Here is a 55645-nt window from a genome sequence, read left to right as displayed (position 1 = left end):
TGTGTCCTCACGATCGAAACAAGCCGCTCGCTGAAGTTGTGCAATAAAGGGATAGAGCGCACTTTCCTGATGATGCGGCGAGCAGAAGTAGCGCAAGCAGGTGCTCGGTTCGCGTTCGATACGCTCCTGGATAGCCGCGACGAGGCGCGACTTGCCGATCCCCGCCTCGCCGGCGAGCACCACCACTTGACCGGAACCCGTCCTCGCACGCCGCCAGCTCCGCTCGAGCGAGGCTAGTTCATCGTCACGCCCAACCAGTGGGGTGAGGACTGAGGGGTGTAGCGCCTCAAAGCGACCTTCAGCCGTTCCCTCATGCAGCACCCGCCAGGCTTGCACCGGCGCGACGAAGCCCTTTAGCGTGACCAAGCCAAGTTCTTCGTAGTCAAAGAGCCCGCCGATGAGCCGCCGCGTGTCCTCAGCAATTACCACCCCATCTGGCTCGGCGAGCGCTTGCAGCCGAGCGGCGAGGTTCGGCGTCTCGCCAAGGACCGCCTGTGCCTCTGCAGCTTCGCTGCCGATAAGGTCGCCGACCATAACGAGACCCGTTGCGAGCCCCAGACGAACCCGCAGCTCGAAAGCCGGTGGGCCTCGCGACGCGCGCATGGAGGCGGCGATCTCAAGCGCGGCACGCACCGCGCGCTCGGCATCATCCTCATGCGCCAAAGGATGGCCGAACAGGATGAGCATGCCATCGCCGATGTAGCGGCTAATGGTACCACCGTACTTGCGGACGGCCGTTGCGACGCTGTCGCGATACTCAGCGATTATCTTCCCTAGATCTTCCGGATCGAGCTTTGTCGCAAGCGCCGTCGAGTCGACGAGGTCACAGAACATTACTGTCAGCTGCCGACGCTCGGCGGAAGAAGATGGCCCGGGTGACAGGCTTGAGCGCTCCGTGAGCGGTGGCACGGTGGATGTCGATGCGCGGGCCACTACCGTCGGCATGAGCTGGGCACCGCAGTCGCCGCAGAATTTCTTGCCCGACGGGTTGTCCGCCCCGCAGGCAGGGCAGCGGAAGAATAGCGGCGCGCCGCAATCGCCGCAGACCTTACTTCCCTCTTGGTTGACTCTGCCGCAACTCGGGCAATCCATGCCGCACCCGATCGACTTGCTGACCTAGATGAGTCCACGCCGGTATAAGCCAATATACAGAGCTCTTTGAAGATACTGACCATCAACTCAAAATGATCAGGATGCAAACACAGGCGGTAATCGCAGGGAAATGGGCCAATCGGGTGCCATCGTCGCCTCCCGAGTGGTTGTCTCAGAAAGCAGCACAAGCATGCTTTTCCGAGAATTTTTCCCTCCCCCTCCCCCTCCCCCTGGTCACAAGAAACCATCCGCCTACCAAAGGCGCGCTGGGGTCGTGGCCCTTCAAGGTGCCATGTCATTCGTTTGGCTCGCGGCCGACCGAGACGAACGGCTGATGGCGCTGGCCCGGTCTAACTACCGGAGGAGACGCTCGAACAGGAGCAGACAGCTTCTCGCCGGCGCATGGCGCGGGTGCGTACGACGGGCGTCCGTCGTAGCATCGAGCGCATCCTCGAGTTGGTGATGCGCTGACGGCGGCTGGAGTGCGGCTCAATCGCAGTTTCCGAAGAAAGAGGATTCCGAATTGCGTTTTCGATCGCTAGACTCGCGGTGTTTACAGATAGTCGTGCGATCATCTGTAACTCCTGAGAGGAAAAATCTTCTATGCGCCCCGCCGTTTCCTACATCCGCGTTTCAAAACCCAAGCAAGGCCGCAGCGGTCTCGGCCTGGAGGCGCAGCAGGCTGCTATCAAGGCGTTCTGCGCGCAGCATGGCTACAGCATCGAGGCCGAGTACCGCGAGGTGGAGACCGGCAAGGGTGCAGATGCTCTGGAGCGTCGCCCCGAGCTCGCAGCAGCCATGAAGTTCGTCCGCAAGCTTGGTAAGGGTGGGAAGACTGGCGCTGCCCCGATAATCATTGCAAAACTGGACCGGCTAAGCCGCGACGTTCATTCGCAGTACCGCTTACGGTATGCCCGGTCGATAGGGTGCCGCCCGCATAACCTGTGGAGCCGGTGGCCGCGCTTCCACTCGCCGCGGAGCTGTCACTGCTCGATCCACCCGCACTCTGGCCGAACGCGAGCGAAGCGCCGCCAACGAGTAAGATCAAGATAACGGCGAAGTGGTTCACAGAGCGGTCCTCTACGTGAATAACCGCTCAATAAGTTGCACGTCCGAAGGTTCCATAGGGCCAGGGCGTCGGTCTGATTGGTGTCGCGGCCAAGACATCGGACTTCGAGATAGCAATATCCAGCATTGAGCGCGTCGCCCAACGTCGGCGACGGCTGCGCGGGACCCTTGAAGCCGAGCATGCGGGGTCCATGCCTCGCAGGCAAGCCGGTCGGCTTGCTTGCGTGCTTCCGCCGCCTGCTCCGCAGCCGCCTGACCGAGCCGCCGTAAATGGTCTCACGTGATTTGGTGCCCATGCCAGCGGGCAGGATCGCCGGACCGCGCGGGGCGGGCAAGCCGCTACAGACTGCGGTGGACAACGTGCCGGGCACAAACGGAGGCCATGTAACGCCCCAGGGAGGCTCAAGAGCGCGCGGCCACGAGACCAGCACTTGATCGTTCGAGCATCTTGAACGCGCACCAGACTCCTATTCGGTTTCTGGTCCTTTGGGACCGGCCCTCCGAAAGGCCTGTTCGCGGGCGAAACATTCGCCCAGCTCATGTGCTTTATCGCCGCTATCCCTGCCTAGGAGTGCGGATGTGACATTCGAAGGGAGCGTGCGGGATTTGCGCCTGAGATCGAAACGGTGTCACCTCTTCCGCGAGGACAGTTAACGTCCTGGCCTGATTGAGGAGTGTTCCGATGCGCCCTCCAGTCCTTGCAATTCTCGTGAGCGGCGCACTCTGCGCCGCCACATCCGTGCAAGCGCAGACCTACGATCCCGCCTACCCGGTTTGCCTCCAAATCTATACAGGCGGCTTCATGGATTACTATTTCGAGTGCGCCTACACCAATATGGCCCAGTGTCAGGCCTCCGCATCGGGCCGCGCGGCATCATGCGTGGTCAATCCCTACTATGCCGGGAAAAGCGGAAAGCCCGCAGTGCGTCACAAGCGAACGCATCATCAGTGACGTCGTAATGCCGCCTGCTCCCGCTGCGCGCTGCCTGCCGCCATGTGACGCAGATCCAAATCCGTCACTGTGACGGATTTGCCCAAGATCGTGACGCGGGTCGACGACGATGCCGCGCTCGATGCGCGATGACGCGACGCGCGCCCTGGAGGGGACCGCCTCTTTCGAGCCTCAAGGTACTTTGGGGCCCGCAGCAACCGGAGGCGTACGCGCGACCGCGGCGTGTGAGGATATTTGAGCTTTTGATTTCGCGCTTTCGTTTTGTACCAACCCGCAAATGCGGTGCGCGGAGTGGCTTATGCAAGCCGTGATCTTCACGGTTGGAACGCAGAGACCGACATAAGGTTTACTTTTTGCGTATCATCGCATGCGCTGACGGACGCGCGCTGCATTGGAGGCGCCGCATGAAAGTCATCGTTGATGAAACCGGCGAGGTCATCGCCATAGCAACGGATGATCATATTCTGCTCGGGGGCCACCATCGCCTGGCGGTGGCGGGCAGCATGGGCAAAAGATTGTTCTGGCGAGATACCGGCGAACCTGTGAAGCTTGATCTCTTCTTCAAGCACCATCCGCATGGAAATTCCCGCCGTTCAGCCTGAGCCGTTCGCCCTGGTAGTCTTTGAGTGGGTGAAGAACGCGAAGCATCCGGCATATCGGCGCGTGCAGGATCAGTTCTGATTTACAGCGCTCTCGCTAGGGTCAGGCATTGGCCCTTTTTCCCGCTCAGGTATTGTGCTGAAATACCGCTCTCTAGCGCTGGGGAAGTAAGATGAGGCATGACCGGATCGTAACGGCCGCCATCATTGCGATCGGCGTCCTCAACACGGTGGTCGCGGCAACAGCGCTTCTATCCTTTTAAGCGCTTGCTCGAAATGCATGGTCCAGCCTGGCCAGCGGCTGCTGGCCGGACCTAGGCGAGGCTAGTCGTCATGCAATTTGGAACATCGTCCAGTGCGCTCGGGACACCGGCGCGCGCCGAAGCGGCCCTGACGTTGACGGTCTACAACGCATTTCGCGACAGGAAGCAGACATGAAAAAGGCACCCGCTTAGGAACGATCTACCAGGCTACCTATTGAACCTCAGTTCCGCGCGGCACGCTGGCAATGCCACGGTTAATGCCGCAAGGGTGCTCTGCAATGCACGACATGCAAGCCCACCTAAAACAACTCCTCACCGAAGCGGAGGACTGCGCGCTTATCAGCCGACGCCACGCAACCGACAGCGCGAAGAAGGAACTATTTGCTGATCTCTCCGCGAACCTATTGGCGCTCGCGACCAAGGTGGAAATCGCTATCGAAGAGCGTCTGTACGGGCCTAACAGGTAGTGTGCATCGACGACCTCTTTCCCACGCGTCTACAACGCATTTCGCGACAGGCCCGAGCAGACATGAAAAAGGCGCCCCGCTCCGGTGCAAACCAGTACGGGGCGCACCCTACTCAACCGTCACGTCGCCACAAGAGAACCCACTTGCGTACGACCGCCCGGCCCGGCTCATCCGGAATAGTCGCCTCCAAGTTAACATGCCGACCAACGATTGCTGCTAGTCGAAGCTGATCCCGTCGCCAACCGAAGATGATCCCTACAAGGACGAAGCCTACCGGCTGTGGGCGATCAAGCAGCAGGGCAATAGCCTGATCTAGTTGGCCGGAGCGCTTGATGTCCGCTCCCCGGTAGTAGCGCAAAAGCAGACATGCCGGGAGGTCGGAGAAGGGCCACTTCCGGACGCCCGCAATGCAACAAGAAAGCCTATGCGGTCCTCACTGGTGCGGTGGGCGCCAGCGCCGCCACGGCATCCGCTATTCCCGCCGCATCTGCATAGGTAACCATGTGACCGGCATCCTCGACCAGATGAAGCAGGGAGCGGGGCAACACGGCGTGGAGGCGGCGCGACTGGTCGGCCTCGATGAGCCGGTCAGCCTTTCCATGCACGATCCTAACTGGACACCGGATACCCCGATATTGAAGCCGCAGCTGTGCAGCAGCTGGAATAAGGAACGCACTCTCCTCGGCGGCCGCCCTCAACTGCTTGGGTCGGAGAGCCAACGAGATCGGAAATTCGTTCTTGAATTCCGGCGGGATGGCGTGCGGCGCGAACAAGGTGCGCATCAGCTTCGGCATAATGGCCCACGATATGATCGGCGAGATAGTGTAGCGCATCAGATCGCCGAGCAGCGGCAGTGCCGGAGCTGACATGAGCCAAAAGTCCGTCCGAGCGGTTGGAAAATAGTAGCCGGACACAAGCACCAGCCCACTCACGACATAGCCGCTTCGTAGCGCCAGCGCGATCGCCACCAGCGTTCCCCAGGAGTGGCCAAGCACCACGGGGTCGCGCACCCCAAGCTGATCAAGAGCCTTCGCGAACAAGGCAGCTTGCCTTGTGGCCGTCCAGATGCGTTTGCGCGGACGGTGGCTGTAGCCAAACCCTGGACGGTCGAAGCAAACGACGCGATAGTTCTGGGCCAGGCGGTCGACCAAACCGCTTAGGACGAGATCCTGAACCATGGTGCCATTCCCATGAAACAGGACCACGCAAGGTGCGGCGGCATCGCCTCGTTCGATATGGTGAAGGCGGACGCCGTCGCAATCGGTAAAGACGCCGATCGGGGGATTGTTTCGCTCCGCTGCCACCTGAAACGCGATGTTGGCGAGGATCAGAACGACAAGTCCGGCCAAAACGATCAGCAGCACGGTTTCAGTTGTGGACATGGTGTCAACCTATTCGCCGATGGCAGGCACTGATTCCGCTCCCTCGTTGTGAGCCGCGCTCCCCAGCTGACAGCAACCAACCGTGATCGGCGCGTGCGTGATCCGAGTTTGCGTCCATCCTTTGCCGCCAGTTATCATCCCGGCAGAGCCGTGAGCTCTCGGGGCGGATTGATGCGCCAGAACGGATATGCCGCCAGTTCTTTCGAATGCTGCCCGAACATATCGAACCGCCTGTTTGTAAACTCCGTAATGACGCCGAAAAATTCAGTTGGTGACCTAATCGACGCAAGTTTGAGGCCGAATTCAAAAGCTAATTGCGCGTTGGCCCCGGCAATCTCAAGAAGCTTCGCTTGATACGCCTGCATGTTTGCGGTCGCTAAAGCAAAGCCTTTCATTGGATCGCTACCCGTCATTCTCTGACTGAGGTCATCGGGTAAGGCATCCACCCGAGGCTCTTTAGGATCATCATGAAGCCCAAGAGGCGGCTCAGTCGGGACTGCCGCAACAGAGCGAAGTAAATCCTCTTTCTGGCTTCGAACAATGGCCTGCTTGTTCCGTTGCGCCCGAGCGGCCAATTTCGGATTGCGGGCGCGCTTCAGCGCTGTTGCCGGTTTGCGTTTGCTCATCTGACGCTCCAAGAAAATGGGGATTTCATTTCTGAAGGTCAACAGGCATTGTGATGAGGCGTTCCAAACCCGTGGATTGTTGGAGCTCCGCATAAACCGAGATCAATCGCGCGTTCTGCGATGTCGAGATGATTTTAGGTAGCAACTCCAACCAACAAACGTCTGGCTAGCGATCTTCCAGATCTATGCTCAACGGCGTCAGTTTGAGAGCAATCAGCCCTCCGCGCGTTGAGTCTCCAAACGCCGTTCTATCGCCGACGTTCTCATCACGGACGTCAAGCTGTCGGAGGCATCGACGGATGGCTGATCGCCGAACGATTGCGGAGACCTGAACCGCGTCGTTTTAAGCAGTGGCGTGCTGCCTGTGATTGGCAGCTCAGGCTCAAAATCCGAAGAACTCGCTTTGAGCACAATTCGTCTACTGCGCTGCCGGAAGCGGACCTCACATCCAGGTTCGTGGCAACGCCGCATAGCCGGTGGGTTCTCCCGATCCGTCATGCCGCCTCCCTCGATCATCGACTACAGGCCCTAAGCCAGTATCGCGAGCGTGACCAAGACGACCACCGCCGCGATGAAGATCACCGTCTCGGTTCTCGACATGCGCCACATCGCGCACCGCCATTGTGTGCGAGGTGGCAGGGTGATTTTGGAAGATTGCAAATATCCTCGCACCGAGGGATCGCGCGGTCCCCGCGAGGTCCCGGCCTCCACAGGACCCTGACGGCGGATTGCGGGTGAAATCTGGGTGGTTCATACCCGCTCGTGGTATGGTCCTCGGTACAGACACCTCCACTGCGGAGGGCAGCCATGGTCGAATGTTCTGACAGACGGATCGACTACCGCGAGCGAGGATCGGGGCCGACCATTCTTTTCGTGCCCGGCTCATGGAGTACGGGAGCGCTGTGGCGTGGCGTGATCGCTCTGTTAGGAGATAGCTTTCTTGCGGTGACAATGAGCCTGCTCGGTTATGGCGACACCATAGAGCGCCGCACCCCGGACGACATTTCTATCGAACGGGAGATCGACATCGTCGAGACCGTCATCCAGCGCACCAACAGTGCTGTCCACCTCGTTGGGCATTCGTGGGGTGCCACGGTATGCTTGGCGACAGCCCTCCGTGACCAGACCAAGGTCGCAAGCATGACCTTGATCGAGGCAACCCCATTCAATCTGCTTCGCCACTCCGGCGATCTCGCGCTGTACGAGCAAGTGCGCGCGGTGGCCGACGCTTATGTCCGCGCGTGTGACGACGGAAAGCTGCTGGCTGCGCGAAGCATCATCGACTTCTACGGCGGCGACGGCAGCTTTGACGCCCTTCCAGCCCGGACCCGGGACTACATTGTTGCCACCATGCCGACGAACCTTCTCGACTGGTCGTCGGCGTGGAGGTTCGATGTGCCGCTTGCAGCCTATGCGAACATCACTGCGTCAAGCCTCTTCGTGCGAGGCGAGCGCGGTCATCCAGTCGTTCGGCGCGTCGCCCAGGTGCTGACTAACGCAGTCTCCAGATCGTCGCTGGTGACCGTTCCCGGCGGCAGCCATTTCATGATTGCGACCCATGCGTCGGATGTCGCGAGCCTCATCCGTGCGCACGTTGCATCCGTTGAGACACGCTGCACTGGCTAGCGACCGATCCGCACGGCATCGGCTTCACCTAGACATCCCAATTATCGGAGAGCGGCGGCGCGTCAGGCAATCGGCATCATGGCGCGAGTGTGCCAGGAAGGCTGCACAGCGCGCCGGGAGCGCCGGGCTTCGGGGTGAAAGGATTTCTTCACCTTGATCTCCAAAACACACGAACCGGCCATAGCCGGGACGGGTTCGCGTTGAAGAATGAGACAGTCGCTGCTGGGGGCCAACCGGAGACAATCCGATGCACACTCGGACACTTGCTGCAGCGCTCGTGGGAGCAACTCTGTTCGGCCTTACCGCCGCGCACGCCGCGCCGAAGCCCAGGGCGAACCAAGCGGGCGCAGTCACCGTCACAGTGACGAACTCGCGCAAAGCGGATCTAGTCCAGCTGGAGGCGACCAAGTCTGGCTCTGCAGACTGGAAGGAAGTACTCGGCCCGCTGAAACCCGGCAAGCAAGCGTCGGCTAAACTGCCGCCGGCCAGCGATTGCCGCTTCGATCTGCGCGGGACGTTCGACGACGGCCAATCGGCGGATGCTTCCGGCATCAACGTCTGCGCCGATAAGACGCTCAACCTGACCGATTGACATAGGCTCTCTTCTCGCCCTCCGCACTAGCAGCACGACGCGGGCAGACGGTAGGCGCAAGGCTACAGGAGGGCCGCACAGCGCAACCGGCCGACAGGGGACGGAGCGACCCGCGCCAGCACCATGTGAAACTAGGGCCTATTAGGGCCCAGCAGGTTCGGACGGACCTCTCGCCCGTCCGGCAGCAACAGAAATATTCCTTTATCTTCAAGTGCTTCCGGCAATTTCAACAGGCCGAAAAAACTGCTGGCGGAAAGGACCACAGGCCGTGAACGGAGGCTTCCCCTGGCTGGAGATCAGGTGCGCGCGCTGCAAGACGCCGAGCGACGTGGACCTCGCGGCGATGAAGCACACGCCGACCACCTTCGTGCACGATCTCGCCAGCCGGCTGCGCTGCCGCAAATGCGCCAAGGCGGGCCGGCGTCCATCCGCGACTCTGCTACAGTTGACGTGGCAACCGCGCCATCCTCGAACCGAATCCTGACCGATGTGCAATCTTTATTCGATCACGACAAACCAAGCTGCCATTAGTGCGCTGTCCGTGTCGTGAACCGATACGTTGGCAATCTGGCGCCGATGCCCGGGGTGTTTCCCGACTACAAGGCACCGATCGTGCGCAACGGAATCGAGGGCCGCGAACTCGCTACGGCGCGGTGGGGAATGCCCTCGTCGTCAAAAGCGCTGATGGACGCCACGAAGAAACGAGCCGAGAAGCTACAGGCCAAAGGCAAGGCAGTGGATTTCAAGGAATTGCTCAGAATGGAGCCGGACGGCGGCACGACAAACATCCGCAACGTGACGAGCAAGCACTGGACTCGCTGGCTCGGCGTCGAAAACCGCTGTGTGGTGCCGTTCAACTCGTTCAGCGAATTCAACAAGGCCGAAGGCGGCGACATCTGGTTCGCGCTCGATGAGACCCGGCCACTCGCCTGCTTCGCCGGCATCTGGACCAACTGGACGTCGGTCCGGGCGGTCAAGGAAGGTGAGACGACCAACGACCTCTAAGCGCGCTAGACAACGTTTGCGGCGATCGCGCGCCAAGCGCCACCACACGACAGTGATCAAAAAGACGTAAGTATTCTCGCCGGCCCACTCGCAAAAAGAATATGCGCGCCTTTGCGGGCTCCAAACAAATCGCATCAGTTCTTAGGCCCGGCAGTCGAGAATACCGCGGTCAATTCCGGCCACTTCGCTGAATTTACTCTTAAGATGGCCAACCAGTCCCGGCCCTTTGACGAGCGCGAATTTCAGGTCTCGTTCCAGGGCGAGGCGAAGATACAGACGGTCTTCTTCAACGATCAGGCAACCAATCAGGCCAACGCCAATTCGATCACAAGCTTTTTGGATCGGCTTGGGCCGGCGGCCGAGCCTCCAAAGCAGGCGGAGCTTAAATCCACCGATGCGCGTCGGGCATGGAAAGGCGTGGCCGGTGCGGAAGTAGCAAATCTCTTGGCATCACTCCTGTTTCCGGACGAGGCGCGGGACGTGAATGCCGGCCGACTGAGTTCGTATATTCGCGAGCAACTGGGCGCGGGGGAGTTAGTCTGCCATGACGCCAGCAAATCCCCAGCGCGTTCGCCGCTGTTCACCAGCGTCTTATTCAACCATTATTCAACGTACGCGGCTGAAGGCTACCTAAGTTCCTGAAATTGCTGGCGCTCCCTAGGGGAATCGAACCCCTGTTTCAGCCTTGAGAGGGCTGAGCAGCAGAAGCGAGTTCGCGGCCGACATTGTCGTCAGTTTCAAGACCGTGTCCTCGTTGCAGCGCGGAGCACGCGATCCGGGCTTGATCCATCAAGGATTAGATTGCTGGCTAGGGCTTTCGTCAGAATGCGGGGCTCGTTCCACTTGATGCGTGCCGGCGCGGAGGATCGAGGGGCCTGCCGGTTCAAGCGAATGAGAAAAACAGCAACGACGACGGCCTTCGAAAGATTACCTATGAAGGATTTAGCTACGAGCGCTCAAGGACTAGATTGCCGTTCGCATGCGACGCGGCGCTACAGATGCGCTACGGATCGAGATTCGTGCCGACGTGAATCGCCTAATCTATTGATGTTGTAGGGTTTTCTGGTAGCGGGGGAGGGACTCGAACCCCCGACCCCAGGATTATGATTCCCGTGCTCTAACCAGCTGAGCTACCCCGCCACAGGGTCGCGAACGGCGGAACGGCCGATCTCGCGAACGCGCGGCATATAAGGAAGGGGGCGGCGGGAAGTCAATCCGCCTTCGCAAAAAGCTTCGGCGGGACAAGGCCGCTCAGGGCTGATTTCGCATCAGAATCTGCGATTTTTTGGCGGCAGTTTCGCGATTTTCGCGCACCAGACTCGCGGAGAGCCCCCCTCACCCGGAATCCGCGCTTTGCGCGGATTCCGGCCTCTCCCCGCACGCGGGGAGAGGCGAAGGAGAAACCGGCTATTTCGGCCTCACATTCGGGTCGCCGCCGGGGCTGCCGGGGGGCGGGATGACGGGGGTCTTGCCGCCGGTTTCGGGGGCCGGGGCGTGCATGTCGGGGTCGACGCCGGCGGGCGGGCAGAGCACGCCGTCGGATTTGGCGAGCTTGTCACCGAGCGGTTCCCGGGCCTGGCCGGTGGTGGTGCCATCGGGCGAGCGGTTCGGGCGGTCCTGCGGGGTGCAATTGGTCGCATGTTGCGGGGATGGCGGCGCGGTCTGTTGCGGCGGCGTCGCCGGGGCGGGCGGGGCCTGCGCGATCGCAGCTCCGGAGGCGGCGATCAGGAGGCTTGCCAGGATGATGTTTGATGTCGTGCGCATGGGAGGAAAACGCGCCGGACTCGGCGCGTGTTCCGATTAAAGCGCGAGGAACTCGCGCTTTAACCTTTGTCTTTTGAGCATGATCTTGTCGGAAAACCGCTTCACACTTTTCCGGATCATGCTTCCGATCACGATTTGCGGTAGCGGATCAGCGAGAAATGGCCCATCGGCGGCATCGGCCGGCGCTCGGTGAGCGTGACGCCGCCGTGCCTCGTGGCCCAGTTGACGAGGCGGGCCCACGGGAATTCCGGGCGCCAGCCGAGACGGCGGGCGACGGGGGCGAAGGCGAGTTCGGAGATCCTTCGAAGACCCTTTTCCGCGCCGATGTGGTTGACGAGGATCAGCTCGCCGCCCGGCTTGAGCACGCGGACGAACTCGTCGAGCGTTCCTTCCGGATCGGGCACGGCGGTGATGACATATTGCGCGACCACCGCGTCGAAGGCGTTGTCGGGGAAGGCGAGGTTCTTCGCGTCCATCACCGAGAGCACTTCGACATTGGAAAGCCGCAGCGCGCGCACGCGCGCCTGCGCCTTGCGCAGCATCGGCTCGGAAATGTCGACGCCGCAGATCTTTGTGGTGCGCGCGTAATCCGACAGCGACAGGCCGGTGCCGACGCCGACGTCGAGGATGCGGCCGCCGATGCGGTCGGCTTCCGCGATGGTCGACTGCCGGCCGGCGTCAAAGACCTTGCCGAACACGAGATCGTAGACCGGCGCCCAGCGGCCATAGGCCTTCTCGACCCCCGCCCGCGAGATGTCTGCTGCCATGCCCCCTGCCCTTAACTTCACCTCTCCCCAACAGGAGAGGTGAACCCAGCCCAATGAGTTGCGCTTGATGTCGTCATCCGTCAGCCGCGCACGGCCTCCGCGAGCGGGCGCGATGTGGCCGCGTCAAGCTTCGCCGCGGCGCTCTGAATAAAACCGCCGCCGAGCACGCGGGCCTGGCCCGACGGTGCGTCGTAGAACACGCAGGCCTGGCCGGGCGAGACGCCTTCTTCGCCGGCGACGAGCTCGACCTCGTAATGGCCGCCGGCGCCGCGCAGCCAGGCCGGCTGCGGCGAGCGGGTCGAGCGCACGCGCACGAACATCTCCAGGCCGCTTCCGATCGCGCTGTCGATATCGCCGCCGCCGATCCAGTTGACGTCGCGCAAGGAGATGCGGTGCATCTTCAGCGCGTCGCGCGGGCCGACGACGACGCGGCGGTGCGCTGCATCCAGCCGCACCACGAACAGCGGCGAGCCCGAGGCGATGCCGAGGCCGCGGCGCTGGCCGACGGTGAAATTGGCGATGCCGTGATGCTGGCCGAGCACGCGGCCGTCGAGATCGACGATGTCGCCGGGGTCCATCGCGTTCGGACGCAGGCGCGTGATGATGTCGGTGTAGCGGCCCGTCGGCACGAAGCAGATGTCCTGGCTGTCGTGCTTGTCGGCGACGGACAGGCCGAAGCGGCGGGCGAGCTCGCGCGTCTCGGGCTTGGTCATGTCGCCGAGCGGGAAGCGCAGGAAGTCGAGCTGCTCCTGCGTGGTCGCGAACAGGAAATAGCTCTGGTCGCGATCGGCGTCGGCCGCACAGACCAGCGCGCGTGAACCGTCATCGCGCCGGCGCGAGGCGACGTAATGGCCGGTGGCGAGCGCCTGCGCGCCGAGCTCGCGGGCGGTCTTCAAGAGGTCGCGGAATTTGACGCTGCGGTTGCACTCGATGCAGGGCACCGGCGTCTCGCCGAGCGCGTAGCTGTCGGCGAAATTGTCGATGACGGACTCGCGAAAGCGGTCCTCGTAGTCGAGCACGTAATGGGGAATGCCGAGCTTGGCGGCGACGTCGCGGGCGTCGTGGATGTCCTGGCCGGCGCAGCAGGCGCCCTTGCGATGGGTGGCCGCGCCATGGTCGTAGAGCTGCAGCGTGATGCCGACGACGTCGTAGCCCTCAGCCTTCAGCAGCGCAGCCGTCGTCGAGGAATCGACGCCGCCCGACATGGCGACAACGACCCTGGTGTCCTCAGGACGGCCTTCGAGATCCAGACTGTTGAGCATGGGTTCTTGAGCTGTGACGGCGGTTCGGCGATCCGCGATTTGCTTCTGGCCGGGACATGAACGGTCCCGGGGGAACTTCGGTTCCCGCGGTGGCGCGACTTGCCCGGTCGAAAGCGGCTGAGAGCTGCCTCTTTAATATAGGCCGCATTCCGGTGAAGCAATCACGCCGGCCGCCTGCTTAGGGCAATTCTTGCCGGGGAGGCAGAAATGGCGGGGCTCTTGCGCCCCTCGCGGCGGGGTGACAAATCTGCCAATATGTTGATTTAACTTGATAAAATCGCCGTTCAGGAGGCTGGCCCGCTCCTTGCTACCCCTATCCCGAAGATGTTTCCAAGGGGTCGCCTGTGGTCGGTGTTTCGTCAGATCTAGCTGCCAGCGTCCAGGTTTCGAGCGCCCAGCAGAAGCCTGCGCGCTCGCAAAGCACGAAGGACACGTCGGCGAGCGACTCCTTCGGCTCGCTGGTCGACAGCAACACCCAGGCGATCAGCAACAACGCGCCGGCCCAGGATACCGCGCCGCGCCGGACCGATTCCGCCTCGTCGTCATCCGCCTCCGACCGCAGCTCGCGCGACACCTCCTCCACGGACTCCCCCGCGCAGAGCAAGGCCAGCGACGACACCGACACGCCCGGCCCCACCAAGAGCGAGGCCAGCGACGATCCGGCCAAGGATCCGACCAAGGATTCGGTCAAGACGGGCAAGGCCAAGGACAAGGACAAGTCCGAGACGTCAGACGCCAAATCGGCGGACAAGTCGGACGAGACCAAAGGTGACAAGACCACCGACGGCCTCGCCGCCGCCGTCGATGCCGCAACCGCCGCGCAAGTCGATGCGACGCAAACCGCCGTGCCCGATCCCAACGCGATCGTCGTCGCCGCGCCCGTCGTGCCGGTCGATCCGAATGCGGCCGCGGGCCAGGCCGGCGATGCCGCCACTTCGCCGCTGACGATCGCCGCCGCCGGCATCGCCGCCAGCGCCTCCACCGCGGCGCAGATCGCGGGCACCAAGACCGATACCGCGACGCCCGGCGACAAGAGCGCCAAGACGGCCGGCGCGAAAGTCGAAGCCGACACCTCGGCGACGCTGGCCGATGCCGCGACCGGCGCGACCGACGGCACCGCGACCGATGCCAAGACCAATGGCGGGCTGATCGCCGCCGTCGACCAGGGCACGCCAAAGACCTCGTTCAAGGCCGCCGCCACCGCGCAAGGACAGACCGACATCTCCAATATCGGCCAGGACGCGGGCAAGGCGAACGCCGCCACGCCGCAGGCGCCGGCGACCAACGCCGCCGCGCATACGCAAGCCGCCAAGCCGCAGGCAGATGGCAGCGCGTCCGACGCGAAGCCAAGTGCCGCGGACCGTGCGCCCGACGCGATCCCTGCGGCAACGGCCGCCCACGCCCATGCCAATGCGCAGGCCGCTTTCAACGCGACCGACAGCAGCGCGCAGGCCGCCGCCGTGCAGGCGCCGCTGACCACGACCACCTCGACGGCGACCGCCTCGACCGCAACGCTGACCGCAACCGCGGCCACTTCCGCGGCGGTGCCGATCAACGCCGTGCCGATCGAGATCGCGGCGGCCGCACGCGCGGGCAAGACGCGCTTCGACATCAGCCTCGACCCGGTCGATCTCGGCCGCATCGACGTCCGCATCAATGTCGACCGCAACGGCCAGGTCACCTCGCATCTCACCGTCGAGAAGCCGGAGACGCTGCAGATGCTGCGGCAGGACGCGCCGCAATTGCAGCGCGCGCTCGACGATGCCGGCCTCAAGACCGGCAGCAACGGGCTGTCCTTCAGCCTGCGCGACCAGAACTCGTCGGGCCAGAACTCCGGCCAGAACAACGACAATGGCGGCAATGCCCGCCGGCTGATCGTCAGCGAGGACGACAGCGTTCCCGCGGTGCCCGCGGGGCGCGGCTACGGCCGCATGCTCGGATCGAGCAGCGGCGTCGACATCAGAGTGTGAGGAGTATTCGCTTATGACCACCACGAATGCCGCCACCGCCCCCGCCGTCGTCTCAGGTACGACGCAGCCGACATCGTCGTCGTCCTCCTCGTCGAACTCGCTGAGCTCGACCACGGGATCGACGCTCGCCGGCAACTTCCAGACCTTCCTGACGCTGCTGACGACGCAGTTGCAGAACCAGAACCCGCTCGATCCGCTCGACACCAACCAGTTCACCCAGCAGCTGGTGCAATTCGCCGGCGTCGAGCAGCAGCTCAAGACCAACGACTCGCTGGCGCAGCTCGTCACCCTGCAGCAGACCACCCAGGCGACCCAGGCGCTGGGCTTCGTCGGCAAGACCGCGCTGGTCGACGGCTCGACCGCGACGATGAAGAACTCGTCGGCGACCTGGCATCTCAACGTGCCGTCCGATTCCACCGTCGACATCACCATCGCCAATGCCAGCGGCCAGACCGTGTTCACCGGCAAATACACCGCCGCCGCCGGCACCGACATTCCCTTCACCTGGAACGGCATGGGCAATGACGGCACGCAATGGCCCGACGGCAAGTACACGATCTCGGCGACCGGCAAGGACGTCGCGAACAACAATATCGGCATCGCCGCGCAGGTGCAGGGCGTGGTGTCGTCGGTCGATCTGACCCAGTCACCGCCGCTGCTCACCATCGACGGCGCCAGCTACACGCTGAGCCAGGTGAAGAGCATTATTGCGGCGAGCGATTGAGGCTGTAGCGGTTCAACATACTCGGTGTCGTCCTGGCGAAAGCCAGGACCCATAACCACCGAACGTCGTTTTAGTGCGAGGACGTGACCCCGAGTCTTCGCAGCAACTACTCCCTGGGGTATGGGTCCTGGCTTTCGCCAGGACGACGGTTGAGGGGCCTTGCGACACCACGGCAGGCCCCGTTCGTTAGTAAAGTATTTACCTTCTACCCGCCTGGCCGGCCTTTTCGCCCGCCAGGCCGGCCGCGTTCCCGCAAGTTTCAACGAGAATTGTATTGAAGCCTTAGGCTTAGCGGATTTTTAAGCCGCGGGGGTTACGGTTACGGCGTGAGTTCAGTGGTTGAGAGTTTGTGAGTACGCCATGACAGAACCCCATCGCCCGAGGGTAAAATACGTCATCGGGCCGGACGGCAGTCCGCTGACGATCGCAGATCTGCCCGCACCCGGCACCAAACGCTGGGTCATCCGCCGCAAGGCCGAGGTCGTCGCCGCTGTGCGCGGCGGACTTCTCTCCCTCGAGGAGGCCTGCAGCCGATATACCCTGACGGTCGACGAATTCCTCTCCTGGCAGTTTTCCATCGACCAGCACGGTCTGGCGGGTCTTCGCACCACCCGCATCCAGCAATATCGCCAGTAAGCGATCCGGAAATCTGCGGCTTTTGACGAAAATCGGCCTCGCCCAGCGAGGCCGATTTTTTTCATGCCGCTACTTTTGTCCGACCTCTTAACCTTCGTTAACCATATCGAAACCATCCCCTAGGCAATAATTGCCCAGTCGGCCGCTCGGTTGCGGGTCGCATTGGTCGGGGCGGTTGCTTGCAAGGTCTTGCGGACTTCTTAAAAAGTATCGGTGCCGCCCGGTTCGGGGCGATGATCGCGGTCACCGCCGCGCTCATCGGCTTCTTCGCGTTCGTCATCATGCGCGTCACCACGCCGCAGATGACGACGTTGTTCACCGACCTCAGCGTCGAAGATTCCTCCAGCATTGTCAAAGACCTGGAACGCCAGGGCATCCAGTTCGAAATCCGCAATGAGGGCTCCATCATCATGGTGCCCAAGGACAAGGTCACGCGCCTCAGAATGAAGCTCGCCGAGGGCGGCCTGCCCAAGGGCGGCGGCGTCGGCTACGAGGTGTTCGACAAGTCGGACGCGCTCGGCACCACCTCCTTCGTCCAGAACATCAATCATCTGCGCGCGCTGGAAGGCGAGCTCGCCCGCACCATCCGCGCCATCGACCGCATCCAGGCCGCCCGCGTCCACCTGGTGCTGCCCGAACGGCCGCTGTTCGCGCGCGAGGCGCCGGAGCCGTCGGCCTCGATCGTGGTCCGCGTCCGCGGCTCGCTCGAAGCGCAGCAGATCCGGGCCATTCGCCATCTCGTCGCCTCCGCCGTCAACGGCCTGAAGCCGCAGCGCGTCTCGATCGTGGACGAGGCCGGCCAGCTGCTCGCCGACGGCGCCCAGACCGATCCGGAGCAGGCGCTCGGGGACGAGCGCCGCACCGCCTTCGAGAAGCGGATGCGCAAGCAGGTCGAGGACATCGTCTCCTCCGTGGTCGGATCGGGCCGCGCCCGCGTCCAGCTCTCCGCCGATTTCGACTTCAACAAGGTCACCCAGACCTCGGACAAGTTCGACCCCGAGGGCCGCGTGCTGCGCTCGAGCCAGACCCGCGAAGAAAGCAGCATGACCGCCGACAACAACGGCCAGGTCACCGTCAACAACGAGCTGCCCGGCAACCAGCAGAACAACGGCGTCGCAGCCAAGGACCAGAGCAAGAAGACCGAGGAGACCAACAATTACGAGATCTCCCGCACCACCAAGACCGAGGTGACCGAGGCCGGCCGGGTCAACCGCATCTCGGTCGCGGTGCTGGTCGACGGCATCTACACCAAGAACGACAAGGGCGAGCTGGCCTACACGGACCGCACCAAGGAGCAGCTCGACCGCATCGCCACCCTGGTCCGCTCGGCGATCGGCTTCGACCAGAAGCGCGGCGACCAGGTCGAGGTCGTCAATCTGCGCTTCGCCGACGCCCCTTCCACTGCGCCGATCGGCGAACCCAGCGGCTTCCTCGGCATGCTGCAGTTCACCAAGGACGACGTCATGTACTTCGTCGAGCTCGGCGTGATGATGCTGCTCGGCCTGGTCGTGCTGTTCATGGTGATCCGCCCGCTGGTCAAGCGCATCCTGGCGTCCGACGAAGTCGCCGCCGCCATCTCCGGCGTGCTCGCCGGCCCGGCCGCGAGCGACGAGGCCGCGCCGGCCGGCCAGCCGCTCCTGCCGAGCGGCGCCGCGAGCGCGATCGACGTTGCCACCATCCAGGGCCAGGTCCACGCCCAGTCCGTCCACCGCGTCGGCGAGCTCGCCGAGCGCAACCCGAACGAAACCGTCGCCATCATTCGCCAGTGGCTGACCGAACCCGCAAAATAATCGAGAAGTGAGCTGACATGGCCGGCAATCTGCAGAACGCCAACTCGAACGACATCACCAGCGTGATCTCCACGCTCGGCCAGCGTGCCGGCAGCCGCGCGGGCGGCGGCAAGGTCGAAACGGTCGCGGGGCCGAAGCGCGCCGCGATCCTGATGCTGGCACTGGGCGAGCAGTATGGCGGCAAGATCTGGTCGCTGCTCGACGACGACGAGGTGCGCCAGCTCTCGCTGGAAATGTCCACGCTCGGCACCGTCGAGGTCGACACGGTGGAGGACATGCTGCTCGAATTCGTCTCGCGCATGTCGGCTTCCGGCGCGCTGATGGGCAATTTCGACGCGACCGAGCGGCTGCTCCAGCAATACCTGGCGCCGGAGCGCGTCAACGGCATCATGGACGAGATCCGCGGCCCTGCGGGGCGCAACATGTGGGAGAAGCTCTCCAACGTGCAGGAAGAGGTGCTCGCGAACTATCTCAAGAACGAATATCCGCAGACCATCGCGGTCGTCCTCTCGAAGCTGAAGCCGGAACACGCCGCCCGCGTGCTCGGCATCTTCCCCGAGGAGCTGGCGCTGGACGTCGTCAACCGCATGCTGAAGATGGAGGCGGTCCAGAAAGAGGTGATCGAGAGCGTGGAGAAGACGCTGCGCACCGAATTCATGTCCAACCTGTCACAGACCCGGCGCCGCGACGCCCACGAGGTGATGGCGGAAATCTTCAACAATTTCGACCGCCAAACCGAAACCCGCTTCATCACCTCGCTGGAAGAGGAGAACCGGGAATCGGCCGAGCGCATCAAGGCGCTGATGTTCACCTTCGACGACCTCGTCAAGCTGGATTCCGGCTCGGCCCAAACGTTGATGCGCAACGTCGACAAGGACAAGCTCGGCGTCGCGCTCAAGAGCGCCAACGAGGACGTCCGCAACTTCTTCTTCGGCAACATGTCCTCGCGCGCGGCCAAGATGCTCCAGGACGACATGGCGGCTATGGGCCCCGTGCGCCTGCGCGACGTCGACGAGGCCCAGGCGCTGCTGGTCAACCTCGCAAAGGACCTCGCCGCCAAGGGCGAGATCATGCTGACCAAGAACCGCGCCGACGACGAGCTGGTGTATTGATGGGCGCTCCGGCCAAATTCCTGTTCGATACCGACTTCGCGGCGCCCGAGCGGACGCGCGAAAAGGCTGCGACCGCGGCCGAGATCGCCCAGAAGGTCGCCGAAGCCGAGGCGCGCGCCTATCAGGACGGCTTTGCCGCCGGCCAACGCGAAGCCAAGGCCGAGAGCGACCGCCGCGTCGCGCTCGCCATGGAAGAGATCAACATCGGCATCCGGGGCCTGGCCTCTGGCATCGGCAACATCGAGACCAAGATGGAGACCGAAGCGGTCGAGGTCGCGATCGCGGTGGCGCGCAAGCTGTGCGCCGATCTCGTCGCCGCCGAGCCGCTCGGCGAGATCGTCGCGCTGGTCAAGGACTGCTTCTCGCACCTGGTCGCGACGCCGCATCTCGTCGTCCGTATCAACGATTCGCTCTACGACAGCGCGCGCGAGAAGATCGAGCGGCTCGCCAAGCAGAGCGGCTTCGAGGGCCGGCTGGTGATCCTGGCCGAGCCTGAAATTGCCACCGGCGACTGCCGGATCGAGTGGGCCGATGGCGGCGTCGTGCTGGAGCGTGGCGCCATCGCGGCCAAGATCGACGACATGGTCGGACGCTATATCGCGTCCCGGAGGGGGAGCTAAGCCATGAGCGACACCGACGGACAGGTCCCGCTGCCCGATCTCAACGGCCCGATGCCTCCTGCCGGCACCGACGTCGGCTACAACGAGGACGAATATGCGGCCCGCGCCGCCGCCGACCTCGAGGCCGTGTTCGACGTGCCGGTGCAGGTCTCGGCCGTGCTCGGCCGCTCCAAGATGGACGTCAGCGAGCTCTTGAAGCTCGGGCCCGGCACCGTGCTCGAGCTCGACCGGCGCGTCGGCGAGGCCATCGACATCTACGTCAACAACAAGCTGGTCGCCCGCGGCGAGGTCGTCCTGGTCGAGGACAAGCTCGGCGTGACCATGACCGAAATCATTAAGACCGAGCGCACGTGATAACGCGCAATAGCGCGACCAGACGGACAGGAGACTGACATGCGGCTTCTCATCGTTGGCACATTGAAGGGCCAGCTCACCACCGCTACCAAGATCGCGATGGAGAACGGCGCCACCGTGACCCATGCCGAGGATCACGAGCAGGCGATGCGGGTGCTGCGCGGCGGCAAGGGCGCCGACCTGCTGCTGGTCGATGTCGCCCTCGACATTCGCGACCTCGTGATGCGGCTGGAGGCCGAGCACATCCACGCTCCGATCGTCGCCTGCGGCATCACCAACGACGCCCGCGCCGCGGTCGCCGCGATCCATGCCGGCGCCAAGGAATACATCCCGCTGCCGCCGGATCCGGAGCTGATCGCCGCAGTGCTCGCGGCCGTCGCCAATGATTCCCGCGAGCTGGTCTATCGCGACGAAGCCATGGCCAGGGTCATCAAGCTCGCGCAGCAGATCGCCGGCTCCGACGCCTCGGTGATGATCACCGGCGAGTCCGGCACCGGCAAGGAAGTGCTGGCCCGCTACGTCCACACCCGCTCGGCCCGCGCCAAGCGGCCGTTCATCTCGATCAACTGCGCCGCGATCCCCGAGCACCTGCTGGAGTCCGAACTATTCGGCCACGAGAAGGGCGCCTTCACCGGTGCCGTCGCCCGCCGCATCGGCAAGTTCGAGGAAGCGACCGGCGGCACGCTGCTGCTCGACGAAATCTCCGAGATGGACGTCCGCCTGCAATCGAAGCTTCTGCGCGCCATTCAGGAGCGCGTGATCGACCGCGTCGGCGGCACCAAGCCGGTTCCGGTCGACATCCGCATCATTGCGACCTCGAACCGCAATCTCGCCGAAGCCGTACGCGAGGGCACGTTCCGCGAGGATCTCTTGTTCCGCCTCAACGTCGTGAACTTGAAGATCCCGCCGCTGCGCGAGCGTCCGGCCGACATCCTCGAGCTCGCCCAGCACTTCGTGAAGAAATATGCCGAGGCCAACGGCGTGCCGCTGCGCCCGCTCTCGGCGGAAGCGCGCCGCGTGCTCTCCACCAATCGCTGGCAGGGCAACGTCCGCGAGCTCGAGAACACCATGCACCGCGCCGTGCTGATGGCGCAGGGCGACGAGATCGGCGCTGACGCGATCATCACCCCGGACGGCGATCGCCTCGATCTCGCCAAGACCGCTCCGGCCGTCGCGCATGCGACCATGGCCGCCGAGCAGGTGACGCGCGCGCTCGTGGGTCGCACCGTCGCCGACGTCGAACGCGACCTGATTCTGGAGACGCTGAAGCACTGCCTCGGCAACCGCACCCACGCCGCCAACATCCTCGGCATCTCGATCCGCACGTTGCGCAACAAGCTCAACGAATACGCCGACGGCGGCATCCCGATCCCGCCCGCGGGCACGCCCGGCGAGTATCCGCGCATGCCGGCCATGGGGTGAGCGCTGATCTTAAAGCTCGACGTCTGCAAAACGGCCCGGAGCGCCGCAAGCGTTCCGGGCCCGATCGTGTCGCGATCTGTCCGAACTATTTGCCCGGCGGGACGTAGGAGCTTGCGAGCTTCGCGGCCTTTTCCGCGATGCTCTTGAATTCGCCCATCTTCCAGGCGCGCACGGTTTCGATCTTGGAGACGGCGCCACTGGCGGCGGCAACCATTCCAATCGCAATAGCATCGGAGCCGTCGGGAAACTCCGTGACGAGCACTGCGTCGTGCTGACCAGTCGTCATGAAAGCTCCCTGGAGCTTTCCGCCGGCTTTCTCGACCAGCGCACCGATGACTGAGGTACGATCGATCGGCTTGTCGACCATTCCCTTGATGCCCGCGTTTGAGTATGAGACGTATGAGATGAACAGCGGCATGTTTTCTCTCCGTCGAAGTTAGAGCGACAATACCTGTAGTCTTGGAAAGAGCTCTCCGAGCGAGAGCAAGGCACGGCCTGCCGACGGCACGCGAGCTGCCTTGAAAATAGAGCTGCGGACCTCGGCACATCCAACTGGCAGCTTGTGCCGATTATAACGGACTCAGCAATACTGCGCGAACGGTAAGCCAAACCTACCCATTTGCAGCGAGACGATCGTGCCCGCCGCGAGTGAAGCAGTTCACGATCGATACGCATCAGGATCGGTAGAATTTGGAGTGAGGTGATGTCGGCCACAGACCGCGTCCGCCTTCTCAAACGTCCTTCAACTCGAAAGGGAAAACAGGGGATACCCTTCGTGGACGATCGCGCTGGCTTTTTGCAGCGCCGTAGCCCGCATGAGCGCAGCGTCATGCGGGACGGTGCGGCGGCTTTTCGAGCGCCGAACACATGGCCGCACCGCATCCGGCGACTAGGTCACGCCGGAGCAAGGTCCTATAACCCCGCGTGAGAACCACGAGGGTACATATGTCTGAAGCTCAAATCACGGACTGGCTGGCGTCGCAGAAGCAGGCGATGATCGATCTCTTGCGCGATGTCGTGAACATCGATTCCGGATCCTACGACAAGGAAGGCGTCGATGCGGTCGGTGCGCGGTTCGAGCGGCACTTTGCCGAGCACGGCATTCCATTCCGGCGCGAGAGCCACGGCACCTTCGGCGATGCGATCCATGCCGAGGTGGCAAAGCCCGGCAGCAACGAGAAGCCGGTGCTGTTGATGGGCCATCGCGACACCGTGTTCGGCAAGGGCGAGGCCGGGCGGCGGCCGTTCACGATCCGGGACGGGCGCGCCTACGGACCGGGTGTCTCCGACATGAAGTCCGGCCTCGTCATGAACGTGTTCGTGGCCACCGCCTTCCATAAATTCGGCGGCTCGCCGCACCCGATCAAGGTGCTGATCACCTCGGACGAGGAGATCGGCTCGCCCGCCTGCCGTCCCATCATCGAGCGCGAGGGACACGCCGCACGCGCGGTGTTCAACTCCGAGCCGGGCCGGCCCACGGGCAATGTCGTCACGGGGCGCAAGGGCGGCATCTTCATGCACATGAGCATCACCGGCAAGGCCGCGCATTCCGGCGCCAATTTCGCCGCCGGCGTCAGCGCGATCGGCGAGCTCGCGCACAAGATCGTGCAGATCCACGCGCTGACCGATCTCGACAAGGGCATCACGCTCAATGTCGGTCTCGTCTCCGGCGGGCAGTCCGTCAACACCACGGCGCCGTTCGCCGAAGGCCAGATCGACCTGCGCTATGTCGATCCCGCCGATCGCGCGCGGATCATGGCCGCGATCGAGAAGATCGTCGCAACCTCTTACGTCCCGGGCACCAGCGCGACGCTGACGATCAAGGGGGAGTTCGTGCCGGTGGTGCAGAGCGCGGAGTCGAAGGCGCTGTTCGAAGGCTATCAGGCCGGAGCAAGGCAGGTCGGCCTCACCACGCTGCAGGGCGAGTTCTCCGGCGGCTGCGCCGATTCCGGCTTCACCGCAGCGGTCGGCACGCCGACCATCTGCGGTCTCGGCCCGGTCGGCGGTCTCGCGCACACGCCGGAGGAATATCTCGAGGTCGACAGCATCGTGCCGCGCGCACAGGCGCTGGCGCTGGCGATTTTGCGGGGGTGATTGCCGCAACCGCAGTGCCGTAGGGTGGGCAAAGCGAAGCGTGCCCACCACTGCTGCCATCGCGCAAAGATGGTGGGCACGGCGCAAGGGCGCCTTTGCCCACCCTACGAGACCGACCAAGTTCTACGAATAACTCGGCGCATCCGGCTTGCGGAAGATGTGGATGGGGTCACCCGGCACGATCGGCTGGCCCGAGAACATCGCATAGGCGTAGAGCGCGAGATAGGCGATCGCCAGCGCGCCGATGGCGTAGAAGGCTAGGGTCGCGACGCGCTTCATCGATCCGCTCCATTGCCATCCCGCATGGGAGGCCCAGGGCGCTTCTAGAGCGATGAGGCGGAAAAGGCCAGCCGGCGCCCGCGGGCGGCGATCAAATGCCGCGCCGGGCGCGCGCGGGAAGGCTGACGTCGGCCAGCTTCGCAGCGTCCTCGTCCTGGTCGACCGCCACATACTGGCCGTGCCAATAGGCGAGCGCCGCATTGCGCGTCGAGTTCCTGACGTCCCTGACGCGGCCGATGACGATGCCGTGCGAGTGCCGCTCGACGATCTCCTCGACCTCGCAGTCGAACACCGACAATGCGCCGACCAGCAGCGGAACTCCCGAGACCGCCGTCACCCATTTGGCGCCCGCGAAGCGATCGGCGCCCTTCAGCCCGCCCTTGCCGGCAAAGCGCTCGGCAACGTCGAGCTGATCGGCATTGAGGATGTTCACGCCGAACGCGCCGTGGCGCTTGATCAGCGGGAAGGACGAGGCATCGCGGTTGATGCTGACCAGCAGCGTCGGCGGCTCCACCGACAGCGAGGTCACTGAGGTCACCGTCATGCCGGTGATGTCCTTGCCCCGCCCGGCGGTGATGACGCTGACCCCGCCGGTGAGGTGGCGCATGGCGCCGCGGAAATCGGCGGGCGAAACAGGGATTTCGGTCATGAGATCGCGAGGCACTACATTCATGGCATGGTCCCCGAAATGGGGTTCCCCTGTATTTAGGTACGATCGTCCGCCGACAAAAGGTGGCTCAAGATCGAGCCTTCGAGGGCGGCAAGCTCGGCCGAGCCGCGCTCCCGCGGCCGCGCGGCGTTAACCACGACGTCATGGGCGATCCGGCCCTCGTCGATCACCAGCACCCGGTCAGCCAGCGCGACGGCCTCGGAGACGTCATGGGTCACCAGGATCGCGGTAAAGCCCTGATCCCGCCAGACGCGCTCCAGGAGCCGCTGCATCGAGATCCGGGTCAGCGCGTCCAGCGCGCCGAGCGGCTCGTCGAAAGCGAGCACGCGGGGACGGGACACCAGCGCACGGCCGAGCGCAACGCGCTGCTTCTGGCCGCCCGACAGCACCGACGGCCACTGGTCGCGCTTCTCGGCAAGCCCGACTTCGTTCAGGGCCTGCTCGGCGCGGGCATGCGCGTCTTTCGACGCACGATCGCGGCCAAGGCCAACCTCGACATTGGCGAGCACGCGGGCCCAGGGCAACAGCCGCGGCTCCTGGAACATCACGCGGATGTCTTCGGGCTGGACGTCGCCGCCGAAGCTGATGCTGCCCGCGTCGATCTTGTCGAGGCCTGCGATCAGCCGCAACAGCGTGCTCTTGCCGCAGCCGCTCTTGCCGACGATGGCGACGAACTGGCCGGCGGGGATGTGCAGGTCGATGCCGCGCAGCACCTCGTTGCTGCCGAAGGATTTGCGCAAGCCCCGGATGCTGAGCGGCAGGCCGCTGGTCTGCACCGGGCGCTCCTCGCGCACCACACGGGCGTGAGGCGCGAAACTGGCGCGGCTGGCAAGCTCGGTCTCGGGAAGGGACGTACGAAGCGCTGTCTGCATGTGATTCCCAGTATTTCTGCTCAACGTTTCTGGAAGGCGGGGTGCCACGAGAGCGTCAGACGCTCCAGCACGCGGGAGGCGCTGTCGGCGAGCTTGCCGAGCAGGGCGTAGATCAGGATCGAGAGCACGACGACGTCGATCAGCATGAACTCGCGCGCCTGCATCGCCATGTAGCCGAGGCCCGATGACGCCGCGATGGTCTCGGCGACGATCAGGGTCAGCCACATGATGCCGAGCGCGAAGCGGATGCCGACGAAGATCGAGGGCAGCGCGCCCGGGAAGATGACGCGGCGGAACAGTTCGCCATCGGTCATGCCGTAGATACGGCCCATCTCGATCAGCTGGGGATCGACGGTGCGGATGCCGTGCAGCGTGTTGAGGTAGATCGGGAAGAACACGCCCAGCGCCACCAGGAACAGTTTTGCGCTCTCGTCGATGCCGAACCAGAGGATGACGAGCGGGATCAGCGCCAGATGCGGCACGTTGCGCACCATCTGCAGCGTGGTGTCGGTGAGCTTGGCCGAGAGCTGCGACAGGCCGTTGGCGAGGCCGAAGGCGAAGCCGATGCTGCCGCCGATCAGGAAGCCGATCGAGGCGCGCCAGAACGAGACCCAGATGTTGCGGACGAGCTCGCCGGAGAGCAGCAGCTTCCAGCCGGCGAGCGCGACGTCGCTCGGTGCCGGCAGCACACGTGTCGGCACGAAGCCGGTGACGCAGGCGACCTGCCAGATCGCGATGATGGCGAGCGGCACGATCCACTGGACCAGGCCGTCAACCCGCGGCAGGCGGAAGCTGCGCGGAAGCGAAACACTGTCGATGAGGCTCATGATTGCGACACCCGATGCTGCGGACGGAAATCGCTGCCGACCGTTTCGCCGAAAGGACCGCCGTTGAAGTGCAGCTTGGTCACATTGCTCGGCTGCTCCAGCGAGAGCAGCGGGAACACGAGCTCGGCGAAACGATAGGCTTCCTCCAGATGCGGGTAGCCCGACATGATGAACGTATCGATGCCGATGTCCTGATACTCCTTGATGCGCGCCGCGACCGTCTGGGGATCACCGACCAGCGCCGTGCCGGCGCCGCCGCGCACGAGGCCGACACCGGCCCACAGGTTCGGCGCGATCTCGAGCTTGTCGCGCTTGCCGCCATGCAGCTGCGCCATGCGCTGCTGGCCGACGGAGTCCATGCGGGCGAAGTTCTTCTGCGCGGTGGCGATGGTGTCGTCGCTGACATGCTTGATCAGCTCGTTGGCGGCGCGCCAGGCCTCTTCATTGGTCTCGCGGACGATGACGTGAAGACGGATGCCGAAGGACAGTTTTCGGCCGCGCGCCTCTGCGGCCGCCCTCACCTTCGCGACCTTCTCGGCGACCTGCGCCGGCGGCTCGCCCCAGGTGAGATATTTGTCGACGGCATCGACCGCGACGTCGATGCCGGCATCCGACGAGCCGCCGAAATACAGCGGCGGACGCGGCGACTGCACCGGCGGGAACAGCAGCTTGCCGCCCTCAACATGGATGTGCTTGCCCTCGACATTCACCGTCTTGCCCGCGAGCAGGTCGCTATAGACGTTGAGGAACTCGCGGGTGACCTCGTAGCGCTCGTCATGGCCAAGGAAGATGCCGTCGCCCTTGTTCTCGACGGGATCGCCGCCGGTGACGACATTGACCAGAAGCCGGCCATTGGTGACGCGATCGAGCGTTGCGGTCATGCGCGCCGCCACGGTCGGCGATTGCAGGCCGGGGCGGACCGCCACGAGGTAGCGCAGCCGCTCGGTGAACGGCGCGACGCTGGAGGCAACGATCCAGGAATCCTCGCAGGATCGCCCGGTCGGCAGCAGCACGCCGAAATAGCCGAGTTGGTCGGCGGCCTGCGCGACCTGGCGCAAATAATTGAAGTTGACCTCGCGGCCGCCGATGCCGGTGCCGAGATAGCGGCCGTCACCGTGCGTCGGCAGGAACCAGAGGATGTTGGCGTTGGATTGCTTACTCATGACTGTGCTCACGAACCGGGTTTCCGAGCGACGTCGGAAATCTTGATGGATTTGGGGATCAGGTTGAGCGCGAAGAACGCATCGGCAACCTGTTGCTGGTCGGCGATGACGGTATCGGTGATCGGCTTGATGCCGTAGGACTGCCGCTTCAAGGCCACCTCGACCACGGGGACGGACAGGCCGATCGCCGGCGCCAGTTGCTCGGCGACTGCATGGATGTCGCCCTTGGCCCAATCATCGACGGAGCTGAGCTCGGCGAGCACGGCGTCGACGATCTTGGGATTGGCTTCGAGGAATTTCTTCGAGGAGAAATAGAACTGGTAGTTGGCGACGATGCCGGTGCCGTCGGCGAGCGTGCGCGCGCCGGTGGCGGCTTCCGCGGCAGCCTGGAACGGATCCCAGATCACCCAGGCATCGACCGCGCCGCGCTCGAAGGCAGCGCGCGCATCGGCGGGCGCCAGGAACACCGGCTCGATCTCGGAATATTTGACGCCCGCCTTCTCCAGCGCCTTGACCAGGAGATAGTGGACGTTGGAGCCCTTGTTGAGCGCGACCTTCTTGCCCTTGAGCTCAGCGACCGATTTCAGCGGGCTGTCCTTCGGCACCAGGATCGCCTCGCCCTTCGGCGCCGGCGGCTCGTAGGCGACATACTGGATCGGCGCACCGGCGGCCTGCGCGAAGATCGGCGGAGCTTCGCCGGTGTTGCCGAAATCAATCGCGCCGACATTGAGCGCTTCGAGCAGCGGCGGGCCGGAGGGGAATTCGGTCCACACCACCTTGTAGCCGTCGGCAGCGAGCTTCGGCTCCAGCGTGCCCTTGCTCTTGAGCAGCACCAGCTTGCCGTATTTCTGGTAGCCGATACGGACCACCTTGTCCTGACCGTAGGAGGTGCCGACTGCCGCGGCGACAATGCCGATCGACAGCACGATGGCCGCGATCAGACGCTGGATGATACGCCTCATGTTCAAGCCCTTGTACGTGGGAAGATCGGTCGGCACGATCAGGCTGCCGGGTTGCGCCAGACGATGTCGCGGATGACGATCGGCTTTGGGATCAGGCCGAGCTTGTGGAAGCGGTCGGCGACGCCCTGCTGGGTCGCAACGATGTCGTCGGTGACGGGACCGACAACGAAATTCGCGCGGTTGGCAGCAACTGTCTGGATGTCCAGCGGGACGCCGGTGATTGCGGCGAGCGATTTGGCGACCTCGTCGCGATGCTGCTCGGCCCATTTGCCGGCCGCGGTGGTCACATCGACGATCTGTTGCAGGATGGCGCCATGGTTCCTCGCGAACTCGCGATTGGCGATGTAGAAGGAATTGGTCTTGGTGACCTCGCGCGCATTGATCAGGATGCGGCCGTTCTGCTTGGTCTCGCCGATCGCGAAATACGGATCCCAGATCGCCCAGGCCTCGATGCTGCCATTGGCGAAGGCAGGGCCGGCGTCCGGCGGCGTCAGATACACCGGCGTGATGTCGGCATAGGTGAGGCCGGCCTTCTCCAGCGTCTGCACGACGACGTTGTGGGCGCTGGATCCCTTGGTGAAGCCGATGCGCTTACCCTTCAAGTCGGCGATGGTGCGGATCGGCGAATCCTTCGGCACCAGGATGCCCTGGCCGTTGGTGATGGGCTGGCCGGCGGCGTAGACGATCGCCGCGCCCGCGGCCTGGGCAAACACCGGCGGGGAATCGCCGACCGCGCCGAAATCAACGCTGCCGACGTTCATCGCCTCCATCATCGGAGGTCCAGAGGAGAACTCGATCCATTTCACTTCAATGCCCTGCGGCGTGAAATGTTTTTCCAGGGCAGCCTGCTGGCGCGTGATAACCAGCACGCCGGTCTTCTGGTAGCCGATACGAATTTCCTTCACCGCGCCTTGCGCGATGGCGGGCGAGGCCAAGGCAGCGGCGGCCGCCGTTCCGATCGACAGTTTCAGGAAGTCCCGACGTTGCATTCCACACTCCCGGCCGCGTGCGGCCGTCATTCATCTGCGTTCGGGAATGATGGTGCGCCTTGGCGGAGGTGTCGAGACGTGCGGAAAAATAGCGATGCGAGCACTGCGCGTGTGGCGAGGTGCATGAATAATCTTTCAAACGGCCGCGACGATGCAGACGGAATTTTTCCGCACGCGAATGTGAGGGCCGCTCGGATTCCTCACGCTGCACTGACGACCTGAACAAAAAAGTCGCAAAACAACCCCATGCACAGTAGCCGGGGCGTGCGAAAACAACGACTTACGCATTATCCGAAATTAATTTGACCCGTCGGGCAAAACAGGAGCATGATGGCATGATCGGCGAATGGGAGCCGTCGGGGCGCGCGCAGGCACCGGCCGGCCTAATGCCATCTCACCGGCAGATTCTGCAGCCCGCGAAACGCCCAGCCGCCGATCCGCAGCGGCTCGTCGTCGGCAATCTCGATGCGGCCCGCACGGGCGAACAATGTCGGCAGCGCGACGTCGGCGATCATCGCGCGCGAGGCGAAGGCACCGGCGCAGAAATGCGGGCCGGCGCCGAAGGCGACGCTCTTGGTGGTGTCGCGCCGCACGTCGAACTGGTCGGCGCGCTCAAAATGCGTCTCGTCGCGATTGGCGGAGCCGAACATCAGGAACACGCGCTCGTCGAGCTCGAACGACACATCGCGGATGGTCCAGGGCTTGGCGATCCGGCGCGGCGACATGCCGATCGGCGAGATCCAGCGGGCATATTCCTCGAAGGCCTGGAGCCATGACACTTCACCGCGCAGGACCAGATCGAGCTGGCCGGGATGGGTGAGCAGCGCCCACACCGTGCCGGCGATCGCCTTGCGCGGTTCGTTCTGGCCACCCGAGATCGCGAGCTTTACATTCGCACGCACGCTTTCCATCGGCATGCCCGAGGCAAGGAGCACGCCCAAAATGCTCTGGTCGGGATGCTTGTGCATGACCGGCAGGATGTCGTCGATCGCGGCATCGATGCCCGCCGTCGCCGCATGGCAGCGCGCCTCGACCGCGGGATCACCGGCATAGTTGGCGATGCCCTCGATCATGCCCTGCGACCACGCGTCCATATCCTGGAAGCCGATATTGGTGAGGCCGGTGATCGACTTCAGGCACTCGCCGGAGAACGGCAGCGCGAAGTCGCGCATGAAATCGATGCGCCCCGGCTCGATGGAAGCGATGATGCGGTCGGCATGGGACTGGAACAGCGCGGTCCAGTGCGCCTTCACCGTCTTCGGTGAGATCGTCGGGAACATCGCGCGACGCTCGACCTGATGCGCCTCGCCGTCCTTGCGCATCATGTTGTGGCCCATCAGCCGGTTCATCAGGCCGGCGGGCTGATGCGAGGAGAACACGTCGATCTGCTTCTCCGAGATCGAGATGTCGTCGCGGCTCGTCAGCAGCGTCGAGCCGAGCTGCGGCACGAACGCGATCGGCGCCTCCTTGCGCATCTTCGCGAGCATCGGATAGGGGTCGGCCCAGAACGCGGCCGGGTCGATGTCGATGCGCGGCGCGGTGCTCAAGGCGGCGGCCTCCCTTGGGATTTTGGCTATCGTTCGGGCCAGACTAGCGCACTGGAGCGCCGCCGTCTGTCCCCAGCGATGGGGACAGACCGCACTGGGGCATGTCTTCATAAAGCCGGGGCACGCAGGGCGCGATTGCGAGGTCCGCATTGACCACGACAGCGGGCATCGACAAACGCATGAGCGAAAGTCCGCTAAGGGCCAACATGTGACATTCGCAGTGAAAGAGGCGCCAACTGAAAGAGGCCGCCTTACTTCTCTCGGGATCGCTCCAATATCTCAAGGACCTTGCCGGATCGCTCCAAGACGAAAGTGCTCTTTGGCAGCGTCATATAATTGTCCGCCAGCATCTGAAGCTGGTAGCGAAAATGCGAGTCAGAAGCCTCTTCGGCCGCTACCAGTTTAGCGAACCGGTGGAACTTTCCCGATCGACTGCGTCCCCGCTGACTTCCGCTCGCGCTGGATGCCGATCGCGTTCAGTAACCGCGCGACGCCGATCATCATCAGCACTCCGGCAACACTAACCACGATCTGCATCGCAAGCCCCTCCGAGAGATCGAGCAGCGTAAGCTGGCTGGCGAGCGCGAGAAGGACGCCGAGACAATAGATCGGCAGCGAATTCTCGCCACAGCACCTTGCGCAGCTCAGCACCGGCGTCGATAGCCCCTCCCAATTCCGCGGAATGAATCGTAGCGTCACCATTGCAAGAGCCACAAAATGCAGCAGCCGCATCGGACTGAGATTCGATTTATCCAGTGGAAATGGCAGGTCCCTCAAGATTTGCGAGAGCAGCGGCTCGATGCTCCAACTCTGTGCAAGGATCAGGGCGAAAACTAGATAGAGAACGGCCAGAACAAGCGTCAAGCGCGACATCGCCCACGGCCGGAATTTCTCTCCCTCGATGACGCACCATGCGCCCAACACGATCAGAAACTGCCAAGCCAGCGGATTGAAGAACCAGACGCCGTTGGGCCAGGCGGGAACTCTCCAACCAAAGACCTGCACGACCGCGTAGAGCAACAAGGACACCCCAAGCGTGACGTTCGGCGCTCGCAGCAGCAGCCACAGCAGCGGCGCAAACAGCACGTGAAAAATCACAAAAACCGGCAGGATGTCAGTGTTGACAGGCCGGTATTGCAGGATTGCGGCGTGCGCAAGCGTCGCGCCCGGACGTTCGAGCAGAACTCGCGTATTGCTCCCGTCGGCGAGATCATCGCTACCCGCAAGGTAGACCAGGATGGCGCAAGCGAGTGTAAGCAGCAGAAACGCCGCGTAGATGTCCCATCCCCGGCACAGCGAACGGCCGATCATGCCGCCCCAGCCCTCGCGCTCACGCGCCCTGCCGTAGGCCAGTGCGCAGGTCACGCCCGAGAGGAACATGAAGATCTCGGCGGCATCGCAGAAGCCGTAGTTGCGCGGTGTCAGCCAGCTCCCGATGTTATTGGGAACATGATCGAGAAAGATCCACCATAACGCGATCCCGCGGCAGACATCGATACGCAGATCGCGGCCGTCAGCTCTGAACACCGGCGGAGTTTCGCCGAACAATCGCGTCGAGGTTTGAGTTCGATCGTCCATCTGTTGGCCCGCGCTCGCGCCTCATAGGGTCGACAACGCGCTCCAGCTACCCGATGGATGATGGAGACTCCTTCGTCGCCCAGCTACTCCTTCGAGCGCCAGGGTCGGGAGGATCATCGTCCTCCCAAGGCGCTTCCAGGATTTTGTCGCCAACGCCCCGTATCAAAAGTTGCTTTCGCATTTCGGTGAGGCGGGCCCGGCAGTACTCGCGATAAAGCATGTCGAGTATGGTGGACATGTTCGAACCTCTTCCTGATCACCACGGTCGACGTCCCATGCGACGGATTTCGACCATTTCATCCGGCAGCTAAAAAGGAGCAGTGCCGGGAAGTAATTTGGGTCCGACGAACCTTAAAGGTGATGCGGCGATCAAGGCACGACAGGAAACCGGATCAGATGACAGTGTTGTTCTGCGGAACTTCTACCCGCGGGCCGATGAGCCCGATCAGTCAAAGTTGGATCTGGTCTTGCAGACTGCAGGGATGTTCAAACTGGATCCGACGGCAGCAATTTGAAATAGAGCCCTTACAATCATCTCCTTTTAAAGGAGATATTTGCACGCGGCATTTGCAATCAAAAATTGCCGTAATTTTCTGGTCGCCACGTGAGCCAGTTCACATCAGCATCAATCACAGGTGAATGAGACTAGCAGACAAATGAAGTAGCTTCTTGGAATCCTGCGTACCTGAGGAGACGGTCGGTGCGCGAATTGCAAAATACGGATACCGGCAGCTGACCTGCCGCAGCATTTGCGCCAGTGGCTTATCAAGGCTGGAGGTCCCCATGTCTACGGACGCAGCCAATTTCGTATCGCATCGATTCTCGACGCGCGAGCATCCGGAGCGGATGCGACTTCCACTATGGCGCGAGAGGTTTGTGCGGGGAATAGTTCACGTCGATATCGAACCTCTAACGAACGTTCCGTTTCAAGCCGACGCAACATTGCAAGCGCTCCGGGGTCTACGCACTCTCGCACTGAAAGGCTCTCCCATGCGCTTCAAGCGCTTGCGGGCGAGCGTTGCTGACGGCGACGACTCGATCGGCCTCATCGTCTGCTTACCCGGCAAAAGTCGTTTGTCGCAGCGCGGCCGGGACATCGAGCTTTGCGCCGGCGATGCAACCTCGATTCTGCATTCGGAGCCCGCTACCGTCACCTATATCGACGGAATACTATTTGGTCTGGCGGTACCCCGCGAGGCGCTTGCGCAGCGCGTGACAGACATCGAGAGCCTCGCCATGCGGCCGATTCCTCAGCGAAATGAACCACTCCGCCTCCTCATGGCCTATCTGAAGTCAGCATTTAAGGAGGGGGCTCTGGCCGCCCCCAAGCTGCGTGATGCGGTCGTAGCCCACACCTGTGATCTTGTTGCGCTCGCGGTCAGCGAGTGCGCTCCCTTGGGCGAGAGCGATGCGAGTGCGGTCGTGGTCGCGCGCCACAGCGCCGTACTCGACTACATCGGGGCACACTTTCAGAAGCCTGGGCTTAGCGTCGAGGAGGTCGCTCATCGCCAAGGCATTTCACCTCGCTATCTGCAGCGCCTGATGGCGTTATCAGGATCATCGTTCACCGGGCACGTGAATGAGCTACGTCTCCAACTTGCGTTCAAACTGTTAACCGAGGCGCGCGTCAGCGCGCAGCTAATTTCCGATATCGCGCTGGAGGTAGGCTTCTCGGATGTTTCGCATTTCAATCGCCTGTTCCGAGCTCGCTTCGGCGATTCGCCGCGTGGGGTTCGTCACGCCGGCAGAGATCCCGGCCGAGCCACGTGCCCCTGATCGGCGCGTGCGCGAGATCCTGCTAGCGAATGTCCGCATTGGGTCCAAAAGGCGACGATCCTGGCGGGCGAGCTGCGTGTCCGCTTTGCTCTCGGAAGCAGGCATCGCGGACCTGGAGCAGCCCTTAGTTCAGGCGGCTAGGCCCCGTAAGCAGCGGCAGCACAATCGCAAACAGTTCGTTCTGCGAGGAGATGCCGGAGCCGCTCATGGGCGCGCTTTCGCACATTGGCAGCCAGATCACGGGCAACGCCCGAGGCACTCGTTTCAACTCAGATGGCAGCTCCGGCCAGCAAGAAAGCGCCGCCAAGCGCGACCATCACAAGTCCAGGCCAGTTCGATTTGACGCCGAAGCCGCTCCCGGGCTTTTCAGGCTCCAGCGTGTCACGCCCGGAGCGAAGCCACTTCCCGCCGCTGAATCGGCCTCGCCAAATGGGCTGAAACGCCATTTGGAATACGCCGCCGAAAACAAGGAGCACTCCAAGCCATATGAGAGTCATGCGCACCTCCTCTACCCGCGAACGCCGATAGGTTGCTGCGTGGTCCATTCAGCGTCTGCCGGCTGCTCTCGGATTGAGACCGACCTTAAAAGCCGCCGGGCGGACCAGCGCGCTGCACGCAGGCTGGGGATCGCACTGAAGCTCAGTTACCGAAGCTCAGTCTATGTCTAAGCGTCCTGCTTAGTCCTCGTCCGGCTCGCGCACGACCGCCGGTTCGTCGGTTTGGTTCTCTTCTTCGTCTTGCTCGTCCTCCTCATCCTCTTCGTCGTCATCAGGATCTCGGGGCGGCATCGTGTTGGTCATGATCGCGAAGACATGCCGGTCAATTTTAGCGCGAACCAGCTCAGGAAGTAGGGTCATGATGTTGCTCCTCGGATGTGACCCCTGCGACACTCTACCCCTGTTCGGCGGAGCAGACACGAAATTGGCTGCCTCCGCGGGCGAGGTCCGGCTGGAACCCCGGCGATCACCGGTGCCCCCAGGTCCTGAGATCGCGCGCCGCCCAGATAACCCAAGACCCCTCAAATAGTTGAAATGTGAACATGATTTCTGCTAGGCGTCCATGGGGGCCCGCCCGGGAAATAGTAGCAATTGAGTTCCGCTGAAGTGGGTTGGTATCAAGGGCCTTGGACGAGCGAAGCACGAAGGCTGATACGAAAATTCACGCCGCGCGTCTGAAAGATCGGTCGAATCTGATGAGTCCATCGTGGCAATGACGGGCATCGATTTCGAGCAGATTGTGGATCGCATCCATGAGGCTGCGACTGTCCCGGAACTCTGGCCGGACGTCCTGGAAGAAATCGCTCATGCCGCCGGTGCGCATGGCATGGTCATGATTACCACAGACTCCGATCAGTGGGCCGGCGTCTGGAATGGCGTCGTGACGTCGCCGTCGATCCGTGAGGCATTCTCGGCGTTCCTGCGTGACGACATCTCCAGTCGCACGGAGACGACCCCCAGGCTCCTGGCACTTGATCACCCCGGCTTCGTCAGCGAGCAGGATGTCTTTTCGCTGGAAGAATGGGAGCGCGATCCCTATCGGGTGGAATGGAACAAGAAGTGGGGCTTCGAGCACGCCTGCGCGACGGCCGTCCGCAGCCCATCCGGTGAGATCATCGTGTTCCATATGGAACGATTGGCCGGCCGCCCCGCTTTTTCGCGGCAGGACCTCGATTTTCTCGACCGGTTTCGCCCCCATCTCGCGCGGGCGGCTCTGCTGTCGACGCGCTGGCGTCTCACCCGGATGCGGGCGGCAACCGAGGCGCTGTCGCTGGTCGGCTTGCCAGCCCTCGCGATTGCGCGCTCCGGACGGGTTCTGGCAGCGAATGCCCTGATCGAAGCCATGACGGACGTTCTGAACTGGTTGCCGAAGGACCGGATCGCCATCAGGGACCGCGCGGCCGACACAATGCTGCGCGCCGGCCTGGCTCAACTGGATTCGCCGGACAAAGCCGTCTGCTCCTTCGCCGCGCGTCGCACAAGCGATCTTGACCGGGTGGTCCTTCATCTCGTTCCGATGCCGGGTGAGGCACGCGATCTGTTCGACGGGGCGGTTGGCCTCCTCATTGCGACGCCAGTCACCGCCTCCCAGGCGCCGAGCCTGGCGCTCATTCGCGGCCTGTTCGATCTCACCCCCAGCGAGGCGCGCGTTGCGCGCGGAATCGCGCAAGGACAGACGATCGGCGACATCGCGGCGCATCACGGGCTGAGTCGCGAGACAATCCGCACCCAGATCAAGGCCGTCCTTGCCAAGACGGGAACCCGCAACCAGAAGAGCGCAGCTGCGCTCTTCGGTGCCATCCCCAGATTGCAGCTAAAAGACTGAAGCCGGACTCATCCAGCCCGATCAGATCTACCTGGTATGAGCAAGCTCCTCTTCACCCAAATGGGTGAAGACACAGGTCGGCCCTCCGGGTTCAACTGTGCCGAAGTTGGATGTCTGACGAGCGGCGGGGATGGCGACACCGGAGTTTCCGATTTTCGAAGTGACCCTGGCACCGCGCAGGCGGAGGAAATGGAACTGGAGCGTCTGCACCGTCCAGGGCGCGGTCGTGATGCAGGGCCGGGAATCCAGTCGACCTGCCGCAAAGTACCAGGCCGAAAGAGCGCTTTTCATGCTGCTCCTGACCGCGCCCTATCGGTCGCGACTTTCCGTATAGCAGGCGCCCAGGCGTTAATTCAGACCGCGCGTCAGCAGGCGCAGCACGATCGCGAACAGCTCGCCCTGCGATGAGATGCCGAGCCGCTCATAGGCGCGCTTGCGGTAGGTCAGCGTCGAATGCAGGCTGATGCCGAGCTCTCGCGAGATCGCCTCGGAGCTGAAGCCTGCGAGGATGCGGCGGCAGACCTCCTGCTCGCGCGGCGTGAGAGCGGCGAGCGGCGGACGGGTCGCGAACAAGGCCGCGAGAGACTGATCGGGCGCTGCCTTCTCCTGAAAATGGCGGGCGACGCTTGCCGCGATCGCCGGCGCGATGGCCTCTAGCCGCGCGCGCTGCGCGGCGTCGAAACGGCCCTGCGCGGCGATGCGATAGAAGTTGACGTAAAAGCAGGTGTCGCCGGTCCAGATCGCGGCCGCGCATTTGTCGACGATGCCGGAATCCTGGAAGAAGATTTTTCGATAGCGCGCGCCGTACATGCGCGGCGCGAACGCCGGCAGCATGATCGGCGCATCGCCCTCGCCTTCGAACAGCGCGTCGCGGTTGGGATCGGATTCGTGGAACTGGCCGGCATAGGCCGCGCCGAGATCGCCGCCGATCGGGATGTTGCCGGCATCGAGCAGGCAGCGCGCGGCGCCGGCGCGGCTCAGCGCGAAGACCATGCAATGGCCGACCTCCGCCTGCCGGCGCAGCGTGTCGATCAGAACGTTTGGGAAGTCGGAGCGGCCGATGGCGAGCACCGCGGCCGTGACATCACCCGCCGCCGACGGATGTGTGGGCACCGCCTGAGACCGCATTTTCCCTCCGCAACCGTTGTTTTGCGACAGGATAGCAGCAACGGGATTTTGACGGAAGTCGGAGCGGCCTCAACTACGCCTGCGAGCGGCCTACTTGCCATCGTTCCATATGTCGGTGGTGAGCTTCCAGTCATTTCCGACCTTTTCCCAAACAACGACGTACTTCCCGGTCACTTCCTGCGGTGTCGGCGCCTTGGTCTTCAGGGCAAACGTGCCGATCTCGCGTGCCGCCAAAGGGCCAAGCGCCTTCACGTCAACAACCGTGAGCTTGGGATCGCCGACCTGCTCCGCCATGCTTTTCCACATTGCCTCGATGGCTGCTCGGCCCCGCACCATCGGAGAGCCGGGCGGCAGAGCGGTCGCATCGTCGCTATAGAGCGAGGCAATGCCAGAGAAATCGCCCTTGTTGAACAATTCAACAAATTTGGCATTGATCGCTTCAATCTCGGACTTCTGAGCCAATGCCGGAGCCGCCAGCGAGCTCACGAACACAATCACCAGTGCGATGTTGCGCATGATCATCTCCAACTCAATCTACGACTCGAATGCAGCGCGACCGTTGCTCCAGAGGGGATGCGTTGAATGCCGCATCCCAGACCGCGTTTGGCGCAACGGCAACTCCGGGGGATTACCGTAAGCAATATTGACGAGATGCAGGATGCGGCAAACGCGATGACCGGCGAGCAATGCTGCGGGACTCGCAAGCGCGAGTGACCCCGGGGCTTCCATTCGCTCAATGGCGCAACAGCACGGCATCGCGCAGCGCGCGGCTCGAGCTTAGGACTGAGCCAACTCCCAAGGCCATCAGCAGCAAGCCCACCCAGGTTGCCGTCCAGCCTCTCTCATCGGCCGCTTCCGCAACGCGGATGCTCACCGGGGCAAAGGCCGCGTCGCTTGCGGGCGCTGCAAGCTTCTGCACATCTGCTTGGGCCGGCACGGCGTTCTTGGGCGTGGGCTGGCCGGTTTGAAGAGGGGTCGCGGGCGCGGCCGGCATCGAGGGCGGCGTGCTCGTACCGACAACGAAAGCGGCATCAGCGACCTTGACCTCGCGTGGAGGCGGCGTCGGCTGGACGCCCTCTGCCAGTGCGGAGCGCTCCAGCTCCGCGCGCGCATCAACTACCGAGATCCGCCGCCTGGGCCGCGCAGTTTCGTTCTCGTCAGGATTGGCGCGGCGATGGGCCAGGCGACGATGAGCCGGCTTTTTCACCGTGGTCATACGATCGGCCAGGAACCAGCATTTGCGGCCCTGATCTCGCCGATAGACCCAGCGCTGGTCCTCACCGGCCGAGTTACCGGGCCGCGGCAAGCATTCCGCCTGCGCCGGAGCGGTCGCCGCCGGCTCGCGCGCAGGGCTACTGAAAAGGTCGGCAAGAGGGTTGGACAACGCAGGTGTCGCTGCCAGAACCCCAACAAGAACTAAACTCGCCTGGCAAAGCCGCAAATGACCGGACATCGAAAACTCCCGGTGTTGCGCCCCCCACCGGCATGACCCTTCTCGGCGAGATAGGCCGTCATGCGGCCCAAATCTGGCGGAGCCATGGATTCATTGTGTGCGAGTCGCGAGGAACCATGGGCCGAATGCAAAGTCCGCCCAGTAGCGCCCCGGTGGCAGCGCGATGCATCTTTCTTGCTCGCTTCTCGTCGAAGATCGCGTGTGACCCAAAGCGAACGTCTGGTCGACCATCTGCGGCAGTTGGCAGGTGGGCGAGACCAGTACGGCAGAAGCTAGAGGCGATCGCGTCAGTCCGTGATGCGATCGTCAGAGCCATCCAAGCTCAGGACTCGAGACCGCCCGCGTCCAGCTTTTCATGTCTGCCACATCCGTTGCGGATCGGAAGTCACCCGCGGTGCGGGAGCCATCTAAGTGGCCCCGCTGATCGACGTACACGACCTCTTCCGCGCAGGATGCTCAGCCCACCGGCCCCAGCGTCCAATTGTCCCCTGCAAGCGGGATGACTTTCACATCCTTGATGACTCCGCGCTCCAGGCTGGGATCGAAATGGCGCATCGTCCGCTCGTTGAAGTCGATGATGCGGCCGGGCCTGAGGGGCCCCACGTCATTGATCTTGACGATGACCTTCTTGCCCGCGGCCTCGACGAGTGCAAATTTCGGCCTCGCACCAAATAGCACCCCACCGAATTTCCGACGCAAGGTCGTCTTGATCGCAGCCGCCCAATCGGAGGGATCATAGCGCTCGCCGGAGGCTGTCTTCGGACCGCCCTCCTCCTTGCCGGGCTTGAACGGATTGTACGTGGATGCAGCGCCAACGACCGCCTCCCCGGAGGCGGCATCGACGACGGCGTTTGCGTGACCCCCACGCGTTTCACTTCGAGCAACAGTGACAGAAACGACAAGCGCAACCAGGGCGCCGCAGATTGCGGCGCTCGAGGGAAACAACATCATAACTCCTGTGATTTTTTAGATCGCCGGTTCCCGACACCGCAAACAGCACAAGCGAACGCAGAAGCGTTCATGAAGCTTGCACCGTGTTTTTGCGGGTTCGCGCCAACCCCTTGGCAATGGAACCGTTGTGCGAACCAAAGTGGTTCCCACGCAGTGTTTTACGTTGTTAATGACTAAGACAGAGAATGCGTCAGCAACATGACTTGAGGAGCAGCCTACTCCGCCACCGCTTTCACTGGAGCGACATTGATCGCGAGCTTGCCGTAGCGATCCGTAAAAGCCACGGTGTCGATCTCTTCCAGCTTGATTTCGCCGCTCATCACGCCCTGTTTCCACGCGGCCTGCGCCGGATCGTTCTGGAACTCCGGCATCACTTCGCGGCCGAACAATTCCAGCGATTCGCAGATGTGCTCGTGGCTGTTCTTGCCCGCTTGATTCAGCAAGATGACCTGATCGATATGCGACGACTGGAAGCGCTTCAGCTTCTTTCGGATGGTCTCGGGCGAGCCGATCAGGCCGCCGCGTAGCGCGGCCTCCTGCGCCTCCGGATTGTCACGCTTCCACTTGTTGTACTCGTCCCACATGTTGACGGTGTGGGGCGCGGGACGCTGGCGATTCTGCGAGGCGCCGTAGAAGCGCAGCGCGAACTGGAAGAAGGTGGCGCCGTCGGCGCGCGCTCGCGCTTCTTCATCCGTCCTGGCGCACATGAAGAACGAGACCAGCGCCATGTTCGGATTGATCTCGTAGTCGGCCAATTTGTGCAGGCGCTTGGTCATGGCGTTGTAGTAAGCGTGCACCCAGGCGTGCGCAGCGTCGGCGCTGACGAACTGAAAGCCGAGCGCACCGAAGCCATGACGGCCGGCGCGCTCGATGGTCGGCAGCTGCGAGCAGGCCATCCAGAGTGGCGGATGCGGCTTCTGTACCGGCTTCGGCACGACGTTGCGCAAGGGAATGTCGAAATACTTGCCGTGATGCTCGCTGCCTGCGTCCTTGAACATCGGGAAGATCGCGGCGACGGCCTCCTCGAACACCTCCTTCTTGGTCTCCATGTCGCGGCCGAACGGCTCCAGCTCCGTGATCGACGCGCTCTCGCCCATGCCGAACTCGCAGCGGCCGTTGCTGAGCAGATCGAGCACCGCGACACGCTCGGCCACGCGCGCCGGATGATTGGTGGTGAGCTGGAGGATGCCGTGGCCGAGGCGGATGTTCTTCGTGCGCTGGCTGGCGGCGGCGAGGAAGGATTCCGGCGAGGGCGAGTGGGAATATTCCTCGAGGAAGTGATGCTCGACGACCCAGGCGTGGTCGTAGCCGAGCCTGTCGGCGAGTTCCATCTGCGAGAGGGCATTCTGGTAGAGCCTGAGCTCGTCGCCGGCCACCCAGGGCCGTGGCAGCTGCAGCTCGTAGAAGATGCCGAACTTCATGACGCCTCTCCCAGTTTTCTTGCCCGCTTCTTGTTGTTGAGGTCATCTTAAAGTGTGAGGCGGAGCTGTCTACGGAGCGGCAATTCCGCCGCGCGGGAGAATGATTTCGAGCCTGCGCATCGCCACGCATACCCGCCCCGGGCCCGCCGCTGCGACATCCGCGCAAGTCGACAGGTTGATCCAGATCAAGGCCGCACCGGCCCAAATGCAGCAAAAGTGCAGCAAGGCAACGGCCCGGATGCCGTCCCGATGATTCCCATACCATCCCGAAGAGACCGAATATGTCGGCCCCTGACGACACGACTTCGCGCGTGCGCCGTAAGCGCATGGAGATTTTCGCTTTCCTGTTCCTGACCGCGGTCGTGATGCCCGTCCTCGCGGTTGGAACGGTCGGCTCCTACGGGCTCGGCGTCTGGATCTACCAGATGTTCGCCGGCCCTCCCGGCCCGCCAACCTCCGCGCATTGATCCTTCGACAAGCGAAAGACAGGCATCATGGCCCAGACCACACTCAACCGAACCAAACTCAACCGCCGCGCCCTGATCACCGGCCGCGTGCTCAGCGCCGACCGCATCGTGTCGCCGCCGGGCTGCGAGATCGCCAGCATCATCGTGCAGGCACGGCCCGAGCGCCTCGCCGAGGTCGAAGCCGAGATCACGGCGCTGCCCGGCTGCGAGATCCACGGCCGCGACGCGCGCGGCAAGCTCATCGTGGTCACTGAAGCGCCCGATGCCGGCAGCCTCGGCACCATGCTCAACACCATCCAGTCGCTGCAGCACGTCTATTCCGCGGCGCTGGTCTTCCACGCCATCGAAACGACTTAAGGGCCGGAGAGCCATCATGACATCGCCGAAGCTCGACCGCCGCCAGATGCTGAAGCTCGAGGCCGCCGCGATCGCCGCGGCCGCCGCCGGCCTCCCGGCGCCGGCGCTCGCCGCCAACCTCGCCGCCGAGCGCGAAGTCAGCGAAATGAAATGGGACAAGGCCGCCTGCCGCTTCTGCGGCACCGGCTGCTCGGTGATGGTCGCGACCAAGGACAACCGCGTCGTCGCCACGCATGGCGACATCAAGGCCGAGGTCAATCGCGGCCTCAACTGCGTCAAGGGCTACTTCCTCTCCAAGATCATGTACGGCCACGACCGCCTGACGCAGCCGATGCTGCGCAAGACGAACGGCAAATACGACAAGAACGGCGACTTCACGCCCGTGTCCTGGAACGAAGCCTTCGACATCATGGAGGTGAAGTGGAAGGAGACGCTGAAGAAGCGCGGGCCGAATGGTCTTGCCATGTTCGGCTCCGGCCAGTGGACGATCTGGGAAGGTTACGCCGCCTCGAAGCTCTACAAGGCCGGCTTCCGCACCAACAACATCGATCCCAATGCGCGCCACTGCATGGCCTCGGCCGTCGCCGGCATGATGCGCACCTTCGGCATCGACGAGCCGGCCGGCTGCTATGACGACATCGAGGCCACCGACGCCTTCGTGCTGTGGGGCTCCAACATGGCGGAGATGCACCCGATCCTGTGGACGCGCATCGCCGACCGCCGGCTCTCCGCGCCGCATGTCCGCGTCGCCGTGCTTTCGACGTTCGAGCACCGCTCGTTCGACCTTGCCGACATCGGCATGGTGTTCGTGCCGCAGACCGATCTCTACATCCTCAACGCCATCGCCAACCACATCATCAAGACCGGCCGCGTCAACAAGGATTTTGTTGCCGCCCATACCGTGTTCAAGCGCGGCCAAACCGACATCGGCTATGGCCTGCGGCCGGAGCACCCGCTGCAGAAGAAGGCAACGGGCGCCGCGAAAGCCAACGACTCCACCGACATGAGCTACGACGAATTCGTCAAGTTCGTCTCGGAGTACACGCTGGAGAAGGCCGCCGAGATGTCCGGCGTGCCGCTCAATCGCCTGGAGGCGCTCGCCGAGCTCTATGCCGATCCCAAGACCAAGGTGATCTCGTTCTGGACCATGGGCTTCAACCAGCACACCCGCGGCGTCTGGTGCAACAACCTCGTCTACAACATCCATCTTCTGACCGGAAAGATCTCCTCGCCCGGCAACAGCCCGTTCTCGCTGACCGGCCAACCGTCGGCCTGCGGCACCGCGCGCGAGGTCGGCACCTTCTCGCATCGCCTGCCCGCCGACATGGTCGTGACCAACAAGGCGCATCGCGATCACGCCGAGCACATCTGGCAGCTGCCCGAGGGCACCATTCCCGACAAGAACGGCGCCCACGCCGTGCTGCAAAGCCGAATGCTGAAGGACGGCCTGATCAATGCCTATTGGGTGCAGGTCAACAACAACCTCCAGGCCGGCCCGAACGTCAACGAGGAGACCTATCCGGGCTTCCGCAACCCCGACAATTTCATCGTGGTCTCGGATGCCTATCCGACCGTGACGGCGCTCGCTGCCGATCTGATCCTGCCGACCGCGATGTGGGTCGAGAAGGAAGGCGCCTACGGCAATGCCGAGCGGCGCACGCAGTTCTGGCACCAGCTCGTCACCGCGCCGGGCGAAGCCAAATCCGATCTCTGGCAGCTCATGGAATTTTCAAAGCGCTTCAAGATCGAGGAGGTCTGGCCCGAGGAGCTGATCGCCAAGAAGCCGGACTATCGCGGCAAGACGCTGTTCGACGTGCTCTACAAGAACGGCCAGGTCGACAAATTCCCTGTGACCGAGATCGAACAAGGCTACGCCAACGAGGAAGCCAAGGCGTTCGGCTTCTACGTGCAGAAGGGACTGTTCGAGGAATATGCCCAGTTCGGCCGCGGCCACGGCCACGACCTCGCGCCGTTCGACACCTATCACCGGGAGCGCGGCCTGCGCTGGCCGGTCGTCAACGGCCAGGAGACGAAGTGGCGCTTCCGCGAGGGCAGCGACCCCTACGTCAAGCAGGGCACCGACGTGCAGTTCTACGGCTATCCCGACGGCAAGGCGCGCATCTTCGCGCTGCCCTTCGAGCCGGCGGCGGAATCGCCCGATAACGACTATCCCTACTGGCTCTCGACCGGCCGCGTGCTGGAGCACTGGCATTCCGGCACCATGACGCGCCGCGTGCCCGAGCTCTACAAGGCGTTCCCCGAGGCCGTGTGCTTCATGCATCCGGACGACGCGCAGGACATGAAGCTGCGGCGCGGCGACGAGGTGAAGGTGGTCTCGCGCCGCGGCTTCATCCGTGCCCGCGTCGAGACCCGCGGCCGCGACCGGCCGCCGCGCGGCCTGGTGTTCGTGCCGTGGTTCGACGAATCCAAGCTGATCAACAAGGTGACGCTGGACGCCACCGATCCGATCTCGCTGCAGACCGACTTCAAGAAATGCGCCGTGCGCATCGAGCGGGTGAACCTGTCATGATGAAACGATTTGGTATCGCCCTGCTCGCGGTCGCGATTGCCGCCGGCACGAGTTCGCTGACCGCGCAGACGGTGACCTCGGGCCTGCGCGGCGCGGCGCCGCTCAATGACGAGGGCCCGGCGCCGCCGATGCTGCCCAACCGCAATACGTCCGAGAAGGAGACGCGCAACTATCCGGAGCAGCCGCCGGTCATCCCGCACACGATCGACGGCTATCAAATCGATCTCAACGGCAACAAGTGTCTGTCCTGCCACGCCCGGGCGCGGACCGCGGAATCGCAGGCGCCGATGGTGTCGATCACGCATTTCATGGACCGCGACGGCCAGTTCCTGGCCTCGATCTCGCCGCGTCGCTTCTTCTGCACCGAATGCCACGTGCCGCAGAACACGGCCAACCCGCCCGTCAGCAACGATTTTACCGACATCGACACGCTGCTGTCGCGCGCAAGCCCCGGTGGCCGGCGATGACGACGACTGCTGACGAGCCAAAGGAGAAGCTGGAGACCAAGCGCGGCTTCATCCTGCGCTGCTGGGATTTCCTGCTCGAGCTGTGGGGCGTGCTGATCCGGCCGAGCTCGGTGTTCGCGCTCGGCACGCTGGTGCTGGCGGGCTTCGTGGCCGGCGTGATCTTCTGGGGCGGCTTCAACACCGCGCTGGAGCTGACCAACACCGAGAAGTTCTGCACCGGCTGCCACGAGATGAAGGACAACGTCTTCGCCGAGCTGAAGTCGACCATCCACTTCACCAACCGCTCCGGCGTGCGCGCCACCTGCCCGGACTGCCACGTACCGCACAACTGGACCGACAAGATCGCGCGCAAGATGCAGGCCTCCAAGGAGGTCTGGGGTAAGATCTTTGGCACGATCGACACACGGGAGAAATTCCTGGATCACCGGCTCGAGCTCGCCGCGCATGAATGGGCGCGCTTCAAGGCCAATGACTCCCTGGAATGCCGCAACTGCCACAGCGCCGATTCCATGGACATCACAAAACAGTCGCCGCGGGCCTCGGTCGCGCACCAGCGCTTCCTGTTCACCAAGGAAAAGACCTGCATCGACTGCCACAAGGGCATCGCCCACCAGCTGCCCGACATGCGCGGCGTTCCGGGCTGGCAGTAGGGTTTGGCGAGGCCTGAGCAAGCGCCTCGTCCTTCGAGACGACCGCTTTGCGGTCTCCTCAGGATGAGGCTTAGCGGCATCTGTGCCTGCTGAAACTGCCCCCGCGCACTCCGCCCTCATCCTGAGGGCCCGCCAGAGGCGGGCGTCTCGAAGGATGGGCTGCAGAGAACGCCTCCCCGCGCTTGAACCGGCGGGGCGAATGGTTAGTTTTGGGGGATGGCGAATCGCCTCGTTTCGCCCCTCCTCAAGACAGATATGGCCACTTTCACCCCGCATCAGGATGCCGCGCTCAAAGCCGTCGGCGATTGGCTCAAGGCCAAGCCGGGACGGGGCGGCACGCCGCCCGTTTTCCGCCTGTTCGGCTTTGCCGGCACCGGCAAGACCACGCTGGCGCGGCATATCGCCGAGGGCGTGGACGGCGAGGTGAAATTCGCCGCCTTCACCGGCAAGGCGGCCCTCGTGATGCGCAACAAGGGTTGCGACGAGGCCTCCACCATCCACTCGCTGATCTACCGCGCCCGCGAATCCGGCGAGGAGCAGCCGAGCTTTGAATTGTGGGACGACGCGCCGGCCTCGAAGGCCAAGCTGATCGTGATCGACGAATGCTCCATGGTCGACGCTGAACTCGGCCGCGACCTGATGTCGTTCGACTGCCCGCTCCTGGTGCTGGGCGATCCCGCGCAGCTGCCGCCGATCCAGGGCGGCGGCTTCTTCACCAATTCAGAGCCCGACGCGATGCTGACCGAGGTGCACCGCCAGGCCCAGGACGACCCGATCGTGCGGATGTCGATGGACGTCCGCGAGGGCCGCGAGCTCGACATCGGCCGCTACGGTGAGAGCGAGGTGGTGTCGCGGAAAGAGCTCGATCCTGACCGCGTCATGGGCGCCGACCAGGTCCTGGTCGGGCGCAACAACACGCGACGCGCCTACAATATGCGGGTGCGCCAGCGCCAGAACATCGAGGATGTCTTTCCGGTCGCCGGTGACAAGCTGGTCTGCCTGCGCAACAACCGCAAGAAGGGACTGTTCAACGGCGGCCTGTGGCGCGTGAAGTCGCGCAACACCTCGCGCTCGAAATCGCGCATCCTCTCCATGCGACTGTCGCCGGACGAGGATTTCGGGCACAAGGTGACGAAAGTCTCGGTGCGCGCCGATTGTTTCGAGGGCGGCATCGAGCAGATCGCCTGGGAGCAGCGCAAGCCCTACGACGAGTTCGACTATGGCTATGTGCTGACCGTGCACAAGTCACAGGGCTCGCAATGGGACGACGTCGTCCTGTTCGACGAGAGCTTTGCGTTTGGGGATAGCCGGGCAAGGTGGCTGTACACGGGCATTACGCGGGCGGCGAAGCGGCTGAGTATCGTCGTGTGACGCTGCCGTAGGGTGGGCAAAGGCGCGCAGCGCCGTGCCCACGATCTCTCTCCATAAGCAGAATAAAACGCGTGGGCACGCTTCGCTTTGCCCACCCTACGGCTCCGAGAACGAGGTGCCGCCGTCGCGTCACACGCGCAGCTCACTTCCCCGCCACGAAATAAAAATCCTCCCGCCCCGGAGGCGAGCCGTAGGTGAACGGCTGCTGCTCGTGCTTGGTCGCGGCCCAGACGTCGTCGCGGATGATGTCGAACAGCTTTCGGATCTCGACCTTCGGCTCCTTGATCTCGCGGGCGAGCGCCGTGGCGAACGGGCTGTTGGCGGCCCCGTCGCCGTCCATCGCGGTCTCGCCGTGCTTGGCGGCATAGACCACCATGAAGCCGGCGCCGGGCTCGATGTTGGAAAAGCCCTTGTCGACCAGCTTCAGCGACAGAGTGCGCTGCATGGTCGGCGCGAACGGATTGTCGCGGCAGGCATCGAGCACCACGAGACGCATCTTTCGCGCGGCACCGACCGCGGCGATGACCTGCTCCAGCGCGACCGCCTGCGTCTCGGCATCCTTGTCGGCGGCGAGCTTGGCATCGACAGGGACGAGATAGTTCACCCCGCCGATCTCAAAGCCGTGGCCGGCATAATAGACCACGGCCCAGTCGGCCTTCTCCGCCTCCTCCGCGAAGGTCTTCAGCGCGTCGAAGAACTTGTCGCGGGTGAGATCGCTGACCGAGATCACGGTCTGGAAACCGACATCCTTCAGCACGCTCGCGATCAATTTCGAGTCGCGCGGCGGATTGGGCAGAGCGTGGACGTTCTTGTAGGCGCCGTTGCCGATCACGAGCGCGACGCGGCGCCCGCCGGGCGCGCCCGCCGGCGCTTGCGGCGTCAGCGCGGCGAGCCGCTCCTGCGCGATGGTGCGGGCGCGCGCGACGTCGATCTCGTCGAACCTCGTCAGCGAGTAGGCCGCCGCACGATAGTCGGCGCGAGCCTGGGCGAGATCCTTCCTCCGCTCGTAGATCTGGCCGCGGCCGGAATGTGCCCGGACATTGTTCGGATTGATCTCGATCGCCGTGTTGTAGTCCTTCAGCGCGGCGTCGAGGTCGCCCTTCATCATGCTGACATCGGCGCGATTGTTGATCACGTACACGTTTCTCGGCTGCCGCTCGATCAGGCCGTTGCAGTCGGCAAAGGCCTGCTCGTACTTGCCCATCATGCCCCAGGTGATGCAGCGGTTGCTTGCGATCTGCGGCGCGGCCGGATCGATCTTCTCGGCTTCCGCAAAGTCGGCGATCGCGCCGTTGAAATCCTTCATCAGCGTGCGCACGCGGGCACGATTGGTCCAGCCGAGCAGGAATTTCGGCGTATATTTGATCGACAGGTTGAAATCGTCGAGCGCGCTTTGCAGTGCGCCCCTGCGCAAATGGATGACGCCGCGATTGTTGTAGGGGACACCGTAGGTCGGCCGCTTCTGGAGCGCGAGGTTGTAGTCGGCCATCGCGAGGTCGTCCTGGCCCTTGCGCTCATAGGCGAGGCCGCGCAGGTTGAGCGCAATGGCGTAGTCAGGATCGAGATCGATGGCCATGGACAGGGCCTCGATGGCGTGGACGTAGTCGCGCTTGTTGATCAGGGTATTGCCGCGCACCGACAGTGCGATGGCCTTGTCCTTGCCGGTCACGCGATCGGCGTTGAGCAGATTGTCGCAGGCCGGTGCGCGGGCCTGCATGTCCGCCTGGCGGTCGCGGCAGAGGGCGAGATCGTCGCTGACTTGATCTGCCGTGGCGATCGCGACACTGGCGATCAGAGTGACGAAGGTCAGGGAAACGACGCGCAGCATGTTGTCAGGCCAGCTCCAGCCACCACTTTTCTAGGTCTATCTTCGATGGCGCGGGTTCATCTACCGCGGAGTTCCCAACCCTGCCAAGCCGGCTGTCTCAGCCCGCTTCTTTCACAGACTCGTGTCCGTATCGGCGTAACAATCGATCCCTGTCCCCGTATCTCCAGTGACTGAAATGCGGCCGGGCAGGCTGTTCGCCCGGTGCCAACCGACCTAGACTGTCTCACCTTCCGCCAAAGAGGCTCCGCCATGCGCCGTCCTGCCCTCCTGACCCTGCTCGCCGCCACCGCCGCCGCGACACTGGCCTTTGCCGTGCCGTCGCGTGCCGCCGAGGAGGCGGTGGTGATCCCCGCCCCCGCCGTGGACGCAGCGCCCGCGAGCGGCATCCAGACCGCGGTGATCGCCGGCGGCTGCTTCTGGGGTGTGCAGGGCGTCTTCCAGCACACCGCCGGCGTGGTCAACGCGGTCTCCGGCTATGCCGGCGGCACCAAGGCGACCGCCGACTATCAGACCGTCTCGAGCGGCCGCACCGGCCACGCGGAATCGGTCGAGATCAAGTACGATCCGAAGAAGATCTCCTACGGAAAGATCCTCCAGATCTACTTCTCGGTGGTGCACGACCCGACCCAGCTCAACCGCCAGGGCCCGGACATCGGCACGCAATATCGCTCGGCGATCTTCACCACCTCCGACGAGCAGAAGAAGGTCGCGGAGGCCTATATCGCCCAGCTCAACGGCGCCAAGGTGTTCGGCAAGCCGATCGTGACCAAGGTCGGCGCGCTGGAGGCGTTCTATCCGGCGGAGGCCTACCACCAGGACTATCTGACGCTGCACCCGAACCAGCCCTACATCGCCTATAACGACCTGCCCAAGGTTGAGAACCTGAAAAAGCTGTTCGCGGATAACTACATCGAGAAGCCGACGCTGGTGAATGCCAGCAAGGCCACCAACTGATCGCGAGATCATCGAACGCAAGACCATCGAAGAAACGGGAGACCCATGCCCGACACCAAGGCAAAAACCACCGACAACAAGGTCATCAAGAGCGAAGAGCAGTGGCGGCGCGAGCTGTCGCCGATGCAGTACGCGGTGCTGCGCGAGAAGGCGACCGAGCGTCCCTTCACGGGCGAATATGAGCACGACCACCGTGCCGGCACTTACGTCTGCGCCGGTTGCGGCAATGTGCTGTTCGAGTCCGATGCCAAGTTCGATTCCGGCTGCGGCTGGCCGAGCTTCACCGCGCCTGCGGTCGAGAGCCATATCGACGAGGAGCGCGATGTCAGCCACGGCATGATCCGCACCGAGGTGCTCTGCTCCAAATGCAGCGGCCATCTCGGCCACGTCTTCCCCGACGGCCCCGGCCCGACCGGCCTGCGCTACTGCATCAACTCCGCGGCGCTGAAGCTCGAGCCCAAATAACCCAGCGCGCCGTCGGGTTCCCCCATGGAACCCGGTGGCGCGATGTGCTTTTCTTCCCTGGCGGTGCGCCGACTAGCGCATTTCGGCGGCCCGCCAGGGAGGAAGCCATGACCCTTGGGACCGTCCTGATCATCCTCGTGATCATCTATCTCGTCGGCGGCCTGTCCGGCCGGTTCGGCGGCTACGGCTATGGCCTCGGCCATTCCGGCATGGGCATCGGCGGGGTCGTTCTGGTGGTGCTGATCGTGCTGCTGCTTGCTGGCAAAGTTTAAACCATATAAGTCATTGAAATAACTTATATTTCTTGAGCTGCGGGGCTGCCATGCACGGATTCATCATCTCGCATCGCAGGGGTCGCATTTCTGTCAAAACGGCCTATATTAGGGGACGAAAATGACATGTGCGGCGGGCTCGCTTGAGTGTGGCCCCTGCCCTCCCAAACCCCACGCGCTTAAAGCCCCAGAGAGATCACGAGGTCTTTGACCATGCGTCCACTGCGTCCGTTCAACTTCAACACTTCCGCCGAACTCTTCCCCGCCGCGATCCGCAAGAAGAAGCGCGCCGGCTTCACCTATCGCCGGTTCGGCACCGCGGCCGAAGCCGTGCAGTTCGCGATGGAGCAGTTGCCGACGGATTCGCTGAACGGCGCCTATCTCCAGGTCGAGGAAGCGCGCTTTGACCAGAACGGCATCCGCTCGCTCTATGAGAGCGAAGCCTTCCCGCTGCCCCGCCGCCCCCGGCCGGCCCCGGCCGCCGAGACCGACGCCGACGCGGCGTAAGTTTTCGCCAAGCTCCGATGTGCGCGGAAGGCGCGATGGCCGAAAGGCCGTCGCGCTTTTTGCGTTTTCGGGGGTAGCTCTTTCTTCCCCCTCTCCCCGCAAGCGGGGAGAGGCGAAGAAGGCGGCATCGCGCGCTACATCCGCGGCTGCTTGTCGAGCCAGCGGCGGAGCAGGCGGACGTTGCGCATGTTGGCGCGGAACATGACGTCGAAGGCATCGCCCGCGAACGGGACCATGCCGACCACGCCGTCGACCGCGACATTGCCGAGCATGCGCGCGGTGATGTACCAGGGCGCGCCCAGCGCCCTCGCCTCGCGCACCAGCCACAGCGAGATCGCGGTCGTGATGATGTCGCCGACCACGGGGATCAGCCCGATCAGCCCGTCGATGCCGTAGCGGATGTTGGTGCCGGGCAGGATGAAGGCGACGTCGAGCAGTTTTGCGATGGCCTCGAGCCGGGCGATGCGCTGCTCGCGCGTCAGATTGCCGAACGGATTGTCCTTGCCGAACTCGAAGCGAAACTCGCGAAAGCCCTGGTCGAGCGTCTCCGGGCGGATCTCATGCCCTTCCTGGTCAATGATCGGTCCGCGCGCTTCACTGCCCATGCGCGAACGGCTCCCGGAACGGGACTTGCGGGGCACAAGGATGTCGTCGTCGGACATGGTCATAACCTGAGCGAAACGCGCCAACGCGGCGGAGGTTGCTGCGCCGCGCCCGAACGCCGCTCGTTCAGGTCGGTGCCGCCGCGGATTGCGGCTCCTCGACATATCTATGCACGAGCCAGGAGGAAATCACCGACGGCACGAAGCCGACCATGCCGTACAGGATGAATTGCACGACGCCCGAATCCGGCCCGCGCGAGCTGTAGGTCAGCGAGGCCAGCACGAAGGCGAACAGGCCGACGAGGAGCATCCGCAAGCCCGGGCCGATCCGGCGGATATGGATCAGGATGTCGTCGACCGCGCCGATCATCAGCGAGGGCAGGAAGCCGAACAGATAGCTGTATTGCAGGGTCTTGAAGAAAACCACGAACAGCTTGCCGACCTCGCCGAGACTGGTCTGGGCCCAATAACCGGACTGATAAGTCGTCGTCAGCAGCAGCAGGAACCCGCCGACGAACGGGCCGACCAGCGCAAACACCAGATAGCGTTTCATCAAATACCCTCACACGCCGCCCCGTTATAGCAGCGCCGCGGGAACCTTGAACAGCGGGACGGCGGCCGCCTTCTAGCGGAACAAGTGGCAAGGCGACGAGTTCAGACAGGACCTGGAAATCATCCCAGCCGGACTGGAGCCGCCGATGTCCCGTAAATTTTGTCTGGCGACGATCACGCTGGTCGCCCTGAGCGGCCTGCCTGGCGCACCCGCTATCGCCCAGGGCCACATGGGCACGCCGCAGGAGCAGAACGCCTGCTCGCGCGATGCGTCGCGGCTGTGCCGCAAGGAACTCGGCAATGACGGCGCAGTGCAGAGCTGCCTGCAGGCCAACCGGGCCAAGCTGTCGAAAGCATGCAGCAAGGTGTTCGCCAGCCACGGCATGTGAGGATCGAAAAAACGTTCCTGCGAACGGAGAGTGAAGCCATGCTGCGCGACGAACAACTCTCGATCCTCAGGGACATCAGCCAGTCCATTGCCTTCGCCGACGACCGGCAGGGCAAGATCGGCGAGCTGATCGCCGGCGGCTACGTGATGAAGGACGGCGATCTGTTCGAGCTCACCGCGAAGGGCGTCACGGCGGTCGAGGAACATGCCGCTTCGCTGGGTGCTGATGATGCGGAACAGGCGAGCGCATCATCCGACCGGCTGATTTGAATCGCGTAGCGCCGTTTGCTGCGTGACGTGCGCGCAACAATTGCGAATTCCTTTGCGATGACCATTGCAGGCCCGTGACAATGGCGCATACTTCGCTCGGGCGGCGCAGCACTTTCGATTCGACATCAAGTAATCGAGCGACCACATGCGGGACTAGGATCCCGGCGTGAAGGCTGTGACATGCGGCAGATCAAGCCGCGTGCGGCGCCCCAAAATCAAGCGGCTCAAGCCCACGGGAACTCGGGGACCTATCCTTCATGACACGCTCTCAGACCATCGCTTCGCTCGTCGCACTCGCCACCAGCTTCGCACTCCAGACATCACCCAGTCTCGCCTTCTCGCAAGAAGCCCAGCAGATGTGCTCGGGCGATGCGATGCGGCTGTGCTCGAGTGAAATCCCTGACATCCCCCGGATCACCGCCTGCATGGTGCGGAAAAAGGCCCAAGTCAGCCCCGGCTGCCGCGCCGTGATGGACCGCGAGCACGCGGCCGCCGCGGCGGCACGGAAGCGGGAAGCGGCGGCGCAGTAGCCATCCATCTCTCTACGTCACGTGCTGCGCAATGGATTCCGGGTTCGTGCTTCCGCCTTCGCTCTTCGAGCTTCGGCGGACAAGTCGCACGCCCCGGAATGACAGCAGCGCCTCAATCGCCCCACTGCGCGAAGGCGTCGTTGAAGGCGCGCTCGCCGGGGGCGCCCTTCTCGATGGCGATGATGGCGCGGCGCTGGTTGGCGTAGACCAGGGGCACGTCGAACCAGGAACGCTCCTTCAGGAGCTGGACGTTGCGGGCGCGGTCGGCGTCGACATTGGAGAGGCCGACCAGGAAGAAGCCGTCGGTGACCTTGACCGCGAGGCCGGCGAGCGGCGTGCCGCGGGCCTGCTCGTTCGACTTCATCAGGATACCCGGCACGTTGGAGACGCTGCCGCCCGGAAAGTCCGGCGGCAGGATGAAGGTCAGCTCCGCAGTATGGCTCGCCGGCAGCGAGGAGTCGGTATTGCGACGGAACGACATCGTCATCTTGAACTTGCGGTCGGGGATCTCGATCTCGGCGCGCACGGCGACGTCGGCCTTCTGGTTGCCCGACGCCTTGATCGGCTCGAGCCGCCACACCACCGAGCCGACATATTGCTTGCCCTTCGGGTCGGACGGGTCCTCGTCATAGAGCACGACCTTCTGCGCCACCGGCGCGACCGGCTGGTCGCTGGCCGAGGGCTGGCCGACGCGGTCGGGGATCTTCGGCTTGCTCTGCGGCTGCGACGGATCCTTCGGCGCCTCCACCACCTGGGTCGGCGAGGACTTGAACAGGTTGGTGGCGGTCTGGAGCAATGGCTTGCCCCAGAGGATGCCGGCGCCGACCAGGATCAGCACGATGCCGACGGCGATCGCGCTCTTGAACGGGAATGCGGAGCCGGCGCGCTTGGCCTTCTTGGCGTCACGGTCGGCCGCGATACGCGGACGCGGCGAAGGCGGCTGCGGCGTGTAGCGCTCGGCCTCCTCGATCGACTCGTCATAGGAATAGGGCGCGTCCTGCTCGCCGGCGCGATTCTCCAGGCTCGGCTCGAGCCGGTCGAATTCCGGCGAGGGCGAGGGCACGTTGGCGTAGGTGCGGCGTGCGGCGCGGTTGGCCTGCGCGGCGGCGCCGCCGAGATCGTTGGCATCGGCCGTGATGTCGCGGAAGCCGCGCACGCCCGGAGCGGGCGGCAGCGCCGGCGGAGGTCCGATATCAGGCGGACGGCGCCCACCGGCACGATCGCGGCCGGCCGGCGGCGGCGCCGGCGGTTCCGGCATCGATGGCGGCGCGGGCGGACCCGGCTGGCGCGGCGCGTCGAAACGCGGCGCG

General features: G+C 63.7%; 57 protein-coding genes, 1 tRNA gene and 3 pseudogenes (1 of these 61 cut by a window edge). 33 read left to right on the top strand and 28 right to left on the bottom strand.

The features are described 5' to 3' along the window. Positions 1-1092, bottom strand: partial view of an adenylate/guanylate cyclase domain-containing protein gene (locus tag XH79_RS08760; RefSeq protein ID WP_271581398.1) — the start only. 2259 nt of this gene lie to the left of the window's left edge; 1092 of the gene's 3351 nt are visible here — the first part of the coding sequence; the start codon lies at positions 1090-1092; its stop codon lies beyond the left edge, outside the window. 603 nt (positions 1093-1695) lie between these two features. Between XH79_RS08760 and XH79_RS08755 the strand changes: the two genes are divergently transcribed. After that, positions 1696-2145, top strand: a complete 450-nt coding sequence (locus XH79_RS08755; RefSeq protein ID WP_271581397.1) for a recombinase family protein — start codon at positions 1696-1698, stop codon at positions 2143-2145. Between the two features lie 77 nt (positions 2146-2222). On the opposite strand, the pseudogene XH79_RS08750 reads toward XH79_RS08755, so the two are convergent. Next, a pseudogene (locus tag XH79_RS08750) lies at positions 2223-2456 on the bottom strand (hypothetical protein); the annotation flags it as partial. 386 nt (positions 2457-2842) lie between these two features. On the opposite strand from XH79_RS08750, the gene XH79_RS08745 reads away from it, so the two are divergent. From XH79_RS08745 to XH79_RS08735, 3 genes are all read left to right on the top strand, one after another. Further along, positions 2843-3112, top strand: a complete 270-nt coding sequence (locus XH79_RS08745; protein ID WP_271581396.1) for a DUF3551 domain-containing protein — start codon at positions 2843-2845, stop codon at positions 3110-3112. Between the two features lie 404 nt (positions 3113-3516). Next, on the top strand, positions 3517-3714 hold the full coding sequence (locus tag XH79_RS08740) for a hypothetical protein (RefSeq protein ID WP_080648101.1): 198 nt from the start codon (positions 3517-3519) through the stop codon (positions 3712-3714). Between the two features lie 538 nt (positions 3715-4252). Continuing rightward, a complete protein-coding gene (locus tag XH79_RS08735) occupies positions 4253-4441 on the top strand; it encodes a hypothetical protein (protein WP_271581395.1) in 189 nt (62 codons plus the stop codon). Positions 4442-4863: 422 nt separating this feature from the next. Here XH79_RS08735 and XH79_RS08730 read toward each other — a convergent pair whose 3' ends face one another. Further along, the gene (locus XH79_RS08730) at positions 4864-5823 is read right to left on the bottom strand and encodes an alpha/beta fold hydrolase (protein ID WP_271581394.1); all 960 of its coding nucleotides are present in this window, start codon (positions 5821-5823) and stop codon (positions 4864-4866) included. 134 nt (positions 5824-5957) lie between these two features. Continuing rightward, positions 5958-6449 carry a phasin family protein gene (locus tag XH79_RS08725; protein WP_271581393.1) on the bottom strand — a complete coding sequence of 164 codons (492 nt, stop codon included), beginning with the start codon at positions 6447-6449 and terminating at the stop codon, positions 5958-5960. Between the two features lie 807 nt (positions 6450-7256). Here XH79_RS08725 and XH79_RS08720 point away from each other — a divergent pair. The 5 genes and pseudogenes from XH79_RS08720 to XH79_RS08700 all read left to right on the top strand — a co-directional run bounded on the left by XH79_RS08720 (position 7257) and on the right by XH79_RS08700 (position 10314). Further along, entirely contained in the window at positions 7257-8075 is an 819-nt protein-coding gene (locus tag XH79_RS08720) for an alpha/beta fold hydrolase (RefSeq protein ID WP_271581392.1), read from the top strand. A 247-nt stretch (positions 8076-8322) separates the two neighbouring features. Further along, positions 8323-8667 carry a hypothetical protein gene (locus XH79_RS08715; protein WP_271581391.1) on the top strand — a complete coding sequence of 115 codons (345 nt, stop codon included), beginning with the start codon at positions 8323-8325 and terminating at the stop codon, positions 8665-8667. Positions 8668-8929: 262 nt separating this feature from the next. Continuing rightward, positions 8930-9151, top strand: a pseudogene (locus XH79_RS08710) (hypothetical protein); the annotation flags it as partial. Between the two features lie 3 nt (positions 9152-9154). Further along, a pseudogene (locus XH79_RS08705) lies at positions 9155-9669 on the top strand (SOS response-associated peptidase family protein); the annotation flags it as partial. Between the two features lie 207 nt (positions 9670-9876). After that, positions 9877-10314 (top strand): hypothetical protein, encoded by a 438-nt coding sequence (locus XH79_RS08700; protein ID WP_271581390.1) that lies wholly within the window; start codon positions 9877-9879, stop codon positions 10312-10314. Between the two features lie 421 nt (positions 10315-10735). On the opposite strand, the gene XH79_RS08695 is transcribed toward XH79_RS08700, so the two are convergent. The 4 genes from XH79_RS08695 to mnmA form a co-directional block, all read right to left on the bottom strand. Next, positions 10736-10812 (bottom strand) — tRNA-Met (locus XH79_RS08695). Positions 10813-11079: 267 nt separating this feature from the next. Continuing rightward, on the bottom strand, positions 11080-11436 hold the full coding sequence (locus XH79_RS08690; protein ID WP_271581389.1) for a hypothetical protein: 357 nt from the start codon (positions 11434-11436) through the stop codon (positions 11080-11082). Between the two features lie 128 nt (positions 11437-11564). Continuing rightward, positions 11565-12203: a class I SAM-dependent methyltransferase gene (locus XH79_RS08685; protein ID WP_212345298.1), complete on the bottom strand. Its 639-nt coding sequence runs from the start codon at positions 12201-12203 to the stop codon at positions 11565-11567. Between the two features lie 80 nt (positions 12204-12283). After that, on the bottom strand, positions 12284-13465 hold the full coding sequence (mnmA, locus tag XH79_RS08680; RefSeq protein ID WP_271581388.1) for a tRNA 2-thiouridine(34) synthase MnmA: 1182 nt from the start codon (positions 13463-13465) through the stop codon (positions 12284-12286). A gap of 344 nt (positions 13466-13809) precedes the next feature. Here mnmA and XH79_RS08675 point away from each other — a divergent pair, with 344 nt between their 5' ends. From XH79_RS08675 to flbD, 8 genes are all read left to right on the top strand, one after another. Next, positions 13810-15435, top strand: a complete 1626-nt coding sequence (locus tag XH79_RS08675) for a flagellar hook-length control protein FliK (RefSeq protein ID WP_271581387.1) — start codon at positions 13810-13812, stop codon at positions 15433-15435. 13 nt (positions 15436-15448) lie between these two features. Beyond that, a complete protein-coding gene (locus XH79_RS08670) occupies positions 15449-16159 on the top strand; it encodes a flagellar hook assembly protein FlgD (protein WP_271581386.1) in 711 nt (236 codons plus the stop codon). A 360-nt stretch (positions 16160-16519) separates the two neighbouring features. Beyond that, on the top strand, positions 16520-16795 hold the full coding sequence (gene sciP / locus XH79_RS08665) for a CtrA inhibitor SciP (RefSeq protein WP_002714638.1): 276 nt from the start codon (positions 16520-16522) through the stop codon (positions 16793-16795). Between the two features lie 179 nt (positions 16796-16974). Beyond that, positions 16975-18585, top strand: a complete 1611-nt coding sequence (gene fliF, locus XH79_RS08660) for a flagellar basal-body MS-ring/collar protein FliF (RefSeq protein ID WP_212345286.1) — start codon at positions 16975-16977, stop codon at positions 18583-18585. 17 nt (positions 18586-18602) lie between these two features. Then, positions 18603-19697 (top strand): flagellar motor switch protein FliG, encoded by a 1095-nt coding sequence (gene fliG, locus XH79_RS08655; protein ID WP_212345284.1) that lies wholly within the window; start codon positions 18603-18605, stop codon positions 19695-19697. Continuing rightward, positions 19697-20317 (top strand): FliH/SctL family protein, encoded by a 621-nt coding sequence (locus XH79_RS08650; RefSeq protein WP_212345282.1) that lies wholly within the window; start codon positions 19697-19699, stop codon positions 20315-20317. The genes fliG and XH79_RS08650 overlap by 1 nt, the downstream gene beginning before the upstream one ends. Before the next feature lie 3 nt (positions 20318-20320). Further along, complete coding sequence (gene fliN, locus XH79_RS08645) at positions 20321-20671, top strand: flagellar motor switch protein FliN (protein ID WP_018641467.1); 351 nt, start codon at positions 20321-20323, stop codon at positions 20669-20671. 39 nt (positions 20672-20710) lie between these two features. After that, on the top strand, positions 20711-22093 hold the full coding sequence (gene flbD, locus XH79_RS08640) for a sigma-54-dependent transcriptional regulator FlbD (RefSeq protein WP_271581385.1): 1383 nt from the start codon (positions 20711-20713) through the stop codon (positions 22091-22093). 85 nt (positions 22094-22178) lie between these two features. Here flbD and XH79_RS08635 read toward each other — a convergent pair whose 3' ends face one another. Continuing rightward, positions 22179-22511 carry a GYD domain-containing protein gene (locus XH79_RS08635; RefSeq protein WP_018641469.1) on the bottom strand — a complete coding sequence of 111 codons (333 nt, stop codon included), beginning with the start codon at positions 22509-22511 and terminating at the stop codon, positions 22179-22181. A gap of 527 nt (positions 22512-23038) precedes the next feature. Here XH79_RS08635 and XH79_RS08630 point away from each other — a divergent pair. Continuing rightward, the gene (locus XH79_RS08630; protein WP_271581384.1) at positions 23039-24187 is read left to right on the top strand and encodes a M20 family metallopeptidase; all 1149 of its coding nucleotides are present in this window, start codon (positions 23039-23041) and stop codon (positions 24185-24187) included. Positions 24188-24310: 123 nt separating this feature from the next. On the opposite strand, the gene XH79_RS08625 is transcribed toward XH79_RS08630, so the two are convergent. The 9 genes from XH79_RS08625 to XH79_RS08585 form a co-directional block, all read right to left on the bottom strand. Then, on the bottom strand, positions 24311-24466 hold the full coding sequence (locus XH79_RS08625; RefSeq protein ID WP_167523728.1) for a hypothetical protein: 156 nt from the start codon (positions 24464-24466) through the stop codon (positions 24311-24313). 91 nt (positions 24467-24557) lie between these two features. Next, a complete protein-coding gene (locus XH79_RS08620) occupies positions 24558-25139 on the bottom strand; it encodes a flavin reductase family protein (RefSeq protein WP_212345276.1) in 582 nt (193 codons plus the stop codon). Between the two features lie 32 nt (positions 25140-25171). Continuing rightward, positions 25172-26008 (bottom strand): ATP-binding cassette domain-containing protein, encoded by an 837-nt coding sequence (locus tag XH79_RS08615; RefSeq protein WP_271581383.1) that lies wholly within the window; start codon positions 26006-26008, stop codon positions 25172-25174. A gap of 20 nt (positions 26009-26028) precedes the next feature. After that, positions 26029-26835, bottom strand: a complete 807-nt coding sequence (locus tag XH79_RS08610) for an ABC transporter permease subunit (protein ID WP_271581382.1) — start codon at positions 26833-26835, stop codon at positions 26029-26031. Further along, the gene (gene ssuD / locus XH79_RS08605) at positions 26832-27998 is read right to left on the bottom strand and encodes an FMNH2-dependent alkanesulfonate monooxygenase (protein WP_271581381.1); all 1167 of its coding nucleotides are present in this window, start codon (positions 27996-27998) and stop codon (positions 26832-26834) included. Before ssuD ends, XH79_RS08610 begins: the two co-directional genes overlap by 4 nt. A gap of 8 nt (positions 27999-28006) precedes the next feature. Next, entirely contained in the window at positions 28007-28960 is a 954-nt protein-coding gene (locus XH79_RS08600; protein WP_271581380.1) for a sulfonate ABC transporter substrate-binding protein, read from the bottom strand. Positions 28961-28998: 38 nt separating this feature from the next. Continuing rightward, complete coding sequence (locus XH79_RS08595; RefSeq protein WP_212345266.1) at positions 28999-29949, bottom strand: sulfonate ABC transporter substrate-binding protein; 951 nt, start codon at positions 29947-29949, stop codon at positions 28999-29001. 383 nt (positions 29950-30332) lie between these two features. Further along, positions 30333-31496, bottom strand: a complete 1164-nt coding sequence (locus tag XH79_RS08590; protein ID WP_271581379.1) for a cytochrome P450 — start codon at positions 31494-31496, stop codon at positions 30333-30335. Between the two features lie 402 nt (positions 31497-31898). After that, the gene (locus XH79_RS08585; protein WP_271581378.1) at positions 31899-33074 is read right to left on the bottom strand and encodes an OpgC family protein; all 1176 of its coding nucleotides are present in this window, start codon (positions 33072-33074) and stop codon (positions 31899-31901) included. Between the two features lie 783 nt (positions 33075-33857). Here XH79_RS08585 and XH79_RS08580 point away from each other — a divergent pair. Further along, positions 33858-34850 carry a helix-turn-helix transcriptional regulator gene (locus tag XH79_RS08580; protein ID WP_333938861.1) on the top strand — a complete coding sequence of 331 codons (993 nt, stop codon included), beginning with the start codon at positions 33858-33860 and terminating at the stop codon, positions 34848-34850. A gap of 677 nt (positions 34851-35527) precedes the next feature. Here XH79_RS08580 and XH79_RS08575 read toward each other — a convergent pair. After that, positions 35528-35707 (bottom strand): hypothetical protein, encoded by a 180-nt coding sequence (locus XH79_RS08575; protein ID WP_271581405.1) that lies wholly within the window; start codon positions 35705-35707, stop codon positions 35528-35530. Between the two features lie 352 nt (positions 35708-36059). Here XH79_RS08575 and XH79_RS08570 point away from each other — a divergent pair, with 352 nt between their 5' ends. Beyond that, on the top strand, positions 36060-37172 hold the full coding sequence (locus tag XH79_RS08570) for a helix-turn-helix transcriptional regulator (RefSeq protein WP_271581377.1): 1113 nt from the start codon (positions 36060-36062) through the stop codon (positions 37170-37172). 348 nt (positions 37173-37520) lie between these two features. On the opposite strand, the gene XH79_RS08565 is transcribed toward XH79_RS08570, so the two are convergent. The 5 genes from XH79_RS08565 to XH79_RS08545 all read right to left on the bottom strand — a co-directional run bounded on the left by XH79_RS08565 (position 37521) and on the right by XH79_RS08545 (position 42125). Next, entirely contained in the window at positions 37521-38300 is a 780-nt protein-coding gene (locus XH79_RS08565; protein WP_212345248.1) for a helix-turn-helix transcriptional regulator, read from the bottom strand. A gap of 90 nt (positions 38301-38390) precedes the next feature. Further along, positions 38391-38816, bottom strand: coding sequence for a YybH family protein (locus tag XH79_RS08560; RefSeq protein WP_245003959.1), 426 nt, complete (start codon positions 38814-38816; stop codon positions 38391-38393). Between the two features lie 217 nt (positions 38817-39033). Beyond that, a complete protein-coding gene (locus XH79_RS08555; protein ID WP_271581376.1) occupies positions 39034-39753 on the bottom strand; it encodes a hypothetical protein in 720 nt (239 codons plus the stop codon). Positions 39754-40209: 456 nt separating this feature from the next. Then, complete coding sequence (locus tag XH79_RS08550; protein WP_271581375.1) at positions 40210-40704, bottom strand: septal ring lytic transglycosylase RlpA family protein; 495 nt, start codon at positions 40702-40704, stop codon at positions 40210-40212. A 215-nt stretch (positions 40705-40919) separates the two neighbouring features. Further along, positions 40920-42125, bottom strand: coding sequence for an LLM class flavin-dependent oxidoreductase (locus XH79_RS08545; protein WP_271581374.1), 1206 nt, complete (start codon positions 42123-42125; stop codon positions 40920-40922). A 281-nt stretch (positions 42126-42406) separates the two neighbouring features. Here XH79_RS08545 and napE point away from each other — a divergent pair, with 281 nt between their 5' ends. The 6 genes from napE to XH79_RS08515 all read left to right on the top strand — a co-directional run bounded on the left by napE (position 42407) and on the right by XH79_RS08515 (position 47967). Then, complete coding sequence (gene napE / locus XH79_RS08540; protein ID WP_018641487.1) at positions 42407-42592, top strand: periplasmic nitrate reductase, NapE protein; 186 nt, start codon at positions 42407-42409, stop codon at positions 42590-42592. 27 nt (positions 42593-42619) lie between these two features. After that, the gene (locus XH79_RS08535; RefSeq protein ID WP_271581373.1) at positions 42620-42949 is read left to right on the top strand and encodes a chaperone NapD; all 330 of its coding nucleotides are present in this window, start codon (positions 42620-42622) and stop codon (positions 42947-42949) included. Positions 42950-42965: 16 nt separating this feature from the next. Continuing rightward, positions 42966-45479: a nitrate reductase catalytic subunit NapA gene (napA, locus tag XH79_RS08530; protein WP_212345231.1), complete on the top strand. Its 2514-nt coding sequence runs from the start codon at positions 42966-42968 to the stop codon at positions 45477-45479. Beyond that, a complete protein-coding gene (locus tag XH79_RS08525; RefSeq protein WP_271581372.1) occupies positions 45476-45946 on the top strand; it encodes a nitrate reductase cytochrome c-type subunit in 471 nt (156 codons plus the stop codon). Before napA ends, XH79_RS08525 begins: the two co-directional genes overlap by 4 nt. Continuing rightward, positions 45943-46596 (top strand): NapC/NirT family cytochrome c, encoded by a 654-nt coding sequence (locus tag XH79_RS08520; protein ID WP_271581371.1) that lies wholly within the window; start codon positions 45943-45945, stop codon positions 46594-46596. The genes XH79_RS08525 and XH79_RS08520 overlap by 4 nt, the downstream gene beginning before the upstream one ends. A gap of 255 nt (positions 46597-46851) precedes the next feature. After that, entirely contained in the window at positions 46852-47967 is a 1116-nt protein-coding gene (locus XH79_RS08515; RefSeq protein ID WP_212345225.1) for an ATP-dependent DNA helicase, read from the top strand. 142 nt (positions 47968-48109) lie between these two features. On the opposite strand, the gene XH79_RS08510 is transcribed toward XH79_RS08515, so the two are convergent. Then, entirely contained in the window at positions 48110-49795 is a 1686-nt protein-coding gene (locus XH79_RS08510) for a caspase family protein (RefSeq protein WP_271581370.1), read from the bottom strand. Positions 49796-50044: 249 nt separating this feature from the next. Between XH79_RS08510 and msrA the strand changes: the two genes are divergently transcribed. From msrA to XH79_RS08490, 4 genes are all read left to right on the top strand, one after another. Next, the gene (msrA, locus tag XH79_RS08505; RefSeq protein WP_271581369.1) at positions 50045-50749 is read left to right on the top strand and encodes a peptide-methionine (S)-S-oxide reductase MsrA; all 705 of its coding nucleotides are present in this window, start codon (positions 50045-50047) and stop codon (positions 50747-50749) included. A 45-nt stretch (positions 50750-50794) separates the two neighbouring features. After that, entirely contained in the window at positions 50795-51214 is a 420-nt protein-coding gene (gene msrB, locus XH79_RS08500) for a peptide-methionine (R)-S-oxide reductase MsrB (protein ID WP_271581368.1), read from the top strand. 107 nt (positions 51215-51321) lie between these two features. Continuing rightward, positions 51322-51486 (top strand): DUF3309 family protein, encoded by a 165-nt coding sequence (locus tag XH79_RS08495; protein ID WP_018641496.1) that lies wholly within the window; start codon positions 51322-51324, stop codon positions 51484-51486. A gap of 213 nt (positions 51487-51699) precedes the next feature. Further along, complete coding sequence (locus tag XH79_RS08490) at positions 51700-51993, top strand: hypothetical protein (protein WP_014492502.1); 294 nt, start codon at positions 51700-51702, stop codon at positions 51991-51993. A 134-nt stretch (positions 51994-52127) separates the two neighbouring features. On the opposite strand, the gene XH79_RS08485 is transcribed toward XH79_RS08490, so the two are convergent. Together XH79_RS08485 and XH79_RS08480 are read right to left on the bottom strand one after the other, a co-directional pair. Beyond that, on the bottom strand, positions 52128-52661 hold the full coding sequence (locus XH79_RS08485; protein WP_271581367.1) for a DUF4112 domain-containing protein: 534 nt from the start codon (positions 52659-52661) through the stop codon (positions 52128-52130). A 61-nt stretch (positions 52662-52722) separates the two neighbouring features. Beyond that, positions 52723-53148 (bottom strand): DUF5413 family protein, encoded by a 426-nt coding sequence (locus XH79_RS08480; protein WP_271581366.1) that lies wholly within the window; start codon positions 53146-53148, stop codon positions 52723-52725. A 145-nt stretch (positions 53149-53293) separates the two neighbouring features. Here XH79_RS08480 and XH79_RS08475 point away from each other — a divergent pair, with 145 nt between their 5' ends. The 3 genes from XH79_RS08475 (at position 53294) to XH79_RS08465 (ending at position 54335) form a co-directional block, all read left to right on the top strand. Then, a complete protein-coding gene (locus XH79_RS08475; RefSeq protein WP_212345209.1) occupies positions 53294-53536 on the top strand; it encodes a hypothetical protein in 243 nt (80 codons plus the stop codon). 38 nt (positions 53537-53574) lie between these two features. Then, the gene (locus tag XH79_RS08470) at positions 53575-53805 is read left to right on the top strand and encodes a hypothetical protein (protein WP_271581365.1); all 231 of its coding nucleotides are present in this window, start codon (positions 53575-53577) and stop codon (positions 53803-53805) included. 257 nt (positions 53806-54062) lie between these two features. Then, positions 54063-54335: a hypothetical protein gene (locus XH79_RS08465; protein ID WP_271581364.1), complete on the top strand. Its 273-nt coding sequence runs from the start codon at positions 54063-54065 to the stop codon at positions 54333-54335. Between the two features lie 112 nt (positions 54336-54447). Here the strand turns inward: XH79_RS08465 and XH79_RS08460 are convergent. Further along, the coding region (locus XH79_RS08460; RefSeq protein WP_271581363.1) for a hypothetical protein at positions 54448-55645 on the bottom strand (1198 nt) is incomplete at its 5' end.

The organism is Bradyrhizobium sp. CCBAU 45389 (assembly GCF_028128625.1).
GTDB classification, from domain to species: domain Bacteria; phylum Pseudomonadota; class Alphaproteobacteria; order Rhizobiales; family Xanthobacteraceae; genus Bradyrhizobium; species Bradyrhizobium liaoningense_B.
This window is presented reverse-complemented; position numbering and strand designations above follow the sequence as displayed.

Excerpts from the sequence above, each read along its gene's own strand:
- XH79_RS08635 (WP_018641469.1), bottom strand. The coding sequence starts at position 22,511 with ATGCCGCTGTTCATCTCATACGTCTCATACTCAAACGCGGGCATCAAG.
- msrB (WP_271581368.1), top strand. The coding sequence starts at position 50,795 with ATGCCCGACACCAAGGCAAAAACCACCGACAACAAGGTCATCAAGAGC.
- XH79_RS08630 (WP_271581384.1), top strand. The coding sequence starts at position 23,039 with ATGTCTGAAGCTCAAATCACGGACTGGCTGGCGTCGCAGAAGCAGGCG.
- XH79_RS08555 (WP_271581376.1), bottom strand. The coding sequence starts at position 39,753 with ATGTCCGGTCATTTGCGGCTTTGCCAGGCGAGTTTAGTTCTTGTTGGG.
- XH79_RS08470 (WP_271581365.1), top strand. The coding sequence starts at position 53,575 with ATGCTGCGCGACGAACAACTCTCGATCCTCAGGGACATCAGCCAGTCC.
- ssuD (WP_271581381.1), bottom strand. The coding sequence starts at position 27,998 with ATGAGTAAGCAATCCAACGCCAACATCCTCTGGTTCCTGCCGACGCAC.
- XH79_RS08510 (WP_271581370.1), bottom strand. The coding sequence starts at position 49,795 with ATGCTGCGCGTCGTTTCCCTGACCTTCGTCACTCTGATCGCCAGTGTC.
- XH79_RS08525 (WP_271581372.1), top strand. The coding sequence starts at position 45,476 with ATGATGAAACGATTTGGTATCGCCCTGCTCGCGGTCGCGATTGCCGCC.
- XH79_RS08670 (WP_271581386.1), top strand. The coding sequence starts at position 15,449 with ATGACCACCACGAATGCCGCCACCGCCCCCGCCGTCGTCTCAGGTACG.
- XH79_RS08755 (WP_271581397.1), top strand. The coding sequence starts at position 1,696 with ATGCGCCCCGCCGTTTCCTACATCCGCGTTTCAAAACCCAAGCAAGGC.
- XH79_RS08690 (WP_271581389.1), bottom strand. The coding sequence starts at position 11,436 with ATGCGCACGACATCAAACATCATCCTGGCAAGCCTCCTGATCGCCGCC.
- napE (WP_018641487.1), top strand. The coding sequence starts at position 42,407 with ATGTCGGCCCCTGACGACACGACTTCGCGCGTGCGCCGTAAGCGCATG.
- XH79_RS08495 (WP_018641496.1), top strand. The coding sequence starts at position 51,322 with ATGACCCTTGGGACCGTCCTGATCATCCTCGTGATCATCTATCTCGTC.
- XH79_RS08575 (WP_271581405.1), bottom strand. The coding sequence starts at position 35,707 with ATGACCCTACTTCCTGAGCTGGTTCGCGCTAAAATTGACCGGCATGTC.
- napA (WP_212345231.1), top strand. The coding sequence starts at position 42,966 with ATGACATCGCCGAAGCTCGACCGCCGCCAGATGCTGAAGCTCGAGGCC.
- fliN (WP_018641467.1), top strand. The coding sequence starts at position 20,321 with ATGAGCGACACCGACGGACAGGTCCCGCTGCCCGATCTCAACGGCCCG.
- XH79_RS08595 (WP_212345266.1), bottom strand. The coding sequence starts at position 29,949 with ATGCAACGTCGGGACTTCCTGAAACTGTCGATCGGAACGGCGGCCGCC.
- XH79_RS08650 (WP_212345282.1), top strand. The coding sequence starts at position 19,697 with ATGGGCGCTCCGGCCAAATTCCTGTTCGATACCGACTTCGCGGCGCCC.
- XH79_RS08740 (WP_080648101.1), top strand. The coding sequence starts at position 3,517 with ATGAAAGTCATCGTTGATGAAACCGGCGAGGTCATCGCCATAGCAACG.
- XH79_RS08615 (WP_271581383.1), bottom strand. The coding sequence starts at position 26,008 with ATGCAGACAGCGCTTCGTACGTCCCTTCCCGAGACCGAGCTTGCCAGC.
- XH79_RS08720 (WP_271581392.1), top strand. The coding sequence starts at position 7,257 with ATGGTCGAATGTTCTGACAGACGGATCGACTACCGCGAGCGAGGATCG.
- XH79_RS08610 (WP_271581382.1), bottom strand. The coding sequence starts at position 26,835 with ATGAGCCTCATCGACAGTGTTTCGCTTCCGCGCAGCTTCCGCCTGCCG.
- XH79_RS08475 (WP_212345209.1), top strand. The coding sequence starts at position 53,294 with ATGTCCCGTAAATTTTGTCTGGCGACGATCACGCTGGTCGCCCTGAGC.
- XH79_RS08580 (WP_333938861.1), top strand. The coding sequence starts at position 33,858 with ATGTCTACGGACGCAGCCAATTTCGTATCGCATCGATTCTCGACGCGC.
- flbD (WP_271581385.1), top strand. The coding sequence starts at position 20,711 with ATGCGGCTTCTCATCGTTGGCACATTGAAGGGCCAGCTCACCACCGCT.
- XH79_RS08520 (WP_271581371.1), top strand. The coding sequence starts at position 45,943 with ATGACGACGACTGCTGACGAGCCAAAGGAGAAGCTGGAGACCAAGCGC.
- sciP (WP_002714638.1), top strand. The coding sequence starts at position 16,520 with ATGACAGAACCCCATCGCCCGAGGGTAAAATACGTCATCGGGCCGGAC.
- XH79_RS08725 (WP_271581393.1), bottom strand. The coding sequence starts at position 6,449 with ATGAGCAAACGCAAACCGGCAACAGCGCTGAAGCGCGCCCGCAATCCG.
- XH79_RS08570 (WP_271581377.1), top strand. The coding sequence starts at position 36,060 with ATGACGGGCATCGATTTCGAGCAGATTGTGGATCGCATCCATGAGGCT.
- XH79_RS08735 (WP_271581395.1), top strand. The coding sequence starts at position 4,253 with ATGCACGACATGCAAGCCCACCTAAAACAACTCCTCACCGAAGCGGAG.
- XH79_RS08565 (WP_212345248.1), bottom strand. The coding sequence starts at position 38,300 with ATGCGGTCTCAGGCGGTGCCCACACATCCGTCGGCGGCGGGTGATGTC.
- fliG (WP_212345284.1), top strand. The coding sequence starts at position 18,603 with ATGGCCGGCAATCTGCAGAACGCCAACTCGAACGACATCACCAGCGTG.
- XH79_RS08700 (WP_271581390.1), top strand. The coding sequence starts at position 9,877 with ATGGCCAACCAGTCCCGGCCCTTTGACGAGCGCGAATTTCAGGTCTCG.
- XH79_RS08545 (WP_271581374.1), bottom strand. The coding sequence starts at position 42,125 with ATGAAGTTCGGCATCTTCTACGAGCTGCAGCTGCCACGGCCCTGGGTG.
- XH79_RS08600 (WP_271581380.1), bottom strand. The coding sequence starts at position 28,960 with ATGAGGCGTATCATCCAGCGTCTGATCGCGGCCATCGTGCTGTCGATC.
- XH79_RS08730 (WP_271581394.1), bottom strand. The coding sequence starts at position 5,823 with ATGTCCACAACTGAAACCGTGCTGCTGATCGTTTTGGCCGGACTTGTC.
- XH79_RS08585 (WP_271581378.1), bottom strand. The coding sequence starts at position 33,074 with ATGGACGATCGAACTCAAACCTCGACGCGATTGTTCGGCGAAACTCCG.
- XH79_RS08625 (WP_167523728.1), bottom strand. The coding sequence starts at position 24,466 with ATGAAGCGCGTCGCGACCCTAGCCTTCTACGCCATCGGCGCGCTGGCG.
- XH79_RS08620 (WP_212345276.1), bottom strand. The coding sequence starts at position 25,139 with ATGAATGTAGTGCCTCGCGATCTCATGACCGAAATCCCTGTTTCGCCC.
- XH79_RS08535 (WP_271581373.1), top strand. The coding sequence starts at position 42,620 with ATGGCCCAGACCACACTCAACCGAACCAAACTCAACCGCCGCGCCCTG.
- XH79_RS08515 (WP_212345225.1), top strand. The coding sequence starts at position 46,852 with ATGGCCACTTTCACCCCGCATCAGGATGCCGCGCTCAAAGCCGTCGGC.
- XH79_RS08715 (WP_271581391.1), top strand. The coding sequence starts at position 8,323 with ATGCACACTCGGACACTTGCTGCAGCGCTCGTGGGAGCAACTCTGTTC.
- XH79_RS08465 (WP_271581364.1), top strand. The coding sequence starts at position 54,063 with ATGACACGCTCTCAGACCATCGCTTCGCTCGTCGCACTCGCCACCAGC.
- XH79_RS08490 (WP_014492502.1), top strand. The coding sequence starts at position 51,700 with ATGCGTCCACTGCGTCCGTTCAACTTCAACACTTCCGCCGAACTCTTC.
- XH79_RS08745 (WP_271581396.1), top strand. The coding sequence starts at position 2,843 with ATGCGCCCTCCAGTCCTTGCAATTCTCGTGAGCGGCGCACTCTGCGCC.
- XH79_RS08560 (WP_245003959.1), bottom strand. The coding sequence starts at position 38,816 with ATGCGCAACATCGCACTGGTGATTGTGTTCGTGAGCTCGCTGGCGGCT.
- msrA (WP_271581369.1), top strand. The coding sequence starts at position 50,045 with ATGCGCCGTCCTGCCCTCCTGACCCTGCTCGCCGCCACCGCCGCCGCG.
- XH79_RS08485 (WP_271581367.1), bottom strand. The coding sequence starts at position 52,661 with ATGACCATGTCCGACGACGACATCCTTGTGCCCCGCAAGTCCCGTTCC.
- XH79_RS08480 (WP_271581366.1), bottom strand. The coding sequence starts at position 53,148 with ATGAAACGCTATCTGGTGTTTGCGCTGGTCGGCCCGTTCGTCGGCGGG.
- mnmA (WP_271581388.1), bottom strand. The coding sequence starts at position 13,465 with ATGCTCAACAGTCTGGATCTCGAAGGCCGTCCTGAGGACACCAGGGTC.
- XH79_RS08685 (WP_212345298.1), bottom strand. The coding sequence starts at position 12,203 with ATGGCAGCAGACATCTCGCGGGCGGGGGTCGAGAAGGCCTATGGCCGC.
- XH79_RS08550 (WP_271581375.1), bottom strand. The coding sequence starts at position 40,704 with ATGATGTTGTTTCCCTCGAGCGCCGCAATCTGCGGCGCCCTGGTTGCG.